General features: G+C 62.7%; 39 protein-coding genes and 4 tRNA genes (2 of these 43 running past the window's edge). 15 read left to right on the top strand and 28 right to left on the bottom strand.

Features of this window, described 5'->3' with window-relative positions; all coding sequences use genetic code 11:
- The 7 genes in view from CD932_RS12600 to CD932_RS12570 are tightly spaced (at most 32 nt apart) and all read left to right on the top strand, a layout consistent with a single transcriptional unit that may run on beyond the window.
- Positions 1-771 carry the 3' portion of an efflux RND transporter periplasmic adaptor subunit gene (locus CD932_RS12600; protein ID WP_094442944.1) on the top strand. The gene continues 495 nt to the left of window position 1, outside the view, so only the last 771 of its 1,266 coding nucleotides appear in the window; its start codon lies beyond the left edge, outside the window; the stop codon is at positions 769-771.
- Between the two features lie 32 nt (positions 772-803).
- The gene (locus tag CD932_RS12595; RefSeq protein ID WP_094442943.1) at positions 804-1,520 is read left to right on the top strand and encodes an ABC transporter ATP-binding protein; all 717 of its coding nucleotides are present in this window, start codon (positions 804-806) and stop codon (positions 1,518-1,520) included.
- Positions 1,521-1,529: 9 nt separating this feature from the next.
- Positions 1,530-2,840 carry an ABC transporter permease gene (locus CD932_RS12590; protein ID WP_094442942.1) on the top strand — a complete coding sequence of 437 codons (1,311 nt, stop codon included), beginning with the start codon at positions 1,530-1,532 and terminating at the stop codon, positions 2,838-2,840.
- 24 nt (positions 2,841-2,864) lie between these two features.
- Entirely contained in the window at positions 2,865-4,100 is a 1,236-nt protein-coding gene (locus tag CD932_RS12585) for an ABC transporter permease (RefSeq protein ID WP_094442941.1), read from the top strand.
- Between the two features lie 17 nt (positions 4,101-4,117).
- Positions 4,118-5,452: a sigma-54 dependent transcriptional regulator gene (locus CD932_RS12580; RefSeq protein ID WP_094442940.1), complete on the top strand. Its 1,335-nt coding sequence runs from the start codon at positions 4,118-4,120 to the stop codon at positions 5,450-5,452.
- Positions 5,452-6,798 carry a PAS domain-containing sensor histidine kinase gene (locus CD932_RS12575; protein ID WP_094442939.1) on the top strand — a complete coding sequence of 449 codons (1,347 nt, stop codon included), beginning with the start codon at positions 5,452-5,454 and terminating at the stop codon, positions 6,796-6,798. Before CD932_RS12580 ends, CD932_RS12575 begins: the two co-directional genes overlap by 1 nt.
- Positions 6,795-7,574, top strand: a complete 780-nt coding sequence (locus CD932_RS12570) for a spermidine synthase (RefSeq protein WP_094442938.1) — start codon at positions 6,795-6,797, stop codon at positions 7,572-7,574. The genes CD932_RS12575 and CD932_RS12570 overlap by 4 nt, the downstream gene beginning before the upstream one ends.
- A 10-nt stretch (positions 7,575-7,584) precedes the next feature.
- On the opposite strand, the gene CD932_RS12565 is transcribed toward CD932_RS12570, so the two are convergent.
- Positions 7,585-9,057, bottom strand: a complete 1,473-nt coding sequence (locus tag CD932_RS12565) for a PLP-dependent aminotransferase family protein (protein ID WP_094442937.1) — start codon at positions 9,055-9,057, stop codon at positions 7,585-7,587.
- A gap of 109 nt (positions 9,058-9,166) precedes the next feature.
- Between CD932_RS12565 and CD932_RS12560 the strand changes: the two genes are divergently transcribed.
- A complete protein-coding gene (locus CD932_RS12560) occupies positions 9,167-9,835 on the top strand; it encodes a pyridoxamine 5'-phosphate oxidase family protein (protein ID WP_094442936.1) in 669 nt (222 codons plus the stop codon).
- Between the two features lie 75 nt (positions 9,836-9,910).
- Positions 9,911-10,735, top strand: coding sequence for a class I SAM-dependent methyltransferase (locus CD932_RS12555; protein ID WP_094443617.1), 825 nt, complete (start codon positions 9,911-9,913; stop codon positions 10,733-10,735).
- Between the two features lie 45 nt (positions 10,736-10,780).
- Here CD932_RS12555 and CD932_RS12550 read toward each other — a convergent pair whose 3' ends face one another.
- From CD932_RS12550 to CD932_RS12530, 5 genes are all read right to left on the bottom strand, one after another.
- Positions 10,781-12,430: a serine hydrolase gene (locus CD932_RS12550; RefSeq protein ID WP_094442935.1), complete on the bottom strand. Its 1,650-nt coding sequence runs from the start codon at positions 12,428-12,430 to the stop codon at positions 10,781-10,783.
- Positions 12,431-12,450: 20 nt separating this feature from the next.
- Positions 12,451-14,310 carry a M1 family metallopeptidase gene (locus tag CD932_RS12545; RefSeq protein WP_094442934.1) on the bottom strand — a complete coding sequence of 620 codons (1,860 nt, stop codon included), beginning with the start codon at positions 14,308-14,310 and terminating at the stop codon, positions 12,451-12,453.
- Positions 14,311-14,438: 128 nt separating this feature from the next.
- A complete protein-coding gene (locus CD932_RS12540) occupies positions 14,439-16,826 on the bottom strand; it encodes a M1 family metallopeptidase (RefSeq protein WP_094442933.1) in 2,388 nt (795 codons plus the stop codon).
- A gap of 115 nt (positions 16,827-16,941) precedes the next feature.
- Positions 16,942-25,623, bottom strand: coding sequence for a glucoamylase family protein (locus CD932_RS12535; RefSeq protein ID WP_369679831.1), 8,682 nt, complete (start codon positions 25,621-25,623; stop codon positions 16,942-16,944).
- A 315-nt stretch (positions 25,624-25,938) separates the two neighbouring features.
- Positions 25,939-27,984 carry an aminotransferase class V-fold PLP-dependent enzyme gene (locus tag CD932_RS12530; RefSeq protein WP_094443615.1) on the bottom strand — a complete coding sequence of 682 codons (2,046 nt, stop codon included), beginning with the start codon at positions 27,982-27,984 and terminating at the stop codon, positions 25,939-25,941.
- Between the two features lie 124 nt (positions 27,985-28,108).
- On the opposite strand from CD932_RS12530, the gene CD932_RS12525 reads away from it, so the two are divergent.
- A complete protein-coding gene (locus tag CD932_RS12525; protein WP_094442932.1) occupies positions 28,109-28,606 on the top strand; it encodes an Lrp/AsnC family transcriptional regulator in 498 nt (165 codons plus the stop codon).
- 5 nt (positions 28,607-28,611) lie between these two features.
- Here the strand turns inward: CD932_RS12525 and CD932_RS12520 are convergent, their stop codons facing one another.
- Positions 28,612-29,124, bottom strand: a complete 513-nt coding sequence (locus tag CD932_RS12520) for a co-chaperone YbbN (RefSeq protein WP_094443614.1) — start codon at positions 29,122-29,124, stop codon at positions 28,612-28,614.
- A 539-nt stretch (positions 29,125-29,663) separates the two neighbouring features.
- Here CD932_RS12520 and CD932_RS12515 point away from each other — a divergent pair.
- Positions 29,664-31,490 (top strand): DUF885 family protein, encoded by a 1,827-nt coding sequence (locus CD932_RS12515; protein ID WP_094442931.1) that lies wholly within the window; start codon positions 29,664-29,666, stop codon positions 31,488-31,490.
- A 44-nt stretch (positions 31,491-31,534) separates the two neighbouring features.
- On the opposite strand, the gene CD932_RS12510 is transcribed toward CD932_RS12515, so the two are convergent.
- The 20 genes from CD932_RS12510 to CD932_RS12415 form a co-directional block, all read right to left on the bottom strand.
- Positions 31,535-32,374: an HDOD domain-containing protein gene (locus CD932_RS12510; protein ID WP_094443613.1), complete on the bottom strand. Its 840-nt coding sequence runs from the start codon at positions 32,372-32,374 to the stop codon at positions 31,535-31,537.
- Positions 32,375-32,449: 75 nt separating this feature from the next.
- On the bottom strand, positions 32,450-33,058 hold the full coding sequence (locus CD932_RS12505) for a winged helix-turn-helix domain-containing protein (protein ID WP_094442930.1): 609 nt from the start codon (positions 33,056-33,058) through the stop codon (positions 32,450-32,452).
- Between the two features lie 10 nt (positions 33,059-33,068).
- Positions 33,069-33,323 (bottom strand): hypothetical protein, encoded by a 255-nt coding sequence (locus CD932_RS12500; protein ID WP_094442929.1) that lies wholly within the window; start codon positions 33,321-33,323, stop codon positions 33,069-33,071.
- A gap of 112 nt (positions 33,324-33,435) precedes the next feature.
- On the bottom strand, positions 33,436-37,683 hold the full coding sequence (rpoC, locus tag CD932_RS12495) for a DNA-directed RNA polymerase subunit beta' (RefSeq protein ID WP_065310181.1): 4,248 nt from the start codon (positions 37,681-37,683) through the stop codon (positions 33,436-33,438).
- A 109-nt stretch (positions 37,684-37,792) separates the two neighbouring features.
- Complete coding sequence (gene rpoB / locus CD932_RS12490) at positions 37,793-41,899, bottom strand: DNA-directed RNA polymerase subunit beta (RefSeq protein ID WP_094442928.1); 4,107 nt, start codon at positions 41,897-41,899, stop codon at positions 37,793-37,795.
- Positions 41,900-42,150: 251 nt separating this feature from the next.
- On the bottom strand, positions 42,151-42,522 hold the full coding sequence (gene rplL / locus CD932_RS12485; protein ID WP_094442927.1) for a 50S ribosomal protein L7/L12: 372 nt from the start codon (positions 42,520-42,522) through the stop codon (positions 42,151-42,153).
- A 67-nt stretch (positions 42,523-42,589) separates the two neighbouring features.
- Positions 42,590-43,132, bottom strand: a complete 543-nt coding sequence (rplJ, locus tag CD932_RS12480) for a 50S ribosomal protein L10 (RefSeq protein WP_094443612.1) — start codon at positions 43,130-43,132, stop codon at positions 42,590-42,592.
- A 317-nt stretch (positions 43,133-43,449) separates the two neighbouring features.
- Positions 43,450-44,145, bottom strand: a complete 696-nt coding sequence (gene rplA, locus CD932_RS12475; RefSeq protein ID WP_094442926.1) for a 50S ribosomal protein L1 — start codon at positions 44,143-44,145, stop codon at positions 43,450-43,452.
- Positions 44,145-44,579 carry a 50S ribosomal protein L11 gene (gene rplK, locus CD932_RS12470; protein ID WP_094442925.1) on the bottom strand — a complete coding sequence of 145 codons (435 nt, stop codon included), beginning with the start codon at positions 44,577-44,579 and terminating at the stop codon, positions 44,145-44,147. The genes rplA and rplK overlap by 1 nt, the downstream gene beginning before the upstream one ends.
- A 116-nt stretch (positions 44,580-44,695) precedes the next feature.
- The gene (nusG, locus tag CD932_RS12465; protein WP_094442924.1) at positions 44,696-45,316 is read right to left on the bottom strand and encodes a transcription termination/antitermination protein NusG; all 621 of its coding nucleotides are present in this window, start codon (positions 45,314-45,316) and stop codon (positions 44,696-44,698) included.
- Entirely contained in the window at positions 45,316-45,699 is a 384-nt protein-coding gene (gene secE / locus CD932_RS12460) for a preprotein translocase subunit SecE (protein WP_065310327.1), read from the bottom strand. Before secE ends, nusG begins: the two co-directional genes overlap by 1 nt.
- 32 nt (positions 45,700-45,731) lie before the next feature.
- Positions 45,732-45,807 (bottom strand) — tRNA-Trp (locus CD932_RS12455).
- Between the two features lie 65 nt (positions 45,808-45,872).
- Positions 45,873-47,063, bottom strand: coding sequence for an elongation factor Tu (gene tuf / locus CD932_RS12450; RefSeq protein WP_094442923.1), 1,191 nt, complete (start codon positions 47,061-47,063; stop codon positions 45,873-45,875).
- A gap of 88 nt (positions 47,064-47,151) precedes the next feature.
- Positions 47,152-47,226, bottom strand: a tRNA-Thr gene (locus CD932_RS12445).
- 41 nt (positions 47,227-47,267) lie between these two features.
- A tRNA-Gly gene (locus CD932_RS12440) sits at positions 47,268-47,341 on the bottom strand.
- A gap of 53 nt (positions 47,342-47,394) precedes the next feature.
- Positions 47,395-47,478: transfer RNA gene (locus tag CD932_RS12435), tRNA-Tyr, on the bottom strand.
- Between the two features lie 212 nt (positions 47,479-47,690).
- Positions 47,691-49,346 carry a tetratricopeptide repeat-containing response regulator gene (locus tag CD932_RS12430; protein ID WP_254926565.1) on the bottom strand — a complete coding sequence of 552 codons (1,656 nt, stop codon included), beginning with the start codon at positions 49,344-49,346 and terminating at the stop codon, positions 47,691-47,693.
- Positions 49,346-50,938: a DUF3369 domain-containing protein gene (locus CD932_RS12425; protein ID WP_094442922.1), complete on the bottom strand. Its 1,593-nt coding sequence runs from the start codon at positions 50,936-50,938 to the stop codon at positions 49,346-49,348. The genes CD932_RS12430 and CD932_RS12425 overlap by 1 nt, the downstream gene beginning before the upstream one ends.
- A 72-nt stretch (positions 50,939-51,010) precedes the next feature.
- On the bottom strand, positions 51,011-52,075 hold the full coding sequence (locus CD932_RS12420; protein ID WP_094442921.1) for a J domain-containing protein: 1,065 nt from the start codon (positions 52,073-52,075) through the stop codon (positions 51,011-51,013).
- A 132-nt stretch (positions 52,076-52,207) separates the two neighbouring features.
- Positions 52,208-53,359, bottom strand: a complete 1,152-nt coding sequence (locus tag CD932_RS12415; protein ID WP_094442920.1) for a class I SAM-dependent methyltransferase — start codon at positions 53,357-53,359, stop codon at positions 52,208-52,210.
- A gap of 59 nt (positions 53,360-53,418) precedes the next feature.
- Between CD932_RS12415 and CD932_RS12410 the strand changes: the two genes are divergently transcribed.
- Genes CD932_RS12410 through ttcA form a run of 3 tightly spaced genes read left to right on the top strand, consistent with a single transcriptional unit; the run spans position 53,419 to position 55,618 of the window.
- Positions 53,419-54,207, top strand: coding sequence for an SDR family oxidoreductase (locus tag CD932_RS12410; RefSeq protein WP_094442919.1), 789 nt, complete (start codon positions 53,419-53,421; stop codon positions 54,205-54,207).
- 53 nt (positions 54,208-54,260) lie between these two features.
- Positions 54,261-54,659 carry a dihydroneopterin aldolase gene (locus CD932_RS12405; protein ID WP_094442918.1) on the top strand — a complete coding sequence of 133 codons (399 nt, stop codon included), beginning with the start codon at positions 54,261-54,263 and terminating at the stop codon, positions 54,657-54,659.
- A 17-nt stretch (positions 54,660-54,676) separates the two neighbouring features.
- Positions 54,677-55,618, top strand: coding sequence for a tRNA 2-thiocytidine(32) synthetase TtcA (gene ttcA / locus CD932_RS12400; protein WP_254926615.1), 942 nt, complete (start codon positions 54,677-54,679; stop codon positions 55,616-55,618).
- 49 nt (positions 55,619-55,667) lie between these two features.
- On the opposite strand, the gene CD932_RS12395 is transcribed toward ttcA, so the two are convergent.
- On the bottom strand, positions 55,668-57,383 hold the full coding sequence (locus CD932_RS12395; RefSeq protein ID WP_094443610.1) for a methyl-accepting chemotaxis protein: 1,716 nt from the start codon (positions 57,381-57,383) through the stop codon (positions 55,668-55,670).
- A 186-nt stretch (positions 57,384-57,569) separates the two neighbouring features.
- On the opposite strand from CD932_RS12395, the gene CD932_RS12390 reads away from it, so the two are divergent.
- Positions 57,570-57,671, top strand: partial view of an amidohydrolase gene (locus CD932_RS12390; RefSeq protein WP_094442916.1) — the start only. It continues 1,224 nt past the right edge of the window; only the first 102 of its 1,326 coding nucleotides appear in the window; its start codon is at positions 57,570-57,572; its stop codon lies off the right edge, out of view.

The following is a 57,671-nucleotide window of genomic DNA, read 5'->3' as shown; positions in this document are numbered from 1 at the left end:
CTGGAGCGCTATGAAAGCGTGGCGCAGGTGGGCATCATCGCCAAGATCGATTACCAGAAGGCGAAGGACGCCTTGAATTCGGCCGATATCCGCAGCCGCCACGCCTCGCAGGCGGCCGGCCTGGAAAGCGAAGATGTCAGCCTGGCGCTGAAGACGAAAACCAATGAACTCGAGCGCCAGCGCCTCGTCCGCGACAACGCGCAGCGCCGCGTCGACGAGCTGACCGTGCGCGCCCCCGTGAACGGCTTTATCGGCACGCTGTCGGTGGCCAACCGCAGCGTGGTGCAGGCCAATACCGCCCTGATGACGCTGGTCGACCTGTCGCAGCTGGAAGTGGAGCTGGAAGTGCCGGAAACCTATGTGGCCGATATCGGCCTGGGCATGCGCGCCGAGATCGAGGTGGCCGCCGTCAAGGCCACCGGAAAATTGTCGGCGCTGTCGCCGGAAGTGGTGAAGAACCAGGTGCTGGCGCGCGTGCGTTTCGACGGCACGCAACCGGCCGGCATGCGGCAGAACCAGCGCGCCACGGCGCGCCTGCTGATCGATGAAAAACCGAATGTGCTGATGCTGGTGCGCGGCCCGTTCGTGGAAGCCGAAGGCGGCCGCTTTGCCTACGTGGTGCGCGACGGCGTGGCGATCCGCACGCCGATCAAGCTGGGCGTGACCAGCGTGACCGCCGTGGAAATCCAGGACGGCCTGAAACTGGGCGACAAGGTGGTGGTCGCCGGCACCGAAAACTTCGAGAACGCCGCGCGCGTCTCGCTCAACTGATTTTTTTACGTATTTTTTTCGAGAGGCCCGCCATGCTGCGCATGCAAAACCTGAGCAAAGTCTATCGCACCCACATGATCGAAACCCACGCCCTGCGCGGCTTCGACATCCATGTACAACAAGGCGAATTCGTCACCGTCACCGGGCCTTCCGGTTCCGGCAAGACCAGTTTCCTGAATATCGCCGGCCTGCTCGAAGAATTCACCGACGGCCAGTACATTCTCGACGGCGTCAATGTGAAAGGCATGAACGACAACGCCCGTTCCCGCCTGCGCAATGAAAAGCTGGGCTTCATCTTCCAGGGCTTCAATCTGATCCCCGACCTGTCGCTGTTCGACAATGTCGACGTGCCGCTGCGCTACCGCGGCTTCAACCGCGCCGAGCGCCGCGAACGCATCGAGGAGGCGCTGGCCAAGGTCGGCCTGGCCTCGCGCATGAAACATTATCCGGCCGAACTGTCGGGCGGACAGCAGCAGCGCGTGGCGATCGCGCGCGCACTGGCCGGCTCGCCCAAGCTGCTGCTGGCCGACGAACCGACCGGCAACCTCGACACGCAAATGGCGCGCGGCGTGATGGAGCTGCTCGAAGAAATCAACGCCCAGGGCACCACCATCCTGATGGTCACGCACGACCCGGAACTGGCGCTGCGCAGCCAGCGCAATGTGCACATCATCGACGGCCAGGTGTCGGACCTGGTGCAGCACGGCGCCTCGCTCGCCGGCGGCGCACGCCACCCCGCCACTGCCTGAGGAGCGGCCATGTTCGACTACTATTTCAAGCTGGGCCTGCGCAGCCTGCGCCGCAACCGCGCCCTGACCGCGCTGATGATACTGACGCTGGCCGTTGGCGTGGCCGCCAGCGTATCGACGGTTACCATCCTGCACGTGATGTCGGGCAATCCGCTGCCGCACAAGAGCGACCGCCTGTTCGTGCCGCTGCTCGATAATGGCTCGCTGTCTGGCTACACGCCCGGCAACAAGTCCGGCGATAACCAACTCAGCTACCGCGATGCCGTCAATCTGCAGAGCAGCAAGATCGGCGAGCGGCGCAGCGTGATGTATGGCGTCGGCGGGCCGGTCGAGCCGGCTCGCAAGGATATCGGCGCCTTCACCAGCCACGGCCTGGCCGCCTACCGCGATTTCTTCGCCATGTTCGACACGCCGTTCCGACATGGCCAGCCGTGGAGCGCGGCCGACGACGCGGCCGGCGCCGATGTGGTGGTGCTGTCGCGCAAGCTGGCCGAAAAACTGTATGGCAACGCCAATCCGGTCGGCCAGCGCATGACCTTGCTGGGTTTTCCCTACCAGATCGCGGGCGTGCTCGATACCTGGGAGCCGGTACCGCGCGTCCACCGCATCATCGGCAGCAGCGCCTTTGGCAGCGAAGACGAATTCTTCATTCCCTTCACCAGCGCGATCCGCCACCAGAGCACGCATGACGGCAGCATGAGCTGCGACGGCGACCGTGCGGCAGGCTACCAAGGCACGCTCGATTCCGAATGCACCTGGCTACAATTCTGGTTCGAAATGGCGCATGACGGCCAGCGCGGCGAACTGCAAAGCTACCTTGACAGCTATGCACAGGAGCAGCGCAAGCTGGGCCGCCTGAAGCGCAATGCCCCCAATTTGCTGTTCAACATCGACGAGTGGCTGGCGCACCTGAACGTGGTCGGCAACGACAATCGCCTGTCGGCCTGGCTGGCTTTCGGCTTCCTCACGCTGTGTCTGGTTAACACCATCGGCCTGCTGCTGGCGAAGTTTTCCGTGCGCGCCGCCGAAGTGGGCATCCGCCGTGCGCTGGGCGCGTCACGCACCGATATCTTCCGCCAGTTCCTGGTAGAAACCACCGTCATCGGCCTGGCTGGCGGCGTGCTGGGCCTGCTGCTGGCCTACGGTGCGCTGGCGCTGATCGGCATGCAGTCGCGCCAGCTGACGGTAGTGGCCCACATGGACTGGCAGATGCTGGCGCTGACCTTTGTTGTCTCGGTCGGCGCCGCCATCCTGGCGGGACTGCTGCCCACCTGGCGCGCCTGCCAGGTGACCCCGGCGATACAGCTCAAGTCGCAATAAATCTTTCTTACAACGAGACCGATCATGGAAATTCGTCCCATCCTGTCTGCGCTGATGCGCAGCAAAACCGGTGCCATCCTGGTGGCAATGCAGGTTGCGCTGAGCCTGGCCATCCTGGCCAATGCGCTGCACATCGTCAACGTACGCCAGCAAGTGGCGGCCCGGCCCAGCGGCGTAGTGGCCGAGCAAGAGGTGTTCAGCTTGCTGGCGCGCAATATGCGACCAGCCGGCCATAACGAACAACTGGCGCTGCAAAAACGCCAGACGGCCGTGCTGCGCGCCGTACCCGGCGTGGTGTCAGTGGCGCAGGTGAGCCAGATACCGATGTCGCGCAGCGGCAGCACCACCGGCCTGTCGGCCAACCGCAGCGAGCAAAAAAATACCACCCCGACCGCCGTCTACATCACGCCCGATTCGCTGATCAATACCTGGGGCTTGCAACTGGCAGAGGGACGCGACTTCACGCCCGCTGAAATCGCCGAAATCGACCAGAACGTGACGGAAGACTTTCCGCCGCAGGTCATCATCACGCGTGCGCTGGCCAACAAGCTTCATCCCGGTGGCGGCAGCATGCTGAACCAGCCCGTGTTCATGGGCAGCGGCGTCGGCGCGCAGCAACTGCAAGTGGTCGGCGTGGTCGAACGGCTGCAGACGCAAGGCGCCGAGACGGGCCAGCGCGGTGAATATTCCATGCTGACGCCGGTGCGCCTGACGGGTGACAGCGACACCCTGTTTACCGTGCGCGCCGAAAGGGGCCAGCGCGACCGCGTGATGAAAGACGCCGAACAGGCGATCCGCGCCGCCTCTCCTGGCGACGTCATCGTGCGCGTGCGCACCCTGATTGAAGAACGCGACAAGCGCTATCGGGCAGACCGCGCGCTGTCATGGATGCTGATCGCCGTGTCGACCCTGCTGCTGCTGGTCACCGCCAGCGGCATCGTCGGCATCGCCAGCCTGTGGGTGTCGCAGCGCACGAAACAGATCGGCGTGCGGCGCGCGCTCGGCGCACGCCGCATCGATATTTTGCGCTATTTCCTGACCGAAAATTTCATGATCACCAGCGTCGGCGTGGCCGCTGGCGTGCTGCTGGCGCTGGGCCTGAACCACCTATTGGTGAGCCAACTGGAAATGGCGCGCCTGCCGCCCGGCTACCTGCTGGCCGGCGCCATCGTGTTCTGGCTGCTGGGGGTGGGCGCCGTGTATGGGCCGGCCTGGCGCGCGGCCAGCATTTCGCCGGCCACCGCCACCCGCAGCACTTGAAATGTTATGCTGCGCGCATGCCTACCGTACTGATTATTGACGACCATGCCGCCGTGGCGATCGCGCTCGAAGTGCTGTTTTCCCTGCACGAGATCGACGCCATCAGCGCCGCCACGCCCGAAGCGGGCCTGGCGCTGCTCGAACGCCATGCCGTCGACCTGGTGGTGCAGGACATGAACTTTTCGGCCGACACCACCTCGGGCGAGGAAGGCGCCGCGCTGTTCCACGCGATCCGCGCGCGCTACCCCGACCTGCCGGTGATTTTGCTCACCGCCTGGACCCAGCTCGATGCGGCCGTCGACCTGATCAAGTCGGGCGCGGCCGACTACCTGGCCAAGCCCTGGGATGACCGGCGCCTGGTGGCCAGCGTGCGCAACCTGCTGGAGCTGGGCCAGGCCAACCGCGCCTTGCGCGCGCGCGTGGTGGCCGAACAGCGCCAGCGCCATGCGCTGGAAGACGCGTTCGATTTGCGCGGCATGGTGTGGCAGGACGCGGCCACCGAGCGCGTGGTGCACCTGGCCTGCCAGGTGGCGCGCGCCGACGTGCCGGTGCTGATCTCCGGCCCGAACGGCAGCGGCAAGGAGCGCATCGCCGCCATCGTGCAAGCCAATTCGCTGGTGGCGCACGGCCCCTTCGTGGTGCTCAATTGCGGCGCCGTGCCGGTCGAGCTGATCGAAGCCGAACTGTTCGGCGCCGAAGCGGGCGCCTATACGGGCTCGACCCGCGCGCGCGACGGCAAGTTCGACGCGGCCGACGGCGGCACCCTGTTCCTCGACGAGATCGGCAACCTGCCGCTGGCCGGGCAGATGAAACTGCTGCGCGTGCTGGAGACCGGCCGCTTCGAGCGCCTGGGATCGAACCGCGAGCGGCAAGTCAAGGTAAGGATCATCAGCGCCAGCAATGCCGACCTGGCGGCGATGATACGTGCCGGCACCTTCCGCGAAGACCTGTTCTACCGCCTCAACGTGATCGAGCTGCGCTTGCCGCCGCTGGCCCAGCGCCCGCTCGATATCCTGGTGCTGGCGCGGCATTTCCTGGGCGCCGAAAAAACCCTGGACGCGCAGGCCCAGGCGGTGCTGCTGGCGCACGGCTGGCCTGGCAATGTGCGCGAGCTGAAAAACGTCATGCAGCGCGCCAGTCTGCTGACGGCCGGCAGCGTGATCCACGCGCCCGAGCTGGGCTTGCCAGCCGCGCCCATCGCGCCAGCGGCCGCGCTGGAACCGGACCGCGACAGCGTCATCGACGCGCTGGCGCGCGCGCATGGCGTGGTGGCGCAGGCGGCGCAGGAACTGGGCCTGTCGCGCCAGGCCCTGTACCGGCGCATGGAGCGCCTGGGCATCGCGCGCGGCTGATGGCACCGAAGACCATGCGCCTCTCGCTGCTCACGCGCTGGACGGCGCTGGTGGCCACCCTGCTGGTGCTGGGGGTGGCCATCGCCCTGCTGCTCGCGCATTATTTCCCGGGCCAGCCGCTGCTGGTGCTGGGCGCCACCCTGCTGTGCGTGCTGCCGGTGGCCATCATCACCATCCGCGCCCAGCTGCAGGCGATGCTGTCGCTGTTTCGCGCCCTGTCGGGTACGGTGGCCAGCTACCAGGACGGCGACTTCGGTTTCAGCCTGAGCTGGCCGCAGAACGATGAACTGGCCGACCTGGTGGCGGCCCACAATGCGCTGGGCAGCGTGCTGCGCAAGCAGCGCCTGGACCTGGTGCAGCGCGAACTGCTGCTCGACACCATGGTGCAGAACACGCCCGTGGCCATGCTGCTGGTGGCCGACGGCAGCGCCATCGTCTACGCCAACCTGGCCGCGCGCCAGCTGCTGCACCACGGCCGCCGGCTCGAAGGGCGGCATCTGTCCGACATCGTCAGCGAGGCGGCGCCGGCCCTGGCCGAAGCGCTGGCGCGCGGCAACGACGGCCGGGTTGATACCTTATTCTCCAGCGGCGAAGGCGAGCAGGAAGAGGTGTATCACCTGGCCCGGCGCAGCTTCAGCCTGAACGGGCGCCGCCATGAGCTGCTGCTGCTGCGCCAGTTGACGCTGGAGTTGCGGCGCCAGGAAGTGCGGACCTGGAAAAAAGTCATCCGCGTGATCAGCCATGAGCTGAACAATTCGCTCGCGCCGCTGGCCTCGCTGGCCCATTCGGGCGCCGAGCTGGTGCGGCGCGGCCAGACCGAACGGCTGCCGCAAATCCTCGCCACCATCGAGGAGCGCACGCGCCACCTGGAAAGCTTTATCCTCGGCTACGCGCGCTTTGCCAAGCTGCCCGCGCCACGCCTGGCCAGTTGCGCCTGGCCGCCGTTTCTCGACAGCCTGGCGGCGCAGGCGGTCTTCACGCTCGAGGGCGAACCACCCGCGCAGCCGGCCATGTTCGACGCGGCGCAGCTGCAGCAGGCGCTGCTCAACCTGCTGAAAAATGCACTGGAATCCGGTTCGCCAGCGGACAAGATCGGCCTGCACGTGAGCCATGCGCAGGGCATGCTGCGCATCGAAGTGCGCGACCGGGGGCCGGGCATGAGCGGCGCCGTACTGGAAAACGCGCTGGTGCCGTTCTACTCCACCAAGCGCAGCGGCACCGGCCTGGGGCTGGCGCTGGCGCGCGAAATCGCCGAAGCCCACGGCGGACGCATCACCCTGTCCAACCGCGACGGCGGCGGCCTGGCCGTGGTCATGATACTGCCGGCTGCTACACTGGCGACATGACCATCGAATTTACCTCCAACACCAACGCCGCCTTCAGCCATCCCGGCCACCCGCCGGCCACCATCACACAGCACCGCGGTATCCGCTACATGCACCTGGGAACCAAATGGGTGCAGGGCGCCATGCGCCTGGACAAACCCGACGCCATCGAGCTCGAATACGTGCAGATGATGATGATGTGGATGCTGTTCAAGAGCGAGCCAAAACGCATCGTGCAGCTGGGCCTGGGCAGCGCCGCGCTGACCAAGTTCAGCTACCGCCGCTTTCCCGGCGCCACCGTGACGGCGATCGAACTCAATCCCAACGTGATCGCCCTGTGCGGCGCCCAGTTCGCGCTGCCGCCGAACGACGATCGCCTCGACGTGCGCGAAATGAATGCGCTCGACTTCGTGCTCGACCGGGCCAACCACGGCACGGTCGACGTGCTGCAGGTCGACCTGTACGACGAGCAAGCGCGCGGCCCCGTGCTCGACACGCTTGAATTCTACCAGGCCTGCGCTGACTGCCTGACCGACGACGGCATCATGTGCACCAATGTGTTCGGCGACTTTCCCAACTACGACAAGAACCTGCAGGCGATGGAACTGGTGTTCGACGCCGTCGTCTGGGTGCCTGAAGTGGAAGACGAAAACATCGTCGTGCTGGCGTTTAAAAAGTCGCCGTTGCTCGACTTCAGCGAGCTGTATGAACGTGCGGCAACCATCAAGAAACAGTTCAACCTGCCGGCCAAGAACTGGGTCAACGGCTTGAAGCAGTGGATGCTGGACCAGCAGTAAGACGGCAGCCTCATGCGGGCAGCAGCGCGGCCAGGCGGCGCGCCAGGCCATCCATGTGCCCGGCCGGTACCTGCGCATAGCCAAGCAGGAAACCGTTCCAGCCGGCCCGCTCGTCCGTAGCGTGCGCCGACAGCGCCAGCGCCACGATGCCGTCCTGCGCGGCGCGCCGGCTCAGCGCCAGGTCGTCCCATGCGGGGTCGTCGAAGCGCAGCGCCAGGTGCATGCCGGCCGAGCCGCCATGGATGGCGGCGCCGGCGCCGGCATGGCGCGCCAGCGCCTCGCTCAAGGCATCGCGGCGCTGCCGGTACAGCCGGCGCATGCGGCGCACATGGCGCGCAAACAGGCCGCTGCGCAAAAACTCGGCCAGCGCCAGTTGTTCGGCCACGCGCCCGCGCACGGCGCCCTGCGCCTGCATCTGCCCGAACGCGGCGGCCAGCGCCGCCGGCACCACCACAAAGGCGATGCGCAAGGCGGGAAACATGGTCTTGCTGAAGGTGCCCAGGTAGACCACCGGCGCCTGCGCCACCAGCCCCTGCATGGCAGCCAGGGGCGGCCCGCCATGGCGAAACTCGCTGTCGTAATCGTCTTCGATGATCAAGGCGCCCACCGCGCGCGCGCGTTCGAGCAGCGACATGCGCCGCGCGGGACTGAGCACGCTGCCGGTCGGGTACTGGTGCGAGGGCGTGGTGTAGATCAGGCGTGGCCGATATCGTTGCCAGTCCTCGTCCGTCGGCGCCATGCCATCAAGATCGACAGGTATGCCCGTCACCTGCAGGCCGGCGCCGCGGCCGGCCGCCAGCGCGCCGCCATAACCGGGATGCTCGATCCACAGGGTATCGCCCTGGTCGGCAAAGGCGCGCAGGCACACATCCAGGCTGCTCTGCGTGCCATCGGTGATGAACACCTGCGAGGCATCGCACACCACGCCGCGCGCGGCGCGCAGATGGTCGGCAATGGCAATGCGCAGCTGCGGCTCGCCGGCCGGATCGCCGTAATTGAGCTGGCGCGGCGTGAGCGCGCGCCAGGCGCGCTCCAGCATGCGCCGCCACTGCGCCAGCGGAAACTCGTCGAGCGCCGGCACGCCGGGCGCAAACGCGCCCATCGCATCGGCAGGAAACACCAGTGACGCATTGGCATCGTGTTCACCGACGCCGCGCAGGTGGCGCGCGCGGCGCGACAGGCCGTCAAGGCTGCCGGCGGCCGGTGGCGCCAGTTGCACGCCGGCCGTTCCCGCCACCACGGTGCCGCGCCGGTCCGGCAGCACAAAGCCTTCGCTGGCCAGCTGCTCATAGGCGTACAGCACCGTATTGCGCGCCACGCCCAATTCGGCGGCCAGCACGCGCGTGGCGGCCAGGCGCGTGCCCGGCGCCAGCTGGCCGCCGCGAATCGCCGCGCGCAGGCATTCATGCAGCAGGCGCTGGCGCGGCCAGCGCCGTTCGCGGTGCGCGCGCTCGAAGGCGGTCAACAAGACACTGTAGTCCAAGGTAGCGGCCCCTTTCGTGGCTCCAGAATATTCATCACTGCTGGATCTTTTTTCAGAACCAGACAGCGATTATAGTGCAGCCTTGCCCATCATTTGCAGGAGCACCGCCATGACAAATTCCGTGAACCTTCCTACCCCGCCCAGCCTGCGTACCCGCGTGCGCCGAGTGGCCGAACTGGCCAGCTACGAGCAGGCCACCCTGCACGCCATTATCGACGACGCCTACCTGTGCCATATCGCCTTTGGCGACGAGCACGGCAGCCACTGCATCCCTACCGCCTGCTGGCGCATCGACGGCCATCTGTACATCCATGGCTCGAACGGCAGCCGCATGCTCAGGCAACTGCTCAAGGACGGCGATGCCTGCGTGACCATCACCCACCTCGACGCCCTGGTGCTGGCGCGTTCGGCCTTCAACCATACGATGAACTACCGTTCGGCGATGATCTACGGGCAGTTCGAAAAAGTGGACGACATGGCCCAGCAGCATGTGGCGATGGAAGCGCTGATGGACAAGCTGGCGCCGGGCCGCCAGGCGCACGTGCGCGCTGGCAGCGCCAAGGAATACGCCGCCACCACCGTGCTGCGCATCGCGCCGCTGGAATGCGCCGTCAAGCAACGCAAGGGCGGCCCGCTCGACGACGCCGGCGATATGGCGCACGCAGTCTGGACCGGGGAACTGCCTTTTGTGCACGGCCGTGGCCCGGCCGTCGCCGACCTGCTCTGTACCAGCGAGACACCGGCGTACGTCAAGGATTGGGCGCGCGAATACGCTTGACCGGCCAGCGTGCTTGCCTGATGATCGACCTTGATGGCGATCGCCAGCAACACACAATCATGAATGGAGCAGATGATGATCAAGCGAGTAATCCTGACCACCGCCCTGGGCGCGGCAATGGCATTGGTGGGTGGCGCGGCGCTTGCCGCAGAGAATGGCGACGCGGCTTTGAAGGCGGCCATTGCCGGCAGCGCGCGCCTGCCCGCCAACGTGGCGCGCGATGGCGAGCGTCATCCGTATGAAACCTTGCGCTTTTTCGGCATCAAGCCAACCATGACGGTGGTCGAACTGGCGCCGGGCGGCGGCTGGTACACCGAAATCCTGGCGCCCTATCTGCGCGAGCAGGGCAGCTTGATTGCCGCCGGCAGCGACCCGCAAGGCAGCGAAGGCGCGCGCCGCAGCGCCGCCCGCTTCCAGCAAAAACTCGACGCCAACCCTGCCGCCTTCGACAAGGTGAAAATCGGCGCCTTTGCGCCACCGACCACCTACCGCATCGCACCGAAAGGCACGGCCGACATGGTGCTGACCTTCCGCAATATCCACAACTGGATCCCGATCGGCGACGAGGGCTTGAAGGTGCTGTTCAGCCAGGTCCATGACAGCCTGAAACCGGGCGGCGTGTTCGGCGTCGTCGAGCACCGCCTGCCGGCGAACAAGGCGCAGGACGCCAAGGCCAGCACCGGCTACATGCATGAAGCGTATGTGATCAAGCTGGCCGAAAACGCCGGCTTCAAGCTGGCCGGCAAGTCGGAAATCAACGCCAACCCGAAAGACAAGGCCGACCACGAAGGCGGCGTGTGGGCGCTGCCGCCCACCTATGCCAACAAGGATGTGGACCGCGCCAAATATGAAGCGATCGGCGAGAGCGACCGCATGACCTTGAAATTCGTCAAACCATAATCACCATGCAGAAGGCCACCTCGCGGTGGCCTTCTGCATTCTCCGTTATTTCTTTTCTTCCTTCGCCTTGACCGGCACCAGGTTCAAATCCTGAAAGTCGTAGCTGAAGTCGGTTTCTTCCGATACCGGCTCCATCTTCACGCGGTCGATGCTGCCGTCCGGCTTCAAGGAAAACGTCACGTAGGCGTCGGCGTTGAAGTTGCGTTCCTTCCAGCGCACGATAAAAGTGTCATGCTGCCAGTGTTCCAGTTCGCCCGTCAGGTCGGGGGTGCGCGTAAAGCTCAGGATATGCTTCTTGCCCTGCGGCGCGATCACCACCTTGCCATACCACGCGTCTTCATACTCGCCGTCGTAGGACGCCAGCGGCAGCGACGGCTGCGATTTCGCGGCGCGCGCTTTTGACGCCTTGCCCTGTTTCTTTACCTCTTCCGCATGCATGTCCTGCTCCACCTTCGACACCAGCGCGATCCAGTCCGACGGCCGGGCGTTCAGGTAATGGTCGACGATGCGCCACTGCAGCGCCGTCATCGAACCGCCGTTCTCCGCATTGGTCAGAATCGCCACGCCCAGCCTGGCTTGCGGCACCATCAGCACGCGCGAATAAAAGCCCTGCAGCGCGCCGCCGTGCATGGCCACTTTCATGCCCTGGTAGTCGCGCAGCTGGAAGCCCAGGCCGTAGGCGCTGAAGTTCGGTTTGGTCGCCGCCAATTCCGGCTTCGGCTCGCCGATCTTGACGGGGGTTTGCGCGGTCCACAATTCTGCGGCCTGCTTTTCGCTGAACAGGCGCGCATCCTTGCCGTCCTTGTCCTGCACGCCGGCAATCTTGCCGCCGTCGAGCAGCATCATCATCCACTTGGCGATATCTTCCGCATTGGTGTTGATGCCGACCGCGCCCACGGCATTCGGTACCGGCATCGACTTGACGGCGGCGAGCTTGCCATTGATCTTGCTGTGCGCGCTGGCGACATCGGCATTGCCCGCGTTTTCGGCCAGGCTGGTGGTGGTGCCCGTCATGCCCAGCGGCGCCAGGATGCGCTCGTGCATGGCCTGGCCCCAGCTCTTGCCGGTTTTCTCGGCGATGATCTTGCCGGCCACGATATAGAGCAGATTGTCATACGCGTAGCTGGCGCGAAAACTGGTGGCCGGGCGGATATAGCGCAGCTTTTCGATGATCTCGTCGGTGGAAAACGTGGTGGTCGGCCACCACAGCAGATCGCCCGCGCCCAGGCCCAGGCCACTCCTGTGCGTCAGCAGGTCGCGGATGGTCATCTCGCCCGTCACGTAGGAGTCGTGCATCTGGAAGCCGGGCAGGTGTTTCGTGACCGGATCATCCCAGGCCAGCTTGCCTTCGTCGACCAGCATGGCCAGCGCGGCGGCCGTAAAACCCTTGGAGTTCGACGCCACTTCGAACAGGGTCTTGCTGTCCACCGGCGCCGGCTCGCCCAGTTTGCGCACGCCGAAACCGGTGGCGGCAATGACCTTGCCGTCCTTGACGATGGCGATCGCGATACCGGGCACGTCAAAAGTCTTCAAGGCGCTGTTGACGTCGGTTGCCAGGTCAAACGCAGGCACTGGCGTGCTGGCCACGACAGGCGCGGCAGGGACAGCATCGGCGGCCAGCGCCGGTAAAGCAGCGCCGGACAACGCCAGTACGAGGGCGGCGGCAAGGGTATGGAGAGAATGCTTGGAGGTCATGGTCAGGTTCCGAATAGGGTTCAATGTGCTTGTGCGGCCATCAATTTGTCGACGCTTTCCTGCGTCACCGGGTGGTAGCGTTCGCGTGCCTGGGCATACACGTCTTTCGCCCATTGCTGGCCCTGCGGCGTCTTCATCAGCGCGCCGTACAGCGGCACCACGAACTTCTGGCGGCCCACGCTCATCAGGAACGCTTGCAGCGGCGCGCTGACGTCGTAGCCGACGTTCACCGACGCCAGATAAAAGCGGTAGGCCACTTCATTGTTGCCGCTCCTGCCCACGCCATACACCTGGTCGAGCTCGCGCAATTGCGCGGCGCTGGCGCGGCCGTTGATATCGTTCAAAAAATGCATGGATTCAATCGCAAGCCACCTGTCCATGCCCAGCTCTTTGGTCGACAGCGCGCCCTTCAACCAGGCGTCGCGGTGCTGGTCGAGCAGCGCCAGGCGCGGCGAGATGACCGGTTTGGCGCTGGCCGGCACTTTGGCGCCGTACAGCCACTCGTTCAATTGAGCGTCAGGCATCACCTCGGGATGCTGCGCCAGCAGGTTCTTGCGCAGGTAGGCAATGAACTGGTCGGTCGTCACGCTCTGGAAGGCATGCTGGTCGAACCAGCCGCGCAGGAAAGCATCGAACACGGTGCGCCCGGCGCGCCGCTCCATGGTGGCCAGGAACCAGGCGCCTTTCGGATAGATGATGCCGTCGTCGGTATAGGTCTCGGCCGGGTTGGCGTCGGCGTCGCGCGTGACGAGCGCCGTTTTCGCGGCCGGCAGTTCCTTGATCGCTGCGGCCAGTTCTTCCTGGTCGACCTGCACGCCCATCTGCGCCACCTCGCTGCCATAGAGCTGCTCGACGATGCGGGTGGTGACGTAGGTGGTAAAACCTTCGTTGAGCCACATGTGCTTCCACGAAGCGTTGGTGACCAGGTTGCCCGACCATGAATGCGCCAGTTCATGCGCGATCAGGTCGACCAGGCTGCGGTCGCCGGCGATCATGGTCGGCGTCAGAAAGGTCAGGCGCGGGTTTTCCATGCCGCCATAGGGGAAGGACGGCGGCAGCACGATCATGTCGTAGCGCCCCCAGCGGTATGGGCCATACAGCGACTCGGCCGCCTTGATCATTTTCTCGGTGTCGGCCAGTTCATACTCGGCGGCCTTGATGCGCGGCGGCTCGGCATACACGGCCGAACGCGGACCGAGCTTGCGTACTTCCAGTTCGCCGATCGCGATCGCCAGCAGATAGGACGGAATCGGCTGCGGCATGCGGAAGGTCCAGCCGCCTTTGCCGGTGGCTTTTTCGTCATTCTCGGCGCTCATCACCACGCGCATGCCGGCGGGCGCCTCGATGCGCGCACGGTAGGTAAAGCGCACGGCCGGGGTATCTTGCGACGGCACCCAGGAACGGGCGTTGATGTTTTGCGACTGGCTGAACATGAAAGGCAGCTTGCCCGACATGGTCTGCTGCGGCGTGAGCCACTGCAGCGCGATGGCGCCCGGCGCCGTGTGGTAGTACACGCGCACTTTTTCCGGCTGGCCGGTGGTGGTGATGCGCAGCGCCTGGCCCTTTTCGGCATCGGCGGCGTCAAGCTGGAACGGCGCCATCTGCCACGCACCGCGCCGGTCCTGCACCTGCACTTTGGCGATCGCCAGGTCGCGCGTATCGAGCACCAGGGTGCGCGCGGCAGGATCGATCCATTTGAGGGTCAGCTCGGCGTAGCCGGACAAGGTCTTTTGCGTGAAGTCCGCCTTCAGGTCCAGCTGCAGGTCGCGCGTGCGCACCTGGTCATAGCGCGCATAGCTCAAGGGATCGGCGTGCGCGGCCAGGCTGGCCTGGCACAGCAGCGCACAGCCCAGGGCGCGCAGGAAAGTCATCGTTTGCATGGTCGTCTTTTGAATGATTTGCGTTAAGCCCCGAACATGGTGGCCGGGGCGTCGCGCAGAATAGCACTTCCGGCAGGGGCTGGCAGAAAAAAGCGCCGGACTGGCCGGCGCTACTCATTGTCACTGTTTCACTGTTTTACTTCCGGGGACTTCTCGGCTGGCTTCAACGACGTATTGAAATCCTTCATCAGATTGTTCTTGTCGCGGTCCAGCTTGAACAACTCCAGGCGCGATGGCGTGATTTTGCGCGGCCAGGCGTTGTTGCTGGTGTCGATGTCGGCCGTCTCCCAGTACGGGTCCTGCACCAGCCCCACCATCGGCTCGTCGGTGACGATCACCTTGCTGATTTTCGCCGGCGAATAGCGCCACACTTCGGCCGGCACGCGCTCGATGATCTTCTTGCCGCTTTTCAGTTCGATCTCGAGGATCAAGGGCATCACCAGGCCGCCCAGGTTGGAAAAGTCGACCAGGTACAAATGCTTGCCGGCGTTGCGCTGCGCCAGCAGTGTGCGCTGCCACGGCTCCAGCCCTTCCAGCTCTTCGGCATGGCTGTTGCGGTCCTTGTTGGTGACCGTGAAATCGTCGTGGCGGTTATAAAAATCTTTCAAGGAAGGGTCCTGGTCGATTTTCTTCGGCAGCGCGCGGTTGCGCTGCGCCGAGATCGACAGCGGCTGCGCATCGTGCTGCGCCTTTTTCCAGGCCTTTTCGATTTCCGGGTCTTTGGTGCTCACGCCATATTCGCTGATGCCGTCGATGCTGATGTCGACTGCGTCGGTGGTGTAGAACCAGCCGCGCCAGAACCAGTCGAGGTCGGTGCCGGAAGCGTCCTCCATGGTGCGGAAAAAATCGGCTGGCGTGGGGCGCTTGAACTTCCAGCGCTGCGCATACTGCCTGAAGGCGAAGTCGAACAGCTCGCGCCCCAGTATGGTTTCGCGCAGGATGTTGAGCGCCGTGGCCGGCTTGTCGTAGGCGTTGGCCGAAAACTGCAGCAGCGACTCGGAGTTGGTCATGATGGGCACCTGGTTCTGGCTGCGCATATAGTCGACGATCTTGCGCGGCTCGCCATTCCAGGAAGGAAAATCGTCTTCCCACGCCTGCTCGGCCAGGTACTGCACGAACGAGTTCAGGCCCTCGTCCATCCAGGTCCATTGCCGCTCGTCGGAGTTGACGATCATCGGAAAATAATTGTGACCCACTTCGTGGATGATCACGCCGATCAGGTCGTACTTGGTCTTTTTGGAATACGTCAGTTCGCCCGTCTTCTTGTCCTTGACGGGGCGCCCGCCGTTAAAGGCGATCATCGGATACTCCATGCCGCCGACGGCGCCGTTGACCGACAGCGCCACCGGATACGGATAGTCAAAACTGTACTTGTTGTACTGCTCGATGGTGTGCGCCACCGCGCGCGTGCTGTATTGCTGCCACAGCGGATTGCCTTCGTTCGGATAGTAGGACATGGCCAGCACGCGCTTGCCACCGCTGTTGACGCCCTGCGCATCCCAGATGAACTTGCGGCTCGACGCCCACGCCGCGTCGCGCACATTGGCCGCCTTGTAGTGCCAGGTTTTCATGGCTGTGCTGCGCGTTTTTTCCGCCGCCAGCGCTTCCGCCGGCGTGATCACCATCAGCGGCACGTCGCTCGCTTTCGCCCGCGCCAGCCGTTCGCGCTGCACGCTGGAGAGCACCTCGCGCGGGTTTTGCAGTTCGCCCGTGGCGGCTACCACATGGTCATTTGGTACCGTCAGGTACAAATCGTAATCGCCAAATTCGAGCGTGAATTCGCCCGAGCCGAGAAACTGCTTGTTCTGCCAGCCAACGGCGTCGTAATAGGCGGCCATGCGCGGAAACCACTGCGCCACCTGAAAGATCGTGTTTTTATCTTCTTCAAAATACTCGTAGCCGGAACGCTCGACCAGCACCTTCTGGTCGTTGATCAGATAGGACCACGCGATATGGAAGGTGATGCTCTGGCCCGGCGCCAGCGCCACCGGCAGGTCGATGCGCAGCATGGTCTGGTTGACCACGTGCGCCAGCGGCTGGCCGCTGGCCGAGGTGATGGCGCCAAGCTTGAAGCCGCCGTCGAATTCGCGCCCCGCATGGATGGCGCGCAGGTCCTCGAACTTGAGGGCCAGTTCTTCGTCGCCGCTGAGCCAGGCCTGGCGCGACGGCGCACTGAGCACGCGGCGCTGGTCGGCGTCCTTGCGCAGGCCGTTCTGGTCCAGCTGCAGCCACAGATAAGCCAGGCTGTCGGGCGAGCGGTTGTGATAGGTGATCTGCTCGCTGGCGGTAATCGCGCGGCGCTCTTCGTCGAGGGTGGCGCGGATCACGTAATCGGCGCGCTGCTGCCAGTAGGCGTGGCCGGGCGCGCCCGAGGCGGTGCGATAAGTGTTCGGCGTGGGCAGCAGTTCTTCGAGCTGGCGGAACTTGTCATCGAACGGCGCGGCCGGGCCGCACAGGCCAGGCAGGGAAACCAACAGGGGCAGACACAGGGCAAGCAAGCGGACCAGGACCGGCATGACGCATTCCATCGTAAAGGGGGACAGCCTGCATTTTATGTCGAGTCCGTTTGCAAACCAATCATTGTTAACCATGGCCTGCCCGACACCTTGCACCGGCGCCCCCTTCTACAAGCTACACGCGCAGCAGCACCGTGTATTCGCGCTTCTCGTCGCGCAGGGCGATGGTGTCGCCCGCCACCGCCACGCCGTCGACGCTCAGGCCGGCCGCTTGTCCCTGCGCCTTTTCCACCGTGATGGCGTAGCTGCTTTCGCCAAAGCGGTAGTGCAGCTTGAAGGTATTCCACTCGGCCGGCAAGCTTGGCGTCAGGCGCAGCCGGTCCGCTTCGCGCGACACGCCCAGCAGGGATTCGACGATCAGGCGGTACAACCAGCCCGACGACCCCGTGTACCAGCTCCAGCCGCCGCGCCCGACATGCGGCGAGACGGCATACACGTCGGCCGTCACCACATACGGTTCGACCTTGTAGCGCGCTACCGATGCGGCGTCTTCGCCATGGCGCACGGGGTTAATCATGCGCATCAGCTCCCAGGCTTTTTCGCTGTCGCCCATGCGCGCAAACGCCATCGCCGTCCAGATCGCCGCATGCGTGTACTGGCCGCCGTTTTCCCGCACGCCCGGCACATAGCCGCGGATATAGCCGGGGTTCAGGTCGGCCTTGTCGAACGGCGGATCGAGCAACTGGATCACGCCCGAATCGCGGCGCACCAGGCGCGCATCGACCTGGCGCATGGCGCCGGCCACGCGCTCCTTGTTGGCCGCGCCCGACAGCACGCCCCAGCTTTGCGAAATCGAATCGATCTGGCATTCGAGGTTGGTGTGCGAACCGAGCGGCGTGCCATCGTCAAAATACGCGCGGCGGTACCACTGGCCGTCCCACGCATGCTCTTCGACATTGGCGGACAATTTGGCCGCCTCGTCGCGGCAGAACTGGGCAAACTTCGTATCGCCGCGCAGCACCGCCACTTCGGCAAAGCGCTGCAGCACTTCATACAGGAAGAAGGCCAGCCACACGCTCTCGCCCTTGCCATGCTCGCCCACCTTGTCCATGCCGTCGTTCCAGTCGCAGGAACCCATCAAAGGCAGGCCGTGCACGCCCATGCGCAGGCCATGGCGGATCGCCCGCACGCAATGTTCGTACAGGTCGGCCGATTCGTTTGACCGCACCGGCAAGTCGTAATAGGAATCTTCTTCCGGCTTGACGGCGCGCCCTTCGATAAAGTGCACTACTTCGGACAGCACATCGAGCTCGCCGGTGGCCGTCACATAGCGGCAGGCGGCCAGCGGCAGCCACAGATAATCGTCCGAGCAGTGCGTGCGCACGCCGCGGTCCGACGGCGGATGCCACCAGTGCATCACGTCGCCTTCGAGGAACTGGTGCGCGGCACTGACGAGCAAATGGCCGCGCAGCAGCTCCGGCTTGGTATGGATCATCGCCATCGCGTCTTGCAGCTGGTCGCGGAAGCCGTAGGCGCCGCCGGACTGGTAGTAGCCGCTGCGCGCCCACAGGCGGCAGGCGATGGTCTGGTACATCAGCCAGCCGTTGGTAATCACGTCCAGGGTCGGCTCGGGCGTTTCGATGCGCACCGCGCCCAGCGTGCTGGCCCAGTGCGCGCGCACATTGGCCAGTGCATTGCGCGCCGCATCCTTGCCCATGTGACGCTGCACCATGGTGCTGGCGTCGGCATTGCGGCGCCCGCCCACGCCGAGGATAAAGACGATTTCACGCTCCTGCCCCGGTTGCAGTTCGAACGGCACCTGGATCGCCGCGCAGGCGTCGAGCCCCGTGCCGGCCTTGCCGGACAGGCGCACGCGGCGCAAGGCGGCCGGCTGCGCCAGGCTGCCGTTGCGGCCGATGAACTCATTGCGGTCGCAGGTGATCGAGCGGATGCTGGCGTCGGTATTGAAAAAGCCCACGCGGCCGGAAAACTCGGTGTTGTAGTTATTGCGCGCAAACAGCGCGCCGCTGATGGAATCGACTTCCGTCACCACATGCATGCCGGACTTGGCGCGCAGGTCGGCCAATACCCATTCGATGTAGCCGGTGACGGACAGGCGGCGCGCCGTGCCGCTGTCGTTGCGCAGCTTGACCACCGCATACTTGACCGGCGCGTCCAGCGCCACATAAGTGCACAGCTCGCTGGAAATGCCGCTTTCGCAGTGTTCGAACACGCTGTAGCCGAAGCCGTGGCGCGTCACATAGTCGCCGCTGCCGCGCGCCGGCAAGGCCGTCGGCGACCAGAACTGGCCGCTTTCCTCATCGCGGATATAGAACGCTTCGCCCGACAAATCCGAGACCGGATCGTTGTGCCAGGGCGTGAGGCGAAATTCATGCGCGTTCTCGCTCCAGGTATAAGCCTGGCCGCTTTCCGACACCACGGTGCCGAACTGCGCATTGGCCAGCACATTCGACCATGGCGCCGGCGTGCGATGGTCCTCGCCGGTGGTGATCACGTATTCGCAGCCATCGGGCGTAAAGCCGCCGAGGCCGTTTTCCAGGATCAGCTCACGCCTGGCTGCGCGGTGCGGCGCGAGGACGACTTCGCGTCCGCCCTCAAGCATCAATGGCGGCATGCGCAACACCGGGCTGGCAGGCCGCTTGACCTGCTCGGCCAGGGTACCGCGCGTGTCGCTGATGATGGCGCGCGCCACCGATTGCAGCAAGATGCGGTCTTCGTTGGCGATCTGGTCGGCCAGGCGCACGAAGATGCCGCCCGGGCGGTCGATCGCCTGCGCGTCGATGCCCGAGGCGATCAGGCCCATGATCTGTTCCTGCAGCAGCTGGCGGTAGCCGGACTGGTCTTCGTACCAGATCACCAGGTCGACCACCAGCCCTTTGAGGCGCCAGTAGGCGTGCGCCTGCACCATTTGCCGCGCCAGCTCGATATTGGCCGGGTCGCGGATCTGCAGCAGCACGATCGGCAGGTCGCCCGAAATGGCATAGGCCCACAGGCCGGACTGGCCGCGATGGTTCTTCAGCAAAATGCTGGCGTCGGCGCGCAGCGAGGCGTTCGGATAGATCACGGCATTGGCCAGGCGCGCATAGAGCTGGGCGTCGGCTTCGCTGGCGTTCAACTGGCGCAGCACCACCTGGCTGTGGGTCCACGCCAGTTCGAACACGCGGTCGGCCAGGTGGCGGTCCTGGTATTTGTCGATCAGGTGCAGCGCCGCTTCGCGCTGCTCGACCATGCCCGTCACGCAGTCGACCGTAATGGCCTGGTCGGGCGCCAGGGTGAGCACGTAGCGGATCGCCACCACCGGATCGAGCACCGAACCCTGGCCGCCGCTCAACGGCCCGTCCTGCTGCAGCGCCAGCGGCAGCTGCGCCGTGTTGCCGCGGCCGATAAAGCGCGAGCGGTCGGTCTCGAACGAGACCTCGTAGCCGCTGGCGTCATGCACTGTCATCACATGCAGCAGCCACGGCATCTGCTCTTCTTTCGAGCGCGGACGGCGCGTGCACAGAATCGCGTTTTCCTGCGCCAGGATTTCCGTTTGCACGAACAGTTTGCTGAACGCCGGATGGGCCGCATCGGCCGCCGACGGCGCCATCACCACTTCGGCGAAGCTGGTGATCTCGATGCGGCGCTGGCGGTTCGAATTGTTGCTGATGCGGGTGCGGCGGATCTCGATATCGTCCTCGGGCGAGACGACGATTTCCGTGTACAGCTCCAGCCCATGGTCGGCGCGGCGGAACTCGGCGCGCCCTTCCGAGAAAATCACTTCATATTTTTTCGGCTCGACCAGGGTCGGCTGGTAAGTGGTGGACCAGACATCGCCTTCGTCGAGGTCGCGCAGGTAGCAGAAATTGCCCCAGTTGTCGCGCGTGCTGTCTTCGCGCCAGCGCGTCACCGACAGGTCTTTCCAGCGGCTGTAGCTGCCGCCGGCATTGCTGACCATGACGTGATAGCGGCCGTTCGACAGCAGCTGCGTTTCGGGCACGGCGCTGTTGGCCTGCGTGAGGACGCGCATCGGCATGGTCTGCTCGGTGGCGCCGGTGCGCAGTACCGCCAGTTCGGCCGTGTTCGAGTAAAAGGCACCGGCCTGCGGCGTGCGTTCCTGCAGCACCAGCAAGGCCGACTGCAGCAGCGGATCGGATTCGAAACGGCGCTGCATCGGGCGGTCGTGCAGCAGGTAGCTGAGCGCCAGGAAACCCATACCCTGGTGGTGCACCATGTAGGAACGAATGACGGCGCTGGCCTGGCCGCGCGGCAGGCGCGCCACCGTGAAGTCGATCGCTTCAAAAAAGCCGTAGCGCCCCATGTAGCCGGCCGCCTGCATGCGCTGCAGGTTCTGGCACGACGCTTCCGGTTGCACCATCAGGCCCATCATGCTGGCGTAGGGCGCGATCACCAGATCGTCGGCCAGGCCGCGTTTCAAGCCCAGGCCCGGCACGCCGAACGCGCGGTACTGGTAATTGAGGCTGGCGTCGACCGTATTGTAGCCCGACTCGGATACGCCCCACGGCACGTCGCGCTGGCGGCCGTAGTCGATCTGCGCCTCGATCACCGAGTGGTAGGTCTGGTCGAGCAAGGTGTTCGGGTAGTTCGGCATCACCAGGAGCGGCATCAGGTACTCGAACATCGAGCCGCTCCACGACAGCAGCACCGGCTGGCCAGCCACCATGCACAGCTGGCGGCCAAGGGCAAACCAGTGCTCCTGCGGCAGCTGGCCCTGGGCAATCGCAATAAAGCTGGCCAGGCGCACTTCGGAGGCCAGCAAGTCGTAATAGCTGGCGTCGAGGCGGCGTTCGCTGACGTTGTAGCCGATGGCCAGCAGCTTGGTCGACGGGTTGTACAGGAAGGCGTATTCGATCTGCGCGAAGTCGCGTGCCTGGCCTGCGGCCTGGGCGATGTCGCGCACGTTCTGGATCGCCTGTTCGCGGCCTTGCGCCACGAGGCTGGCCAGCTCGGGCAAGGTAGCCGGCGCCGCTTCGAACGTTGCCAGTTCGCGCAGGGTCGGCACGCGCGAAAGCGAAGCATCGAGGCCCGCATGCGCGGCCCACGGCGCCAGTTGCAGCAGTTCGGCCAGGGCCGCGCGGCACTGGCGCGCCAGCGCATCGCTCCACATGGCCAGCTCGCTGTCGCCGCCTTGCAGCGACAGCAGCGCGTCGGCGGCGCTGCTGGCCGCGCTCAGCCAGGCATGCCACTCGGGCAGGCTGGCCGGCGTGGCGTCGGCCAGCAGCAGCGCCAGCGCTTCGTGCGCGCCCCTGGCGTCGCTGTCGACGGCAAGAAACTCCCGCAGCACCTGGGCCGTGGTGCGGATGCCTTTGATCAGCTGCGCGCCGATGATGGGTGCGTCATACAGTTCGACCAGGCCCGGCTGCAAGGTGAGCAGGTGGCCGGCCAGGTTGCCGCTGTCAACCGTCGAGATATACATGGGCTGCAGCGGTTTCAAGGTCTGCGTGTCGTACCAGTTGTAAAAATGCCCCTGGAAGCGTTCCAGCTCGCCCATGCTGTGCAAGGTGGCGCGACTGCGTTCGATCAGCTGGCCCATGGTGATGTAGCCGAAATCGTAGGCGGTCAGGTTGGCCAGCAGCGCCAGGCCGATATTGGTCGGCGAGGTGCGGTGCGCCACCACCGTGCTCGGGTGCTCCTGCATGTTATCGGGCGGCAGGAAATGGTCGTCCGGGCCGACAAAGGTGTCGAAATAGGCCCAGGTCTTGCGCGCCACGCCGTGCAGGAACTGGCCCTGCTCGGCCGACAGGCGGGCCACGGCGCGCTTGATCGGACGGCTGATGCGCCAGGCGATGGCGGGCGCGGCCAGCCACAGCACGAGGATGATGGCGGCGGCCGGCAAGGCTTCCGGGCGCCAGTGCAGCAGCGCGGCAAAGGTGGCCAGCGCCAGCAGCGGCGAGCACCACATGGCGCGCCAGCTATCGCCCGGTTCGCCTTTGGTACTGTGCAGGTTCGAGGCGCGCCAGTCGAGCAGATGCTTGTGCGAGACGGCCAGGCGCCACAGCGTGCGCACGATGGCGTCGACGCTGATGAAGGCTTCATACGGCAGGAACACCAGGGTCAGCATGGCATGCGAAAACTGCACGCCGCAGCGGCGCTCGAAAGCGGCCAGGTGCTGACGCCACAGCGTGTCGCCAGGTTTGCGCAGCAGGTCGTACAGGGCCGAGACCACCGGCGGCAGGAAAATGATCGCCAGCACCACCGCGCTCCAGAACGCCACGTGTGGCAGCAAGCCCCAGGTCAGCAGCAACGAGGCGGTGGTGGCCGGCGCGACCAGGCTGCGGCGCAGGTTGTCGAACAGCTTCCAGCGCGACAGCATCGACAGCGGATTGCGTTCGCGCTTGCCGCCACGGCCGGGCACGCGGCCCAGCAGCCAGCCGATCAGTTGCCAGTCGCCGCGGATCCAGCGCTGGCGGCGGCTCACATCGGCGTCGTAGCTGGCCGGATATTCTTCATACAGTTGCGAGTCGCTCAAGAGGCCGGCGCGCAGGTAGCAGCCTTCGAGCAAGTCGTGGCTGAGGATCTTGTTGTCGGGCAGGCGCTGGCCCAGCACGCGCTCGAACATGTCGAGGTCGTAGATGCCCTTGCCGATAAACGAGCCTTCGTAAAACACATCTTGGTACAGGTCGGACACGGTGCGCGTGTACGGATCGATGCCCGGTTCGCCGCCGCACAGCAGTTCGTACTGCGAGGCGTTGGCGCTGGGCAGGGCCACGGCCACGCGCGGCTGCAGGATACCGTAGCCGGCGATCACGCGCGAGCCGGCCGCGTCGAGCACGGGGCGGTTCAGCGGATGCATCATGGTGGCGACAAAATGGCGCGCCGCGTCGCGCGGCAGCTGGGTGTCGGTGTCGAGCGAGATTACGTATTTGATGGTGCGCAGGCCGCGCAATTGGCCTTCGACCAGCATGAATTTGTCGCGCGCGCCGCCGCGCAGGAACAGGTTCAGGTCCGACAGTTTGCCGCGCTTGCGCTCCTGGCCCATCCACGCGTTCTGCTGAGAATTGAACAGGCGCGGACGGTGCAGCAGCAGGAAGGGGCCGGCCTGGCCCAGGTCTTGCGGATCGGCCGGCTCGCCGTTGTCCTTGAACGGTTCGCCTTCGACGCAGTATTTCTGGTTCAGGCCACGGATCAGGGTTTGCGCCTGGTGCAGCAGGGCCTCGTCGCCGGGCAGCGTTTGCGTGGGCGCGTCGACAAAATCGGTCAGCAGGCAAAAGCGCAGGTTCGGGTCGCGGTTGGCCAGGTAGCGCACTTCCAGCGCTTCGCACAGCTCGGCCACGTTGGCTTCGCTGTAAATCAGCGTCGGCACCACCACGATGGCGCGCGCGTCCGACGGGATGCCGGCCTTGTAGTCCATGCGCGGCAGCGGGTGCGGCACGGTCATCAGGGTCGCCACCCAGTTGACCAGCGCGACGGCCAGCTGGCTGCTGCCCATCAGCGCCAGCACGCCCACGGCGGCCAGCGGCCAGCCCGACACGCCATAGCGCACGGCGCGCTCGAGCAGCAGTGCGCTGGTGGCCAGGCTCAGGAAAGAGATCGCCCCCAGGTAGACGGCCAGCGGCGCCGCGCGCGCAGTGTGTTCCAGCGCTTCGCGCAACGGCAGCCTGGCGCCGGCCTGTTTTTCCAGGATCAATACGCCGCGTCCGATCAGGTAAAAGCCGATATGGCCACGGCGCGTATCGATGCTCGCGCCATGCGTCTGCGCCAGTTGCACCGCCATCTCGGCCACTTCCATTTCGCTGCGCTCGCTGCGCCTGGCGATGCGCTCGATCGCATGGCGGTAGCTGTCGCGGGTGGCGAAGTCCATGGCGCCATAGGTGCCGGCCGGGTCCAGGCGCAAGGTCTGTTCGACCACGCTCATGGTTTCGACGAATTCCTGCCAGTCCATGGTGCCCAGAAAGCGCAGGCTGCCGATGCTGTTGGCGATCGACACCTGGTCGGCCGCCTGCTGTCCGATCTCGACCTGCACCTGCTGCTCGATGGTCAGGCCCGTTTCGGCCAGTTTATGCGTCAGCCACGACAGCGCGAGCGTCAAGGAAGGGCTTTGTCCCTGCAGCCGGCGCGACAGTTCGGCCACAAACGCGCTGCTGGTGGGCGGGTTGGAGCGCGCCATGTCGGCCACCAGCAGGATCAGGCCGCTGGGGTTGGTGTCGGCGATCTCCATCATCTTGTCGGCCCAGCCATTGGCCAGGTCGCGCTGCAGGCGGTCGTCGGCCACGCGCGCGGCCACGCGGCGCAGGTTCTCGATCAGCGCCAGGCGCAGCATGATGGGCACCGCCCACAGCTCGCCCAGGGTCAGGGTGGCGACGTCCTGGTAGGCTTCGACGAAGTGGCACAGGTTTTCCAGGTCCACGTGACCGTCGCCATGCGAGATGATTTCAAGCGCGATTTTATACACGCGCGGGCAGCCCGCATCCAGGCCGGACGTCAGGCGTGGCAATTCCTTGCTGTAGTTCTTCGGCAGGTGGCGCCGGGTGGTGCGGATCTGTTCTTCGATCAGGTAGAAATTATCGAGCAGCCATTCGGAAGCGGGCGTGACCTGGCGGCCGCTTTTCACGGTGGCCGTCAGTTCGTTGACGGTGGCCGTGATCAGCGCCGCGTTGTCGGCCAGGCGCGCCAGCAGGCGATCGCGGCCTTGCCGCTTGCCGACCGCATGGCCGGTGGCGACATGCTTGCCGTGCGCGGCCATCTGCATGGCGCTGAATAATTCCGAACGCAAGGGCAAGGCGTCGTCGCGCGCGGCATCGAAGCTCTCGCCCGCGCCGCCGCCATTGATATTGCCCCGGAAAATGTCCGTGAAACGGGAGAATTTTTCCCTGACTACTGCTGTGTACTCTTTCAACTTGGCCTCGCTCTAGTGCGCGCATGAAACGACGGCACCCGCCGCCAGGCCAAGGCCGGTTTGCGGGCGCAAAGCAGGCACTGACAAAGACGGAAAGCAAAGCGCCGGAGCGTTACGATGAATCTCAATCATCAGAAAGATTTTCTGAGCTTCATCGTAGGTGCGCGCCCGGCATGAGACCGTGCGCTAGCGTACATACAAGGGGGATTGGCGGCGGGCGGCCCAAGAAAGTGGCCGCCAGGCCGTGACATTCATTCCAAGTGGAAATAAACCGTCTTGCCAAGTAGCAGGAAAGCTACTCGGCAATATCACTGCTCAAGCCGCCATCGACAGCGGCCGAGGGGCGGACGCGGCCATGGCCATGCCGCCGTTCAATTGCCAGGCCGCGCCATGACCGAGGCGGCGCAGACAGGCGGCGGCGCGCGCACTGCGGTTGCCGCTGCGGCAGAAAAACACCAGCGCACGCTGCGGCTCCCGCAGCCAGCCGGCCACTTCGCCGGCCAGGCGGCTGAGCGGCACGCGCTGCACGGTGGCGCCGTCGAACCCCAGCCCCGTGCACGCGGCCTGTTCATAGGCTTCGCGCACATCGACCACGATGGCGTCCGGATGCGCGCGCAACCAGGCCGCCAGGCCGCCTGCCTCAAGCTGCAGCGCCGGCGTCACCTGCGGCGCCAGCGCGGCGCGCACGGTGGCGCAGATGCCGCCATCGTCGCGCGAGCCGCACAGCACGGTATCGGGCGTGACGAGATCAGGACTCAGCAAGGCCGCCACCACGTGCGCATCGAGCGCGCCGGTGAAAGCAAAGCTGTTCCCCAGCAAATACACCTGCGTATCGCCGCAATCGATGCGGCGCAGGCCGGCGCCAAACGCCAGCCGGCCCTGTGCATCGAAGGCGTCAAGCTGCTCGATGTCCAACGCGTCCAGCGCTTCCCGCAACGCCAGGCGCGCCGCGCCCTGGTCCGGCGCTGGCGCAGTATGTCCGATGGCCCGCACGGCATAGCCCTGGCAGCGCACGAAGGCGGCAAGGCGCGGCACCAGGGCCGCTTGCGGGTCGATGATCACGCAACTGGCGCTGGCGGCGTCTGTCAGCAGCCAGGTGGTGCGGCCGTCGACGCCGAGCGCGGTGACGCCGTCGCGCATGGCGGACAAGGGCGCCAGGGGTGCCAGAGCGGACGGCAGCAAACAGCTGGCGCGCAGCGCCTCGCCGCAGCGCTCGATGCGCGCGCAGGCGGCAAGAATGGTCGCTTCGTCGGTCAGCGGGCCGAACGACAGGCGAATGGCCGAACTGGCGCGCCAGGCCGGCACCTGCATCGCTTCGAGCACATAGCTGGGCAAGGCCTTGGCGGCGGAACAGGCGCTGCCCGAGCTGACGCGCACGCCGGCCGCATCGAACAAATCCAGCAGTTCTTTCGAGGACACACCCGGCACCGAAAAATTCAGGGTGGTCGGCAGCGACAGCGCGAACGGCACATTGAAGACGATGCCAGGCAAGGCGGCCTCCAGGCTGGCGGCCAGGCGCGCGCGCCATTGCGCCAGCTCTGCCGGGCTGCGGAAGGTACGGCCATCGTCGAGCGCGGCCAGCACGGCGCCCAGCGCGGCGATGCCGGCCATGTTTTCGGTACCCGAGCGCCAGCCCGTTTCCTGGCCGCCACCCATCATCAGGGGCGTGAACGGCGCGCCATCCCGCACATACAGCATGCCGATGCCTTTCGGCGCATACAGCTTGTGGCCGGAGAACGGCGCGTAATCGATGCGCGTGGCGGCCAGGTTCAGCTGCAACTTGCCCAGCGCCTGCACGCAGTCGACCATCCAGTAGGCATGGGCGCCGCGTTCCTCCAGCAGTCGCGCGATCGCCGACAGATCGCTGATCACGCCGGTTTCATTGTTGGCCGCCATGGTGCACAGCATGGCGGCGTCACCGATCAGCTCAGCCAGCACGGCAAGATCGTGCCGCCCATCGGTATCGACCGGCAGCGCGCGCAGGGTCAGGTTCAGGCCCAGCAGGCGGTTCCAGTGCGCCAGGCTTTCCGGCACGGCCTTGTGTTCGGTCGCGCCATACAGCAGCAGGCTGCCGATGCGCTGGCCCGCATCGCGCCGTTCGCGCAGCGCGCACAGCGCCGACAGCACGGCCGTCTGGATGCCCTCGGTGGCGCCGCTGTTGAACATCAACCGCCCTTCCCCGCTGCCGAGCAGGCGGCGCGCAAGCAGCCGCACGCCATCCATCATGGCCTTGGCCTGCAAGCCGGTGCCATGGGTGCTGCTGGGGTTGCCATAACCGTGCGCCATGGCGGCGCTGGCGGCGGCGACGGCGGCGGGCAACACGCTGGTGGTGGCGTTGCAGTCGAGGTAAATGTCTTTCATGATCATCGCTGGAGGGGTGGGCAGATCAACAGTTTACCAAGCCGTACCCGTGAAAATATGCCAAAATTTACTAGGCATGCGCTACCATGCAGCATATGCATGCTACCAATCATGAAATAAACAAATGAATTCACTTTCCCACGCCTTGGACAAGTTCGATTGCGCCATCCTGGCAGCACTGCAAAGCGACGGCACACTGTCGATCGCCGCCCTCAGCGAGCGCATCGGCTTATCGAGTACGCCGTGCTGGAAGCGCGTCAAGCGCCTGGAGGAAGAGGGCTATATCGAGAGCCGCGTGGCCATCGTCAACCGGCAGAAAGTCGGCTTGCCGGTCACGGTATTTGTCAGCGTGCGCACCGGCCAGCACGACGAAAAATGGCTGCGCCGCTTTGCCGCCGCCGTCATCGTGCTGCCCGAGGTGCAGGAATTCCACCGCATGAGCGGCGACATCGATTATTTGCTGAAGGTGGTCACCACCGATATCAAGGGCTATGACCTGTTCTACAAAAAGCTGATCAAGGCAGCGCAACTGCTGGGCGTGTCATCGGCGTTTTCCATGGAGCAGATCAAATACAGCACCGAACTGCCCCTGGAATTGATCGCGCACGGCCTGCCCGCCTGAGGTGATCAGATCGCCGGTTGCTTGAGCGTGGCGGCGTGCTTGAAGAAGTCGTAGACGCCGCTGTCGCTCATGCGGCGCGCGTTCGCCAGTTCGCCGCCCTTGGTGGCGTACAGCACCTGGTTGTCGCTGCTGGAGACCAGCACGGCGGCCGGGATGCCCTTTTTCAGCGGATTGCCATAGGCGTTCGCCACATCGAGGTTATGGTCGAAATTGCCCACATCGACTTTCACGACCTTGAATTCCTTCTGCATCAGCTCGGCGTTTTTGCCTTCCTTCAAAGCCTTGTCGAGCGCGCGGCAGTCTTCGCACCAGTTGGCGCCAAAGATCAGCAGCACGGGCACATGGGCGGCCTTCGCTTGCGCCAGCGCCTGCGCCACGTCGGCCTTGGCATCGGCCGCCGTGTTGTAGGGCAGGTGCTGGGCGGCAGCGGCAGGTGCGGCGGCAGGGGTCGGCGCGGCGGCAAGCGCGGCGCCGGACATCAACAGGCTGGCAAGGACAAGGGCAAGGGCAAGACGCATGGAATACTCCTCGATAGGGATAGGGACATAGGGCGGGCTGCTGATGGTCAGCGAGCGCGACTGCATAGAATATGCCTGCTGTGCGGAAATATCCAGAATTCATTCGCACCATGCTCATGCGCAAAGCGTATTAGCCATGCGCGGCAGTACACCCATGGGATAATGTCCCGCTGAAAATACAGCGCGGCGCGGCCCTGCCGCACCTTCCATCATGACCACTGATGAAACGCGCTTTGCCGAGGCGGCCCCAACAATTTAAATGCGCCAGGCCTTCAGGCCTGGCGGACTGAATAAGATTTGGAAGGGGTTTGAAACCCGGCTGGGCGCCCCCCTCCAATCGCTACGCGAAACCCCGGCCTTCAGGCCGGGGTTTCAACCGGAGTCAGAATTAGATGAAGGCGGCGTTGCCGCCGGGCGACAAGCATTAAGCGACGCAATATTTCCTGCAAGCGAATTGAACCATGGCGTATGCTTACGCCCCGGCCACTGATCGCCACCCCTTATCGCCATTCATACTCTCCTTACCAAGGATCTCGCGCATGAAGCATCGTTACGCCCACGGCATCGCCCTCGGCACCCTCGCCACCTCCCTGTTGCTGGCCTTTGCGCCACTGTCGCAAGCGGCAGAGCCCGCCGCTACGACCACAGCCCAGCCTGTGGCCGTCAGTTCGCCGCAAGCCAGACAGCGGTTGCAGGTGGTGGCCGACCAGTACTACGATGCCCTGGCCCGTTTCGAGCCGATCAATGCCACCGAAAGCGGCGACAACCGTTTTGACGACCAGCTCGGTTCGGCCATCGTGCCGGCCGCGCGCGCCAGGCAGTTCACCCTGTACCGCCAGTACCAGAAGACCTTGCGCGCAATTAGCCGCAAGCAGTTGTCGCAGCATGACCAGATCAACTACGACATCCTCGACTATGAACTGGCGACGGCGCTGTCGTTCGAGCGTTTCCCCGAATATCTGCTGCCCCTGAACCAGATGGACAGCGTGCCCGTCACGCTGGCCAATTACGCGGGCGGCGAAGCGTCGCAGCCGCTGGTGACGGTCAAGCAGTATGAGGCCTACCTGAGCCGGCTGGACCAGCTGCCCGGCTGGATCGACCAGGCGATTGCCAATATGCGCGTCGGCATGCAAAAGAAGATCGTGCTGCCGAAAGCGCTGATCGAGTCCGCCCTGCCGCAGTTCAAGAAACTGCTCAGCGCCACGCCGCAGGAGAGCGTGTACTACACGCCCGTCAGGAATCTGCCGGCCGGCTTCAGTGAGGCCGACAAGCAGCGCCTGACGCAAGCCTACGCCGAGGTCGTCGGCGCCAGGCTGATGCCGGCCCTGCAGCGCCTGGCCACCTTCATGGAAACGGACTATCTGCCGGCCGGCCGCGCCAGCAGCGGCTGGAGCGCCCTGCCCGACGGCGCCGCCTGGTACCAGGCGCGCGTGGCGGCCAGCACCACCACCGACCTGAAACCGGAACAGATCCATGCGATCGGCCTGAGGGAAGTGGCGCGCATCCAGGGCCAGTACGCCATCGTCGGCCCGAAAATGGGTTACACAGGCCCGGCCGCCGGTCTGCCGGTGTGGGTCTCGGAACAGGCGAAATACCGCCCGTTCAAGACCGAGCAGGAAGTGCTCGATGTGTACCGCAAATTGAACGTGTTGTTGGATACCAAACTGCCGGCGCTGTTTACCCTGGTGCCGAAAGCGCCGCTGGACTTGCGCCTGGAACCCGAACTGAGCCGCGATACGGCCGCCGACCACTACACAGCGCCGGCCGCCGACGGCTCGCGCCCGGGCGTGTTCTGGTCGGTGGTGACCGACCCGACACTGTACGGCGACACGGGCATGACCACCTTGTTCCTGCACGAAGGCAAACCGGGCCACCATTTCCACCTGGCGCTGGTACAGGAAATGGACTTGCCGAACTTCCGCCGTTTCGGCGGCAACAATGCCTTTACGGAAGGCTGGGCCCTGTACGCGGAAACCCTGGGCAAGGAAATGGGCCTGTTCGACGATCCGGCACAATATTTTGGCCACCTGAACGACGAAATGCTGCGCGCCGTGCGCCTGGTGGTCGACACGGGCTTGCACACCAGGGGCTGGACGCGCGAGCAGACCATCAAGTACATGCGCGACACCCTCGGCTACGACGCGGTGGCCAAAAGCGAGACGGAGCGCTATATGGCCTGGCCGGGCCAGGCGCTGGGCTACAAGATCGGCGCGCTGAAAATCATCGAACTGCGCCAGCGCGCGCAAGCGGCATTGAAAGACAAGTTCAGCCTGCCGAAATTCCACGAGGTCGTCCTGAGCGACGGCACCCTGCCCTTGACACTGCTGGAAGCGAAGGTCGATCGCTGGATCGCGCAGCAGCAGTAAGCGGAGCAACGGCGGCAGCCTTGTCACGGCTGCCGTGGCGTGGCTTATACCAGCAGCGCCGCGCTCATCGAGCGCACCTCTTCGCCCGATTCCGCGAGGATGCTTTGCAAGGTCTCGTTGTCGATAATGAAGTCGATCACGGAGTCGGACGGCGTGAGCATTTCAATAAAGGTCGTTTGCAGCGGCGACGGCACCGGCGACAATTGTTTTGCCAGCAGCAAGGTGTCGAGCAGCGAATCGGGCGGGATCGCCAGCAAGCCGTCGCGCAAGCCTTCGATGGCCTCGCTGACCGGTAGCGGTATCAGCAGCTTTTTCATCACTTCGCGCGAAATGATTTCTTCGGCCGATTCCATCCACTGCTCGCCATCTTCGTCCAGCAGGCCGGGAAATTCGTCGGCGCGCGACAGCAAATAAAATCCGCCCACCTCGTGCACGATGCCGGCGAACAGGGCCGTGTCGGCATCGACATGGGTGACGCGGCGCGCGATCACATGGGCCAGCGCGGCCACGTGCGCCGTATGCTCCCACAGCTGGGCTGCTTTTTGCCGCAGCACCGGATCGACGATCTTGCTGCCGAACTGGCGCACCACCATCGCCGCCACCAGCGAATACAAGTTGCGATAACCCATGCGCATGACGGCGGCGCGCACGCTGGTGGCGGGCGGCGCATCGCTGCGGCTGTAGACGGCGGAATTGGCCAGGGCGACCGTGCGCGCCGCCAGCAGCGGTTCGGCCAGCACCAGTTTGATCGCATGATCGATATGGCAATCAGGTTCCGCCAGCGCCAGTTGCAGTTGCAGCGCCGCGTTGACGCTGGTGGGAAACACCAGTTCGCCGCGCGCCGCCTGGGAAACAATCAAACCGAATGCCTGTAGTTTATTCATCATGCAATCATCCGCCTCAGAGAGTATGTTGCCTGGGTTAACTCTATCGTAGAAACCATCCTCCGCACGCCCCGCTTACATGCCGTTTGCTGCCGGCACCGAGATTGCCTGCAAATCCGTTTCATCGCCGATCACGAACAGCTTGGGCTGCTGCAGCACTTGCAATAAAAATGGCTGGCCCTCGCGCAGGCGGCGCTGGTAGTCAAGCAGCGTATACAGATTCGGATTGATTTTGCGGCGCAAGGTTCGCTCGGCCGGCCCCAAACGAGTCAACAAATCGCCGTAGTTGGCCACTTCGGCCACCAGCAACACGTCGATGGCGCCGCCGGGCAGGTCCTGCCCCCTGGCCGTGTCGCCATACACGAAGGCCAGCTGCAACTGGGAACGCAGCGGCGCCAACGTGCTGCTGAGCACGCCCACCAGGCCGAAGGTCTTCTGCACCAGGCTGCTCAGCTCGGGATACACCAGGCTGTCCCTGTTCGGCCAGAAGCGCCGCACATTGCCGATGCGCTCGGACGTGATCAGCCCTGCATCATGCAGCCGCCGCAGTTCGCGCTGCGCCGACGCGCTGCCCAGGCCGGTCAGGCGCATGATCTCGTTCAGATGAAAACCTTCGTTGACGCGGACAAACAGCAGGCTCAGCAGCTTTTGCTGGGCGGGAGAGAACAGGGCGTGGGCAATCATGCGCCAGATCTTAGCATAAGCGTGCCGGGAATTGGCGTGGCAAAGCGCTCGCCATCAAGGTCAACAACACGATGGGCTCTGACACATAAAAAAACGGCACCTGAGATTTCTCCCTGGTACCGTTCTTGTCCGCTAGTCGCTGGCGGTATGCTTCGTCGCTGTGGTGATGCCGGGCTTGCGTTTCGATGTCTTGCAACGCTTCGGCAGCTTCGCCAGCCATCGAGGCTTTCTCGGCCAGCAGCAGTGCCTGGCGCTCTACGCCCATCCCTTACTTCTGTCTCTTTGCGTGCGCGGCGAAATAGCAATAACGCCAACAATAAAAAACGGCACCAGGAATTTCTCCCTGGTGCCGTTCTTGTCAGCTAGTAGCTAAAAAATTACGCTTCGTCGCCGTGGTGATGCTGGGCTTGCGTTTCGATGTCCTGCAACGCTTCGGCAGCTTCGCCGGCCATCGAGGCTTTCTCGGCCAGCAGCAGTGCCTGGCGCTCCTCGACTTCCCACGCTTCCTTCTCTTTGCGTGCGCGGTGGAAGGCCAGGCCGGTGCCGCCAGGGATCAGGCGGCCGACGATGACGTTCTCTTTCAGGCCGCGCAGACCGTCGCGCTTGCCCATGATCGCCGCTTCCGTCAGCACGCGGGTGGTTTCCTGGAACGATGCGGCCGAGATGAAGGAGTCGGTCGACAGCGATGCCTTGGTAATACCCAGCAAGACGTTTTCGTAGGTCGCAGGAATCTTGTTCTCTTGCGCCATGCGATCGTTCTCGTCCAGCAGTTCCGAACGTTCCACCTGCTCGCCAACGATGTAGTTGGTGTCGCCGGCATTGACGATCTGAACGCGGCGCAGCATCTGACGCACGATCACTTCGATGTGCTTGTCATTGATCTTCACGCCTTGCAGACGGTACACGTCTTGCACTTCGTCAACGATGTAACGCGCCAGCGCTTCGATACCCAGCAAACGCAGGATGTCTTGCGGATCGGCCGGGCCGTCCACGATCATCTCGCCCTTGTTCACGACCTGGCCGTCATGCACCAGCACTTGCTTGTCCTTGGTAATGAGGAACTCGTGCTTGTTGCCGTCCATGTCCGTGATTTCCAGACGCTGCTTGCCCTTGGTTTCCTTGCCGAACGCAACCGTACCCGTGACTTCGGCCAGCATGCCGGCGTCTTTCGGGGAACGGGCTTCGAACAGCTCGGCCACGCGTGGCAGACCACCGGTAATATCGCGCGTTTTTTGCGATTCGGTCGGGATACGTGCCAGCACTTCACCCACCGATACCGTCTGGCCGTCTTTCACCATGATCAGCGCGCCGACCTGGAAGCCGATCGCCACCGAGTGTTCGGTGCCGGCGATCTTGACTTCTTCGTTGGCGTCGTTGATCAGCTTGACTTGCGGACGCAGGGTCTTGGTCAGCGAACCGCGACGTTTCGCATCGATCGCCACCAGGGTGGACAGACCGGTCACTTCGTCGACCTGACGGGCCACGGTGACGCCTTCTTCGACGTTCTCGAAACGCACTTGACCGGCGTATTCGGTAATGATCGGACGGGTCAAAGGATCCCATGTTGCCAGGGCGGTGCCGGCCTTGATGACCATGCCGTCCTTGACGATCAGGGTCGCGCCGTACGGCACTTTATGACGCTCACGCTCACGGCCATGGTCGTCGGTGATCAGCACTTCGCCGGAACGGGAAATGACGATTTGCGCGCCCTTGCCGTTCGTCACGTAACGCATGGTTGCCGTGAAGCGGATGGTACCGTTCGATTTCGCTTCCACCGACGATGCCACTGCCGCACGCGACGCCGCACCACCAATGTGGAAGGTACGCATGGTCAGCTGGGTACCCGGCTCACCGATCGACTGCGCAGCGACCACGCCGACGGCTTCACCGGCGTTGACCAGCATGCCGCGGCCCAGATCGCGGCCATAGCACTTGGCGCACAGGCCGAAGCGCGTGTCGCACGTCAGTGGCGTACGGACCTTGACTTCGTCGATCGACAGACGCTCGATCTCTTCGACCATGTCTTCGTCCATCAGGGTGCCGGCTTCGTACAGCGTTTCCTGCGATTCAGGATGGACGACATCGTGCACCGTCACGCGGCCGAGGATACGGTCGCGCAATGGCTCGATGACTTCACCGCCTTCGACCAGCGCTTTCATCAGGGCGCCGTTCATGGTGCCGCAATCATCTTCGATCACGACCAGATCCTGCGTCACGTCGACCAGACGGCGCGTCAGGTAACCGGAGTTTGCCGTTTTCAGTGCCGTATCTGCCAGACCTTTACGAGCGCCGTGGGTCGAAATGAAGTACTGCAACACGTTCAGGCCTTCGCGGAAGTTCGCGGTAATCGGCGTTTCGATAATCGAACCATCCGGTTTGGCCATCAGGCCACGCATACCGGCCAACTGGCGAATCTGGGCTGCGGAACCGCGCGCGCCGGAGTCGGCCATCATGTAAATGGCGTTGAACGATTCCTGCGTCGACTTGGTGCCGTCGCGGCGGATCACGTCTTCGACCTTGAGCTGGTCCATCATGGCCTTGCCGACTTCATCGGAGGTCTTGCCCCAGATATCGACGACCTTGTTGTAACGCTCGCCGGCAGTCACCAGACCCGATGCGTACTGCTGCTCGATCTGCTTGACTTCCGATTCGGCCGTCGCGATCAGGGTCACTTTTTGCGGTGGTACCAGCATGTCGTCGACGCAGATCGAGATACCGGCGCGTGTCGCCAGGCGGAAACCCGATTGCATCAGTTTGTCGGCGAACACCACGGTGGCGCGCAGGCCGCACTTGCGGAACGACGTGTTGATCAGTTTGGAAATTTCTTTCTTTTTCAGCGCGCGGTTCAGCACCGAGAAAGGCAGGCCTTTCGGCAGGATTTCCGACAGGATCGCACGGCCGATCGTCGTTTCGTAGCGGGTTACCGTTTTTTCGAATTCGCCGGTTTCGGCGTTTTTCGGGTATTCGGTAATGCGCACGGTCACGCGGGTCGTCAGTTCGACTTCCTTGTTGTCGTAGGCGCGGATCACTTCCGACACGTCAGGGAACATCATGCCTTCATTCTTGGCATTGATGGCTTCACGCGTGGCATAGTACAGACCGAGCACGATATCCTGGGACGGCACGATCGACGGTTCGCCGTTCGACGGGAACAGGATGTTGTTCGACGCCAGCATCAGGGTACGCGCTTCCATCTGCGCTTCGATCGACAGGGGAACGTGGACCGCCATCTGGTCACCGTCAAAGTCGGCGTTGAATGCGGCGCAGACGAGCGGGTGCAACTGGATGGCCTTGCCTTCGATCAGGACCGGCTCGAACGCCTGGATACCCAGGCGGTGCAGGGTTGGTGCGCGGTTCAACATGATCGGATGTTCACGGATCACGTCTTCCAGGATGTCCCACACCACTGGCTCTTGAATTTCAACCAGTTTCTTCGCTGCCTTGATGGTCGTGGCCAGACCCATCAGTTCCAGTTTATTGAAGATGAACGGCTTGAACAGTTCCAGCGCCATCAGTTTCGGCAAGCCGCACTGATGCAGTTTCAATTGCGGGCCCACCACGATGACCGAACGACCGGAGTAATCGACGCGTTTGCCCAGCAAGTTCTGACGGAAACGGCCGCCCTTGCCCTTGATCATTTCTGCCAGCGATTTGAGCGGACGCTTGTTGGCGCCGGTCATCGCTTTGCCGCGACGGCCGTTGTCCAGCAGCGAATCGACCGCTTCCTGCAGCATGCGCTTTTCGTTGCGCGTGATGATCTCTGGAGCGCGCAGCTCCATCAGGCGTTTCAGGCGGTTGTTGCGGTTGATCACGCGGCGATACAGATCGTTCAGATCCGAGGTCGCGAAACGGCCACCGTCCAGCGGAACCAGTGGGCGCAGTTCCGGCGGCAGCACCGGCAGCACTTCCATGATCATCCAGTCAGGCTTGATGCCCGAACGCTGGAACGCTTCCAGCACTTTCAGGCGCTTGGCGTATTTCTTGATCTTCGCTTCGGACTTCGATTCCTTCAGTTCCACGCGCAAGGTTTCGGCATCGCGGTGGATGTCGATCGAGCGCAGCAGTTCACGGATACCTTCGGCGCCCATGAAGGCGGTGAAGTCGTCGCCGTACTCTTCGTACTTGGCGGCGTAGTCGTCTTCCGACATGATCTGGCACTTTTTCAGCGGAGTCATGCCGGGATCGGTCACGACGTAGGCTTCAAAGTACAACACGCGTTCGATGTCCCGCAACGTCATGTCCAGCACCATCCCCAGGCGCGACGGCAGGGATTTGAGGAACCAGATGTGGGCGGTCGGCGAAGCCAGTTCGATATGGCCCATGCGCTCGCGGCGCACTTTGGCCAGGGTGACTTCGACGCCGCATTTTTCGCAGATCACGCCGCGGTGTTTCAGGCGCTTGTACTTGCCGCACAGGCACTCGTAGTCCTTGATAGGACCAAAGATCTTGGCGCAAAACAGGCCATCGCGTTCAGGCTTGAAGGTACGGTAGTTGATGGTTTCCGGCTTTTTGACTTCGCCGTAGGACCACGAACGGATTTTCTCAGGCGAAGCGAGACCGATCTTGATTGCATCGAAGGTCTCGTTGGTCTGTACTTGCTTGAATAGATCGAGCAGTGCTTTCATGTATCACTCCAGAGGTGATTAAATTTCTATATTCCTGAGACTACATTGCCCGGCATGGTTACCCAGCCGGGCTTTGTACTACTCACACCAAATGACAGATGGCTGTCGTTCAGTTGCGTTCGAGGTCGATATCGATACCCAGCGAACGGATTTCCTTGACCAGCACGTTGAACGATTCCGGCATGCCGGCGTCGATCACGTGGTCGCCCTTGACGAGGTTCTCGTACACTTTGGTACGGCCATTCACGTCATCGGACTTGACGGTCAGCATCTCTTGCAAGACATACGACGCGCCGTACGCTTCCAGTGCCCACACTTCCATCTCACCGAAGCGCTGACCACCGAACTGGGCTTTACCACCCAGCGGCTGCTGCGTCACCAGCGAGTAAGGACCGGTCGAACGCGCATGCATCTTGTCATCGACCAGGTGATGCAGTTTCAGCATGTGCATCACGCCAACCGTGACCTTGCGCTCGAACGCTTCACCGGTGCGACCGTCATACATGGTCACCTGGTTTTTCGACGGGGTCATGCCGAGGTTCTTGGCAATCGCGTCAGGGTACGCCAGGTCCAGCATGCGGCGGATCTCTTCTTCGTTGGCGCCGTCAAACACCGGCGTGGCGAATGGCACACCTTTTTTCAGGTTTTCCGCCAGCTTCATGATCTCTTCGTCGTCGAAGTTATCCAGATCTTCCGCGCGGCCGTTTTCGTTGTAGATCACGGTCAGGTACTTGCGCATTTCTTCAGCTTGCGTGTGCGCCTTGAGCATTTCGCCGATGCGGATACCCAGACCCTTGGCAGCCCAGCCCAGGTGAGTCTCGAGAATCTGACCGACGTTCATGCGCGAAGGAACGCCCAGCGGGTTCAGCACCACGTCCGCTGGCGTGCCGTCAGCCATGTACGGCATGTCTTCCACAGGAACAATACGGGAAACCACACCCTTGTTACCGTGGCGACCCGCCATCTTGTCGCCCGACTGCAGGCGGCGTTTCACAGCCAGGTAAACCTTGACCATTTTCTGCACGCCTGGTTGCAGCTCGTCGCCTTGCGTCAGCTTCTTGCGCTTCTCTTCGAAGGCCAGGTCGAACTGGTGACGCTTCTCGTTGATCGATTCCTTGATCGCTTCGAGCGCTACCGCCGCATCGTCGTCCGCCGGGCGGATGTCGAACCAGTGGTATTTGTCCAGATCGTCCAGGTATTCCTTGGTGATCTTGGCGCCTTTGGCCAGCTTTTTAGGGCCGCCGTTGACAACTTTGCCGATCAGCATTTTTTCCAGACGCTGGAAGGCGTCGCCTTCCACGATACGCATCTGGTCGTTCAGATCCAGGCGGAAGCGTTTCAGTTCGTCATCGATAATCTGCTGGGCGCGTTTGTCGCGCACGATGCCTTCGCGGGTGAACACTTGCACGTCGATCACGGTACCGATCATGCCCGAAGGCACGCGCAGCGAGGTATCTTTCACGTCCGAAGCTTTTTCGCCGAAAATCGCGCGCAGCAGCTTCTCTTCCGGGGTCAGCTGGGTTTCGCCTTTTGGCGTCACTTTACCGACCAGGGTATCACCGGCTTGCACTTCGGCGCCGATGTAGACGATACCGGATTCATCCAGGCGAGCCAGCTGGTTTTCAGCCAGGTTCGAGATGTCGCGCGTGATTTCTTCGGCGCCCAGTTTCGTGTCGCGGGCCACCACCGACAACTCTTCGATGTGAATCGAGGTGTAGCGGTCGTCCTTGACGACGTTTTCCGAGATCAGGATCGAATCTTCGAAGTTCAGACCATTCCATGGCATGAAGGCCACGGTCATGTTCTGGCCCAGCGCCAATTCACCGAGGTCGGTCGATGCGCCGTCGGCGATCACGTCGCGCTTGGCGACACGGTCGCCCACTTGCACGATAGGACGCTGGTTGATGTTGGTGTTCTGGTTCGAACGGGTGTACTTGATCAGGTTGTAGATGTCGACGCCCACTTCACCAGCTTGCGCTTCGTCATCGTTGACGCGAATCACGACACGGCCCGCATCGATGTAATCGACGATACCGCCACGCAGCGCTTGCACGGTGGTGCCCGAGTCGACCGCGACAGTGCGTTCGATACCGGTACCGACCAGCGCTTTTTCAGGACGCAAGCAAGGCACGGCCTGGCGTTGCATGTTGGCGCCCATCAATGCACGGTTTGCATCATCGTGTTCGAGGAACGGAATCAGCGAGGCGGCGACGGAGACGATCTGGCCTGGCGCCACGTCCATATACTGGATGCGCTCTGGCGACACCAGGATCGTTTCGCCGGCTTCACGTGCCGAAACCAGTTCATCGGACAAGGTGCCTTCATCGCTGATGGTCGCATTCGCCTGGGCGATGATGTAGCGGCCTTCTTCGATGGCCGACAGGTAGTCGATCTGGTCGGTGATCTTGGAGCCTTCGACCTTGCGGTACGGGGTTTCCAGGAAGCCGTATTCATTCAGGCGGGCGTACAGAGCCAGCGAGTTGATCAGACCAATGTTCGGACCTTCCGGTGTCTCGATCGGGCAGACGCGGCCGTAGTGGGTCGGATGCACGTCGCGCACTTCAAAGCCGGCGCGTTCGCGTGTCAGACCGCCGGGTCCCAGGGCCGATACGCGGCGCTTGTGGGTAATTTCCGACAGAGGATTGGTTTGGTCCATAAACTGCGACAACTGGGACGAACCGAAGAACTCGCGAATCGCGGCCGAAATCGGCTTCGAGTTGATCAGGTCGTGCGGCATCAGGTTGTCCGCTTCGGCCTGGCCGAGGCGTTCCTTGACGGCGCGTTCAACACGCACCAGGCCGGCGCGGAATTGATTCTCGGCCAGTTCGCCCACGCAACGTACGCGACGGTTACCCAGGTGATCGATATCGTCGACTTCGCCGCGGCCATTGCGCAGTTCCACCAGGATCTTGATCACGGCCAGCACGTCGTCGTTCGACAGGGTCATGGCGCCGGTCAGTTCATCGCGGCCAATGCGGCGGTTGAACTTCATGCGGCCCACGGCCGACAGGTCGTAGCGGTCCGAGTTGTAGAACAGGCCGTTGAACAGCGCTTCGACGGAGTCTTCCGTTGGCGGCTCGCCTGGACGCATCATGCGGTAGATCGCCACTTTCGCCGCCATCTGGTCGGCGGTGTCGTCGATACGCAAGGTTTGCGAGATGTAGGCGCCCTGGTCCAGGTCGTTGGTGTACAAGGTCTGGATTTCGGAAATGCTGGCGTCGCGCAGGCGGCCCAGCAGGTCTTCGGTCAGCTCGTCGTTGGCCGATGCGACCACTTCGCCGGTGTCGCCATCGACGATATTCTTCGCCAATACGCGGCCCAGCAGGTAGTCTTCCGGTACGGAAATGTGCTTGATGCCGGCAGCTTCGATATCACGCACGTGTTTCGCGTTGATACGCTTGTCTTTCAGCACCAGGGTCTTGCCCGACTTGTCGACGATGTCGAAACGCGCCACTTCGCCGCGCAGACGCTCGGCGACGAATTCCATCTCCGCGCCTTCGGAGCGCAGGTTGAAATTGTCGAACACGAAGAAGTTCGCCAGGATCTGCTCGTGCGACATGCCGATGGCTTTGAGCAAAATCGTCACAGGCATCTTGCGGCGGCGGTCGACGCGGAAGAACAGGATGTCTTTCGGGTCGAACTCGAAGTCCAGCCACGAACCGCGGTAAGGAATGATACGCGCGGAGAACAGCAGTTTGCCCGACGAGTGGGTCTTGCCGCGGTCGTGTTCGAAGAACACGCCTGGCGAGCGGTGCAGCTGGGAAACGATAACCCGCTCGGTGCCGTTGATCACGAACGAACCGGTGGTTGTCATGAGCGGCAATTCGCCCATGTAGACTTCCTGCTCCTTCATCTCCTTGACGACCGGCTTGGTCGGCGATTCCTTGTCCAGGATCACCAGACGCACTTTCGCGCGCAGCGGCGACGCGAACGTCAGGCCACGCTGTTGACATTCTTTGACGTCAAAGGCAGGATCACCGAGAACGTACGACAAGAATTCGAGACGCGCAAAACCATTGTGCGACACGATGGGGAAAATCGAAGTGAAGGCCGACTGCAGGCCATCGTTCTTGCGGCCGGACGGTGCTACGTCCTCTTGCAAGAAACTATGATAAGACTCGAGCTGGGTCGCCAGCAGGAACGGAACGTGGTGAACGTTGGCGCGCTTCGCGAATGATTTGCGAATGCGTTTCTTCTCAGTAAATGAGTAGTGCATGGACACTCCGTGAGTGACAGAAAGGATAGAAAATTCAGGTTTTGCAAGTGCTCATTTGCAACATTCGCGGCTGCGTGTGACACAGACGAAACCTCAAGGCTCTGCTTTCCGGCTTGAATCGAATAAAAACTGCGGCTACGACGGTGTTACAAATACGATACAGACGACAAAGGAGCCAAAGTCGGATTCCCCCCCTTGCGAGAGGGAACCTCAGACTTTGACTCGGGCGCTAACTGCCGCCGGTACAGATATTACTTGATCGAAGCGGTTGCGCCGGCTTCTACCAGTTTCTTCTGTGCTGCTTCAGCGTCAGCTTTCGACACTGCTTCTTTCACAGTTTTTGGTGCGCCATCGACCAGGTCTTTAGCTTCTTTCAAGCCCAGGCCGGTGATTTCGCGAACTGCTTTAATGACGCCAACTTTGTTTGCGCCGAAGCTGTCCAGGATGACGTTGAATTCGGTTTGCTCTTCAGCAACTGCTGCTGGGCCAGCTGCAGGACCGGCCGAAGCCATTGCTGCTGCGGATACGCCGAATTTTTCTTCGAATGCTTTCACCAGGTCGTTCAGGTCCATTACGGACATGGCGCTAACTGCTTCCAGGATGTCGTCTTTGCTAATTGCCATTTTGAAACTCCTAAATTTATTACGTTAGTTACATCAGATTGGTACTGAGAGAAAAAAGCGCGCGCAATTAAGCGGCTGCTGGGGCTTCTTCTGCTGCTGCTTCTTCTGCAGGAGCTTCGGCGCCTTCGCCTTTTTTCGCTGCCAGGGCAGCCAGACCACGTGCAAAGCCCGAAACCGGAGCCAGCATAACGCCCAACAACTGCGAAATGAGGACTTCACGGCTAGGAATGCTCGCCAACGCGGTGACAGCAGCGGTATCGAGCTGCTTGCCTGCGTAGTTACCTGCTTTGATGACCAGTTTGTCGTTGGTTTTAGCGAAGTCAGCGATGACTTTAGCTGCTGCAACGGCATCGGCCGAGATCGAGTAGATCAACGGGCCGGTCATGGCATCTGCCAGGCTGGCGAATGCGGTACCTTCAACGGAGCGACGAGCCAGAGTGTTTTTCAACACACGCAGGTACACGCCTTGGGCACGCGCTTTAGCACGCAGTTGCGTCAAGTGACCAACCTGGATGCCACGATATTCGGCCACGACGATCGTTTGCGCATTTGCTACTTGTGCGGAAACTTCGGCGACGACGGCCTTTTTGTCATTCAGATTGAGACTCACGGTCAACCTCCTTAAATGATGTTCAGCGATCACAACCGAGTGGTTGAGCGCCTTGCATCGGTTCGAACACGGCGTCCGAAGTCAAGAAGTACTAAACTGAGCGGATGGATTCACGCAGCATGAGGACTACAAAACTTGTTCGGGTACACCATCTGCGTTGGGCACTGGCCGTTGCCGGCCAGCCTATTAACCTTCTGCATCTGCGATCACAGTCGGCCCAACGGTCTTTGATTGTCTGCCGGCATGGTGAAATACCACACCGACAGCCCAAAGATGTGCCCGCCGCGCCCGAAGGCGCGCGGGACTTGATTCTTTACTTAAGCTGCCAGGCTGGTCTGGTCAACACGGACGCCAGCGCCCATGGTCGACGACAGCGACACTTTGCGCAGGTACACGCCTTTGCTCGATGCTGGCTTGGCTTTGTTCAGCGCGTCGATCAGTGCGACCAGATTCGACTTCAGATCTGCGTCAGCAAACGATTTACGGCCGATGGTCGCGTGGATGATACCGGACTTGTCGGTACGGTACTGAACTTGACCGGCTTTCGCGTTTTTCACGGCGGTAGCGACGTCAGGAGTAACAGTGCCGACTTTCGGGTTAGGCATCAGGCCGCGTGGGCCCAGGATCTGACCCAGGGTACCAACGATACGCATGGTATCTGGCGAAGCGATGACGATGTCGAAAGGCATGTCGCCGGCTTTGATCTGCTCGGCCAGGTCTTCCATACCAACGATGTCGGCGCCAGCAGCTTTGGCCGCTTCCGCTTTTTCGCCCGACGCGAATACTGCCACGCGCACGGTCTTGCCGGTACCGGCTGGCAGCACGACGGAGCCGCGCACAACCTGGTCGGATTTCTTAGGATCAACGCCGAGTTGCACCGATACGTCGATCGATTCATTGAACTTGGCCGTTGCGCACTCTTTGATCAGAGCGACAGCGTTGTCGAACTCGTACGCTTTGGTACGGTCAACTTTGGCTTTGAAAGCCTTGATACGTTTGGATAACTTAGCCATTATACAACACCTTCCACCGTGATGCCGATCGAACGTGCGGAACCAGCGATGGTGCGTACGGCAGCATCCATGTCGGCAGCGGTCAGATCAGGGGTTTTCAATTTAGCGATTTCTTCAGCTTGTGCGCGGGTCAGCGTACCGACTTTGTCGGTATGTGGCTTCGGCGAACCTTTGGTGATCGCGGCAGCTTTTTTGATCAGGTAGGTTGCTGGCGGCGTCTTCATCACGAACGTGAAGGACTTGTCGGCAAATGCGGTGATCACGACTGGAATCGGCATGCCTGGCTCTTGACCCTGGGTCTGTGCATTGAAGGCTTTGCAGAATTCCATGATGTTCAGGCCACGTTGACCCAGAGCTGGACCGATTGGTGGGGATGGGTTTGCTTTACCAGCTGGCACTTGCAGCTTGATAAAACCAATGATTTTCTTTGCCATGATGGCTCCTATCTTGGATTGAGTAGTAGCGCCCCGCCGATCCTACCCTGGCGGGGCTCCTCTGACCGGATTTCGCTGAGACAACCGCGACGCTCCTGGTGGCGTTTGATACAGACTTAAACTTTTTCGACCTGGCCGAATTCAAGCTCGACCGGCGTAGCGCGACCAAAAATGGTCACCGATACGCGCACTTTGGATTTCTCGTAGTTGACTTCTTCGACATTGCCGTTGAAGTCGGTGAACGGACCATCCTTGATGCGGACCTGCTCGCCCACTTCGTACAAGGTCTTCGGACGGGGCTTCTCGACCCCTTCCTGCATCTGGCGCATGATGGCGTCGATCTCGCGCGCGGAAATCGGCGTCGGCTTGTTCGATTTGCCACCGATGAAACCGGTAACCTTGCTGGTGTTTTTCACCAGGTGCCAGCTCTCGTCCGTCATTTCCATTTCGACCAGCACATAGCCAGGATAGAAACGGCGTTCGGTGACGGACTTGACGCCGTTCTTGACTTCCACGACTTCTTCAATCGGCACCAGAATCTGGCCGAACTGGTCTTGCATGCCGGCGCGTTCGATGCGCTCGGTCAGTGCACGCATGACGCTTTTTTCCATGCCGGAATAAGCATGCACGACGTACCAGCGCTTGCTGCTGACCGGTACGCTCAGCGCTGCGCCAGATTCCGTTGCCGGAACGTCGCCAGCTGCGGGTGCCGCGTCATCTTGCACATTTTCGCTCATTATTTTTTCCAACCAAGAATTATGTCATACAGCAAAAACTCAAGCAATTTATCCGTGCCCCACAGGAAAATCGCCATGACCAGCACAAAGGCAAACACGATCGCGGTAATCTGCGTGGCTTCTTTGCGCGTGGGCCAAACAACCTTCTTGGTCTCGCGTACGGCTTCTTTGGCGAAATTAAGGAATTCACGGCCGGTCGTCGAGACATACAAGAGCGCAACAGCAATAACCAAACCAGCCACAAGCGCGCTTGCACGCACCAGAGCTGGTTGGCCTGCCAGGTAATAAAACCCGACTACTCCTGCAATCGCAGCCACTACTGCCAGCGCGACTTTTATCTTGTCACTCGACGTGCTAACGGTTTGCACGGATTGATTTGACATTTTTCTACTTTCGGTGCCCTGCACCTTGACGGTGGCAGGGACGGAGGGCATCGAACCCCCAACCTTCGGTTTTGGAGACCGACGCTCTGCCAATTGAGCTACGTCCCTACGTAAAACTTTTGTGGAGTGCTATTCTACCACCTGAGAGTCTCAGGTGGAAGTATAACATTTCCTTATGCGATGATTTTTGCAACCACACCGGCGCCAACGGTACGGCCGCCTTCGCGGATAGCGAAGCGCAGACCTTCTTCCATCGCGATCGGGTTGATCAGCTTGACGGTGATCGACACGTTATCGCCTGGCATGACCATTTCTTTGTCTGCTGGCAACTCGATCGAACCGGTCACGTCCGTCGTACGGAAGTAGAACTGTGGACGATAGTTGTTGAAGAATGGCGTGTGACGGCCGCCTTCATCTTTCGACAGGACATAGATCTCGCCGGTGAAGTGGTTGTGCGGCTTGATCGAGCCTGGTTTTGCCAGCACTTGACCACGTTGCACGTCTTCACGCTTGGTGCCGCGCAGCAGCAGACCAACGTTGTCGCCTGCCTGACCCTGGTCCAGCAGCTTGCGGAACATTTCCACGCCGGTGCAAGTCGTTTTGACGGTATCGGTGATGCCGACGATTTCGATCTCTTCGCCGACCTTGATGATGCCGCGTTCGATACGACCGGTTACCACGGTACCGCGACCCGAGATCGAGAACACGTCTTCCACTGGCATCAGGAACGCACCGTCAACTGCGCGCTCTGGCGTCGGGATGTACGAGTCCAGCGCATCGGCCAGACGCAGCACTGCGTCCACGCCCATTTCGCCTTCTTTGCCTTCCAGCGCCATACGGGCCGAACCTTTGATGATAGGCACGTCGTCGCCTGGGAATTCATATTTCGACAACAGCTCGCGCACTTCCATTTCAACCAGTTCCAGCAGCTCTGCGTCGTCGACCAGATCGCACTTGTTCAGGAACACGATGATGTATGGAACGCCAACTTGACGGGCCAGCAGGATGTGTTCGCGGGTCTGTGGCATCGGGCCGTCAGCTGCCGAGCAAACCAGGATCGCGCCGTCCATCTGTGCTGCACCGGTAATCATGTTCTTGATGTAATCGGCGTGGCCTGGGCAGTCAACGTGCGCGTAGTGACGCGCAGCCGTTTCGTACTCGACGTGAGCGGTGTTGATGGTAATGCCGCGTGCTTTTTCTTCTGGAGCCGCATCGATCTGGTCGTATGCTTTGGCTTCGCCGCCGAATTTCTTCGACAGAACCGTTGCGATTGCAGCGGTCAGCGTGGTTTTACCGTGGTCGACGTGGCCGATGGTGCCGACGTTGACGTGCGGCTTGGTCCGTTCGAATTTACCTTTTGCCATTTTGAACTCCTAATGATTTGATTAGATTGCTCAGGCACACGCCCGACGGTCTGGTTTGAATTGCTTCTGTGTTGCCTGCTGCGAATTCTGGTGCCCTTGACGTGGATCGAACACGTGGCCTCTCCCTTACCAAGGGAGTGCTCTACCACTGAGCTACAAGGGCTGTAATTTGTTGCATGCGATGCACAAGCATCTGAACGGAACTGGAGCGGGTGAAGGGAATCGAACCCTCGTCGTAAGCTTGGAAGGCTTCTGCTCTACCATTGAGCTACACCCGCGAGGTATCGTTCACTTATCTTCACTTGCTTTACCCAGTTTTTTTGCAAAAACTTGGTGGAGGGGGCTGGATTCGAACCAGCGTACTCGAAAGAACAGATTTACAGTCTGTCGCCTTTAACCACTCGGCCACCCCTCCGCGGGAACCGCAGAGTATGAAGCATCTATTCACAACTGTCAACCTTGTTTCGCATCGCTTGCTGCCGCTTTTGCGTATAAAGAAGAAGTTGGCTGCTTCGGGGCGTGATTATAAACTCCCAAATTAATAATGTGCAAGGGTTGGGGAAAAAATTTCGCATTTTTTTTGCACCCCCTGCCTGCCTGCCGCATTTCTGCGTACAACGCCGCGGTTTACCGGGCGTCCGGCGGCTGCAGCCAGGCCGCACCGCCGGGCTTGTACTTGCGCAGCAACTGCTGGTGCAGGCCCGACAGCACCGGCAATTTGGGGTTGCGCGGGTCGAGCCGGCGTACGCTGGCGATCAGGCCCAGCACGTGCTGGCCCAGGCGCTCGTCCCAGCCTTCATGCTCCAGGCATTTGAGGACGGCCACGGCCGCATTGAAGACCACTTGCGGATTATCGGGCAGGCGCGTGACGGCTTCGCTCATCAGTTTGACGGCGCCGCGGAAGTCGCCCTGCCCCGCCTTCGCCGCGCCGGCCGCCACCATGTCGGCCACTTCCTGGCGGCTTTGCCGCGCCAGCGCCTTGGCCAGTTCCTCGCGGCCCGATGCTTCAAATACCTCCATGGCGCGCGCCATGGCGGCGCTGTCGGGTGCGTTGCGCATCACTTCGCGCATGACCTCTGCCGCGCCATCCTCGCGTCCGTGGGCCAGGCAGTAGCGCGCCAGTTCCGTCTTGACGGCGTTCGAGGCGCCGCCGCTGTGGCGGTTGGCGGCCAGCGCCGCGTCGAGCGACTCCTGCAGGCGCACCTGGTTGCCGGTCTGGGCATGCAGCATGGCGCCGCACAGGGCGCTGCACAGCTCGGTGTTGGGCTGGCCGCCCATGGTGCGGTCCAGTTCGCGGATCACGGCGCCGGCCTGCAGCGGATCGTTCTTGCGTATCAGGGTTTGCACCAGACGCACATGATCCTCGGGATCGCGAAATTCCGAATACTTGGCCTTGCTGACCACAAGTTTCAGGGCCTTTTCCGCCATGTCGACGTCGTCCGCCGCCAGCGCCGCTTCCCCCAGGCGGCGCAAGCGGCGCACCGCATGCGGCGACAGGGCCACCGCCTCGGCCAGCGCGTTTTGCGCCTCCTGCGCACGGCCCTGGGCCAGATGCGTGCGCGCCAGCCAGTCATAGGCGTCGAGAAAACGCTTGTTGCTATCGATCAGTTCTTCCAGCACCGCCTGCGCAGCCGGGTAGTGGCCCTGCATGAACTGTGTCTTGGCCTGGCCCAGGCGCGCCCAGCCGATCGCCTTGGCGTCGTACAGCGCGGCATAGATCGGTTCGGCCTCGGCCGCCTCGCCCAGCAGCAGATGCAGTTCGGCGCGCAGGCGCAGGAAATCGGTGGCGTAGCGCGGATGCAGGCTGGCGCCTTCGCCACAGGCGGCGATCGCGGCGCGTTCATTGCCGACATCGATCAGCTGGTGGATGGGCATGAAGGCGGCGCGCTTGTCGACGGCGCGGGCGATACGCTCAAGCATGTTATCGGCCGTGAACGGCTTCAGAATATAGTCGGTCGGCAGCAACTCGACCACGCTGACCACCCTGGCAAAGCTGCCTTCGCCGGTGACCATGAAAAACATGGTCGAGGCGTGGATCAGGCGGTGGTGGCGCAGGTCTTCAAGCAGCTGCTGGCCGTCCTGGCCACCCTCAAGGTCGTATTCGCACAGGATCAGGTCATAGCTGCGGTTGGCCAGCATGCGGATGGCCTGGCTGGAACTGGCGGCATCGTCGATCTTGGCCAGGCCGCACAGATTGAGCATATTGTGCAGGCTCGAGCGCATGCCGCCGTGCGGCTCGATGATCAGGGCGGACAGCCCTTTGAAATCCTTGATCTCTTGCATCAGGCGGCATGCTCCGGATGCCACAGCTGCGGCTCACGATCGATCAGATCGAACAGCGTGGTCACCACTTCCGGATCGAACTGGCTGCCGCTGCGCTCTGCAATGTAGGCACGCACCTGCGGGTACGGCCACGCTTCCTTGTAGGGCCGCCGGTGCAGCAGCGCGTCGAACACGTCGACCACGGCGACGATGCGCGCGGCGAGCGGGATCGCACGCCCCTTCAGGCCGTTCGGATAGCCGGCGCCGTCGAAATGCTCGTGGTGGCCGCCGGCGATCTGCGCGCCATAGGTGAGGTAGCTGACGCCGTCGACCATATTGGCGGCGCGCTCGAGGATGGTGCGCCCGACGCTGGCGTGCAGGCGCATCTGCGCCCTTTCCTTGTCGTCATGCAAGCCCGGTTTGAGCAGCACCGCGTCGGGCGTGGCGACCTTGCCGACGTCGTGCAGGATGCTGGCCAGGCCTATCATGTCGAGCAATTGCGGCGTCAGTTCGTCCGCATAGACGCCGCGCTGCCACAGGCGCTGGGCGATGGCGTCGGCCAGTCGCTGCACCCGCCGCACATGGCCGCCGGTGTCGTTGTCGCGAAATTCGGCCAGGTCGGCCAGCGCCACCACGGTCGCTTCCTGGGCCTTGCGCAGCTGGCCGAACATGTACAGATTGTCGAAGGCGGCGGCGATACGCTCGCAAAACACTTCCAGCAAATCGCGCTGGATCGGCGCCAAAGGCCACGGCGGCGTGATCGAAATGGCCAGTTCGCGATTGCTGCTCGTATGGATGAACATGACATTGGCCGGATGCTCGAACTGGCTGCGTTTTTCCGCAAACGCCTTGTCGATGGCCGCCGCCAGGGTGTGGTCAAGCGGCATGGCGGCCGATTCGGCCAACGCCGCATAGGTGCCGGTGGCGGCCACCACTTCGGGCCGCCCGGCGCCGCCCTGCATCAGGCACAGCACGCCGTCGGCGCCGACGTCGAGGATGGCGCTGACCTGGTTCAGCACGCCGGAGGCGAATTCGCGCAGGGAGTGAATCTGGTACAGATTGGTGGCGCCGGCAAGGATCTTGCCCAGGCCGATGCGGCTGCGCTCGAGCATCATCAGGCTCTCGTACGCGCGCAGGGCTGAAATGACGGTGGTAAACAGCTTTTGCGTGGTCAGCTCGGTCTTGGCCTTGTAGTCGTTGATGTCGTACTCGACGATCACGCGCTGCTCGGGCGCCTGGCCCGGCTGACCCGTGCGCAGCACGACGCGCACGATATGGTTGTTCAGTTCGGCGCGGATGCGCTTGGCCAGGATCAGGCCTGCGTCATCGGTTTCCATCACCACGTCGAGCAGCACCAGCGCGATATCGGAGGTGTCGCGCAACAGATCGAACGCTTCGCGGCCACTGTAGGCGGAAAACAGTTCCAGCTCGCGGCCCTTGAAATTGACATTGCGCAGCGCCAGCCGCGTGACCGCATGCACGTCGACATCGTCGTCGACGATCAGCACGCGCCATAAACGCTGCTCGGGCGGCGCCGCTCCCGTCGGGGCGGCCACGGGCTCATCCTCGTCGAGCAGCCAGTTATCATCTGCATCGGCTGTGAGGTCGGTCATGGATACTCCTAAGGATTAAATACGCAAGATACAAGAAACGCTGCTGCTTGATGCCTGTCAAGGATAATCAGATTAGATGCTGCTTACAACAGGATTCTGCGTCTCTTCCTGCGCCTTTGGCTGGCTGGACGGCGGCGTGACCACGCCGCCGCTGCTTTTGCCGCCACACGCTTCGCCGCCCGGTTCCACCGCCTGGTAGCGCACTTCGTACTTGCCGGTCGCCAGTTGCTCGACAGTCAGCTTGTCATGCGCCAGCACGAACAGATAGCGCACATTGGCGCGCCGGTCCAGGTCGAACAGCTTGACGAACACCGGCGTGGCATTGGCGCTGTTGTCGAGCGTGATGGACAGGTCGTCACCCTTGTTGCTGATGGCAAAACCGCTGACATAACCGGACTGCTGCGGCCACGGCTCGCCATTCGGCGCCACCAGCGCCTGCGCCGCGCCATCGCAGGCGGGCAGGCCCGCTTTCAGGCTTAGTTGCGACACGGCCAGCACCTTGATTTCAGGAATTTTCGGCTGCGCCGGTTCGGGCGCATAGGGCTTGCCGACGGCCCAGCTGTCGATGGCCACGGCCTCGGCCCTGGCCTGCGCCTTGGCGTCCGGCTGGCGCTCTTCGCCAGTGCCGGGTTTCACGCCATCGCGCGCCAGGCCGCTCCAGGCCGACGCCAGCGCGGCCGGCACCTGGGGCGAACTGCCCTGCACCAGCACGGCGCCCAGCCAGCCCAGCAACAGGCAGGCGAACAGACTCAGCCACCAGAGCCAGTTGCGCCACATCGGCGCCGCGCCGCGCCTGGCCTTCGACGGCGGCACGTCCTGCGTCGAGCCATGTTCATGCTGCGCACCGTGCGCGCGGCCGTCCTTGCTGCGACCCTCTTCCTGGTGGGTGCTTTCCAGCCATTCGATTTCCCATTCCTCGGCAGCGATCCACTCGTCATGCTCCTTGCGGCGCAGCGGGTCGGACAGAGTGCCATAGGCGCTGTTGATGATGGCCATGATGCGGGCCGCCTTTTCGTCGCCGGGATTCTTGTCGGGATGGTATTTCTGGCTCAGGGCCTTGTACGCGGCACGTATGACCTCCTGCGGCGCCAAACGCGCCACTTTGAGGTTGTCATAGTGTGTATGTATCTTTCCCATCGTTCTATCTTGAAATCCGTGCGCGGCGACGGGTTCTTGCCGGCTGCAGCCAGGCGGTAACGGTCATGATATACGATATGACAAGACAATAACCATGAACGGCGGCGAAAATGCGCAAGCCGCCGCGCAGGCTCACAGCCGGTAACTGCGGTCGGCTGCCGACAGCGCATCGGGCAATGTCACGCCATGGCCCACCGCCAGCACCTTGAACAGTTCGCCCATCTCGGCCGGCGAAACCAGTTTTTGCAGCGCGATCGACTGCGGCAAAAAGGTTTTCGCCTGTTCCGGGTCGCTGCGCATCAGCAACTCGCCGATGCCGGCGCCAAGCAGGAACGACGCCTGGTTCATGTAGGCCAGCACGTCCAGGCCCGCATCCTGCGCCGCCAGCGCCATGGCCGTGAAGTCGACATGGGCCGTGATGTCCTGCAAGCCCGGCAAATAAAACGGGTCGGCATGCGCATGGTGGCGGTAGTGGCACATCAAGGTGCCGCTGGCACGCAGGCCCAGGTAATACTCGTGGGCCGGAAAACCATAATCGAACAGCACGGCCGCGCCACCGCGACCGGCCGTCAGCATGCGCGCCAGCGAGCGCATGAAGCCGCAGGCCACGCCGTGGATTTCCGTCACATAGCCGACCGGCAATTGCTCGGCCTCGGGCACCTGCGCGGCGATCTGCGCGGCAATATCCGCACCGGCCACCCGCTCGATATACACAAACCGGCCATCGGCAATGCCGACATCGAGTTCGCACCAGCCGGCCGGGGCCTTGCTGACCAGGCTGACGGGCATGGCGTCGAGCACTTCATTGCCGAACACGGCGCCTTCAAAACTGTCGGGAAAGCCGTCCAGCCATACCACCTGTGGAAACGCGGCCAGGGCCGCTTCCTGGCGTGCGCGCAATTCGCCCGACAATTCGACGATCGCATACTGTTCGATCTCGATGCCGGCGCTGGCCGCCTCGGTCAGGATATCGAAGGCCAGCTTGCCCGTGCCGGCGCCAAATTCCAGGATGCGGGGAGCCGTTTGCGCCATAATAGCGGCTGCCACATGGGCCAGGGTGGCGCCAAACAGCGGCGATATCTCGGGTGCAGTTGTAAAATCGCCATGTTCGCCCAGCTTGGCGGCGCCGCCGCTGTAATAGCCAAGGTCCGGCGCATACAGCGCCAATTCCATGAAGCGGGCAAAAGGAATGGCGCCGTCCTGCCGCGCGATCTCGGCGGCAATCAGGTGCTGCAAGGCATGGGACGCGGCCAGCGCGTCGCTATCGGGTTCAGGTAGGGACATTCCCGCATTGTAACGAATCGGCCCGCCCGCCGTCTCCATCACCACACGCATAAAAGTACATGAATCACACTTCGACAGATACAACAGACACTCCACCGCGGGTCGCTCTCGTCACGGGCGCGGCGCGGCGCATCGGCCGCGCCATCGCCCTGGGCCTGGCGCGCGACGGCTGGGATATCGCCGTGCACTACCGCGATTCGCGCGCAGAAGCCTTGAGCCTGGTCGAGGAACTCGCCGCGCTGGGCCGACGCGCCCAGGCCTTCCAGTGCGACCTGGCGCAGGAAGCGCAGGTGCGGCAATTGCTGCCGCAGGCGCAGCAACAACTGGGCCGCATTAGTTGCGTGGTCAACAACGCTTCGTTGTTTGAATACGACAATGCCGGCGATTTTTCCTTCACCGCGCTCGACGCCCACATGCACGCCAATCTGGCCGCGCCCGTGCTGCTGGCGCAAGCGCTGTACCAGGCCACCGCGCAAGGCGAACAAGCCGTGGTGATCAACTTGCTGGACCAAAAACTGTACAATCTCAATCCTGATTTTTTGTCGTACACCTTGTCCAAGGCCGCGCTGCTGTCGGCGACCACCATGCTGGCCCAGGCGCTGGCGCCGAAAGTACGCGTGGTCGGCATCGCTCCCGGCATCACCATGGTGTCGGGCGAGCAAAGCGAAGCGAACTTCGTCAAGGCGCACGAAAACACCCCATTGGGGCGTTCGAGCACGCCGCAGGACGTGGCCGACTGCGTGTGCTATGTGGCCGGCGCGCGCGCGCTGACCGGCACCACCTTGCTGGTCGATGGCGGCCAGCACCTGATCGGTTTGCCGCGCGATGTCATGTTCCTGACCAAGTAAACAGCCGATCCACCGAATAGCCCATCCTGCAAGTATCACTAAAAGGTAAAACCATGTCATCCGCCCTGTACCACCCTCGCCTGGCCGACTGCCGGCGCCTGTTCCTGCGCAATTACGAAGTGCTGATCAATATCGGCGTCTACGACTTCGAGAAAAAGGGCGAGCAGCGCGTCCTGATCAATGTCGACCTGTATATTCCGCTGTCCCAGTCGACGCCGAAAGACGATCAACTCGACGAAGTGGTCGACTACGACTTCATGCGCGACACCATCGGCAAACGCATGGCGCAAGGCCATGTGCAGCTGCAGGAAACCCTGGTCGACGACGTGCTGGCGGCCATGCTGGCGCACCCGCGCGTGCGCGCCGCGCGCGTGTCGTCGATGAAGCCCGACGTCTATCCGGACTGCGAAGGCGTGGGCGTGGAAGTGTTCCAGATCAAGGATGCGGCATGAACGAGGCGACGATGGAAATGACGACGACGGCGGTGGAAATCCCGGCCAATATCGAGGCGCAGAAACTGGCGCGCAAGAAGGCGGAAAAGATCGCGCTGGAAAACAACAAGCTGCACAAGCGCCTGTGCCGCCTGGTCGGCCAGGCGATCGGCGACTTCAACATGATCGAAGAAGGCGACAAGGTGATGGTGTGCCTGTCGGGCGGCAAGGACAGCTACGCCCTGCTCGACATTTTGATGACCTTGCGCGAACGCGCGCCGATCCACTTCGATATCGTGGTGGTCAACCTCGACCAGAAGCAGCCGAACTTCCCGCCCGAGATCCTGCCGGCCTATCTGACGGAACTGGGCGTGGCCTTCCATATTGAAAACCAGGATACCTACAGCATCGTCAAGCGTTTGATACCGGAAGGCAAGACCACCTGCTCGCTGTGCTCGCGCCTGCGCCGCGGCATCCTGTACCGCGTGGCCGACGAGCTGGGTGCGACGAAAATTGCGCTGGGCCACCACCGCGACGATATCCTGGAAACTTTTTTCCTCAATATGTTCTTTGGCGGAAAATTGAAAGGCATGCCGGCCAAGCTGGTGTCCGACGACGGCAAGCACATGGTGATCCGTCCGATGGCCTATGTGAAGGAAGAAGACACCGAGCGCTACGCCGAAGTCAAAGGTTTCCCCATCATTCCTTGCGACCTGTGCGGCTCGCAGGAAAACCTGCAGCGCAAGCAGATCAAGGCCATGATGCGCGAGTGGGACAAGAAATTCCCGGGCCGCGTGGAAAGCATCTTCTCGGCCATGTCCAACGTGGCGCCGTCGCACCTGATGGACGGCAAGCTGTTCGGCTTCACCGACCTGAAAGCGGATGGCCTGGCCAACCCGATGGGCGATATCGCGTTCGACGAAGAGCCGTGTTCGACGCCGGCCACCTTTGGCGCGACGATTCCGCTGCAGGCGGTGTAATGCCTGGCGGCGCCATCGCGATGATGGTGCCGCCATGGCGACTCGCTGATTAAAACTCTTCCCAGTCATCATTGGCCAGCGCTTTGGCCGCTGGCTTTGCCGGCGCGGCCTTGCTGCGCGGTGCCACGCGCGCTACCGCCGCAGCCGCTGGGCGCACGGCTGCCGGAACCGGGACCGGGGCCGGGACCGGCTTGGGACGGCGCAGCAAGCCCGCCTGTTCGCGCAGCTTGAATACGCTCACCACCTGCGCCAGGCCATGGGCCTGGTCCTGCAGCGAACCGGCCGCCGCCGCCGCTTCTTCCACCAGCGCCGCATTTTGCTGGGTCACATGATCCATTTGCGCGATCGCCTGGTTGACCTGCTCGATGCCATGCGTCTGCTCGGTGCTGGCGCTGGAGATCTCGCCGATGATGTCGGTCACCCGCTTGACGCTGGACACCACTTCGTCCATCGTCGCGCCGGCCTGGTCGACCAGTTTCGCGCCCGCGCCGACCTTGCTGACCGAATCGTCGATCAGGCCCTTGATTTCCTTGGCCGCCTGGCTTGACCTCTGTGCCAGGTTGCGCACTTCAGAAGCCACCACCGCAAAGCCGCGGCCCTGCTCGCCCGCGCGCGCCGCTTCCACGGCCGCGTTCAGCGCCAGGATATTGGTTTGAAACGCGATGCCGTCGATCACGCTGATGATGTCGACGATCTTGCGCGACGATTCATTGATCGAGCCCATGGTGGCCACCACTTCGGCCACCACCGCGCCGCCACGGCTGGCGATGCCGGCCGCCGCGATGGCCAGCTGGTTGGCCTGGCGCGCATTGTCGGCGTTCTGCTTGACGGTGCCGGTCAGCTCTTCCATCGACGACGCCGTTTCTTCGAGCGAGCCGGCCTGCTGCTCGGTGCGCGACGACAGATCCAGGTTGCCGGCCGCGATTTCGCTCGAGGCGGTGGCGATGCTGTCGGTGCCGCTCCTCACCTGGCTGACGATGTCGACCAGGTTGTTGTTCATATTGCCCAAGGCCGTCAGCAGCGCGCCCATTTCATCTTTCGCGGTGGTGGCGACGCTGTGCGTGAGGTCGCCGGCGGCCACGGTTTCGGCCAGCGCCAGCGCCTGGCGCAGCGGACGCGTGATGCCGGTGGTCAGCAACCACGAGCACAAGGCGCCAAACGCCAGCGCGAACAGGGTCAGCATGGTGATGACATTGGTATCGTGCACGGCCGCCGCGTCGATCTGTTTGGCGGTGGTGTCGATGCTGGTGCGCTGCATGGTCACCAGTTCCTGCAGCAGGTCCTGGTAAACCTTGGCCGCCGGCGTAAACGAGCCGTCGAGGATTTTTGCCGCGCCCTCGACGTCGCCATCGGCCTTGGCCTTGACGGCGCCGTCGCGCGAAGCGCTGTACAGCTTGCGCTGTTCGAGAATTTTCGCGAACAGGGCTTTTTCCGGCTCGCCCGAAATCAAGGGTTCGATCTGTTTCAGCAGCTCGGCGGCGCGCTTGACCGAAGCGGCCGAGTCTTCCTTGAAATACGGTCCCAGCGCCGGGTCGCTGCTCTTGACGATGGCGGCCGTGCGGCGGATCGAAGCGAAGTTCAGGCCATACCAGTCGGTTATCAGGCGTTCCTTGGTCAACGGTTCGGCCATCATGGTGCGCGTCGCGGTGGCCACTTCATTCAGACGCCATACGCCGACGGTGGCGATCACCACCGTCATGGCCAGGATCAGGACAAAGCCGATGCCCAGGCGCTTGCCGATCTTGATATTTGCGATAAAACTCATCATGTCTTTTCTCTAAAATAGTGCTTTAAGGATATTTTTAATTCCGTATGGAATTTTTTATATTGCAGATTATACATTACTAAAATATTTCCAGCCAATTTATTGATTTTGAGAAATATTTCTGCTAAGTTAAAAAACCGCTCTGCAACAACGGACGCGCCGCGTCCGCACTTCAAAAAGAAACCTATGAAATTTCCCGCAGCACCGATCACGAAAATCGCCCTGGCCACCGCCATGCTGGCCGCTGGCGCCGCCCATGGCGCGGCCCTGCCGCCGGCCATCGCCGCT

The sequence above is a fragment of the Janthinobacterium sp. PC23-8 genome, assembly GCF_002250505.1.
Classification (GTDB): Bacteria; Pseudomonadota; Gammaproteobacteria; order Burkholderiales; family Burkholderiaceae_D; genus Janthinobacterium.
This window is presented reverse-complemented; position numbering and strand designations above follow the sequence as displayed.

Excerpts from the sequence above, each read along its gene's own strand:
- CD932_RS12540 (WP_094442933.1), bottom strand. The coding sequence starts at position 16,826 with ATGCCGGTCCTGGTCCGCTTGCTTGCCCTGTGTCTGCCCCTGTTGGTT.
- CD932_RS12430 (WP_254926565.1), bottom strand. The coding sequence starts at position 49,346 with ATGCAAGAGATCAAGGATTTCAAAGGGCTGTCCGCCCTGATCATCGAG.
- CD932_RS12525 (WP_094442932.1), top strand. The coding sequence starts at position 28,109 with ATGAATTCACTTTCCCACGCCTTGGACAAGTTCGATTGCGCCATCCTG.
- secE (WP_065310327.1), bottom strand. The coding sequence starts at position 45,699 with ATGTCAAATCAATCCGTGCAAACCGTTAGCACGTCGAGTGACAAGATA.
- nusG (WP_094442924.1), bottom strand. The coding sequence starts at position 45,316 with ATGAGCGAAAATGTGCAAGATGACGCGGCACCCGCAGCTGGCGACGTT.
- CD932_RS12520 (WP_094443614.1), bottom strand. The coding sequence starts at position 29,124 with ATGCGTCTTGCCCTTGCCCTTGTCCTTGCCAGCCTGTTGATGTCCGGC.
- CD932_RS12585 (WP_094442941.1), top strand. The coding sequence starts at position 2,865 with ATGGAAATTCGTCCCATCCTGTCTGCGCTGATGCGCAGCAAAACCGGT.
- CD932_RS12425 (WP_094442922.1), bottom strand. The coding sequence starts at position 50,938 with ATGACCGACCTCACAGCCGATGCAGATGATAACTGGCTGCTCGACGAG.
- CD932_RS12545 (WP_094442934.1), bottom strand. The coding sequence starts at position 14,310 with ATGCAAACGATGACTTTCCTGCGCGCCCTGGGCTGTGCGCTGCTGTGC.
- CD932_RS12510 (WP_094443613.1), bottom strand. The coding sequence starts at position 32,374 with ATGAATAAACTACAGGCATTCGGTTTGATTGTTTCCCAGGCGGCGCGC.
- CD932_RS12500 (WP_094442929.1), bottom strand. The coding sequence starts at position 33,323 with ATGGGCGTAGAGCGCCAGGCACTGCTGCTGGCCGAGAAAGCCTCGATG.
- rplK (WP_094442925.1), bottom strand. The coding sequence starts at position 44,579 with ATGGCAAAGAAAATCATTGGTTTTATCAAGCTGCAAGTGCCAGCTGGT.
- CD932_RS12505 (WP_094442930.1), bottom strand. The coding sequence starts at position 33,058 with ATGATTGCCCACGCCCTGTTCTCTCCCGCCCAGCAAAAGCTGCTGAGC.
- rplA (WP_094442926.1), bottom strand. The coding sequence starts at position 44,145 with ATGGCTAAGTTATCCAAACGTATCAAGGCTTTCAAAGCCAAAGTTGAC.
- CD932_RS12555 (WP_094443617.1), top strand. The coding sequence starts at position 9,911 with ATGATCAAGCGAGTAATCCTGACCACCGCCCTGGGCGCGGCAATGGCA.
- CD932_RS12405 (WP_094442918.1), top strand. The coding sequence starts at position 54,261 with ATGTCATCCGCCCTGTACCACCCTCGCCTGGCCGACTGCCGGCGCCTG.
- CD932_RS12420 (WP_094442921.1), bottom strand. The coding sequence starts at position 52,075 with ATGGGAAAGATACATACACACTATGACAACCTCAAAGTGGCGCGTTTG.
- CD932_RS12415 (WP_094442920.1), bottom strand. The coding sequence starts at position 53,359 with ATGTCCCTACCTGAACCCGATAGCGACGCGCTGGCCGCGTCCCATGCC.
- CD932_RS12570 (WP_094442938.1), top strand. The coding sequence starts at position 6,795 with ATGACCATCGAATTTACCTCCAACACCAACGCCGCCTTCAGCCATCCC.
- CD932_RS12560 (WP_094442936.1), top strand. The coding sequence starts at position 9,167 with ATGACAAATTCCGTGAACCTTCCTACCCCGCCCAGCCTGCGTACCCGC.
- CD932_RS12575 (WP_094442939.1), top strand. The coding sequence starts at position 5,452 with ATGGCACCGAAGACCATGCGCCTCTCGCTGCTCACGCGCTGGACGGCG.
- ttcA (WP_254926615.1), top strand. The coding sequence starts at position 54,677 with ATGACGACGACGGCGGTGGAAATCCCGGCCAATATCGAGGCGCAGAAA.
- rplL (WP_094442927.1), bottom strand. The coding sequence starts at position 42,522 with ATGGCAATTAGCAAAGACGACATCCTGGAAGCAGTTAGCGCCATGTCC.
- CD932_RS12580 (WP_094442940.1), top strand. The coding sequence starts at position 4,118 with ATGCCTACCGTACTGATTATTGACGACCATGCCGCCGTGGCGATCGCG.
- CD932_RS12550 (WP_094442935.1), bottom strand. The coding sequence starts at position 12,430 with ATGACCTCCAAGCATTCTCTCCATACCCTTGCCGCCGCCCTCGTACTG.
- CD932_RS12410 (WP_094442919.1), top strand. The coding sequence starts at position 53,419 with ATGAATCACACTTCGACAGATACAACAGACACTCCACCGCGGGTCGCT.
- CD932_RS12530 (WP_094443615.1), bottom strand. The coding sequence starts at position 27,984 with ATGAAAGACATTTACCTCGACTGCAACGCCACCACCAGCGTGTTGCCC.
- CD932_RS12595 (WP_094442943.1), top strand. The coding sequence starts at position 804 with ATGCTGCGCATGCAAAACCTGAGCAAAGTCTATCGCACCCACATGATC.
- rpoB (WP_094442928.1), bottom strand. The coding sequence starts at position 41,899 with ATGCACTACTCATTTACTGAGAAGAAACGCATTCGCAAATCATTCGCG.
- CD932_RS12515 (WP_094442931.1), top strand. The coding sequence starts at position 29,664 with ATGAAGCATCGTTACGCCCACGGCATCGCCCTCGGCACCCTCGCCACC.
- CD932_RS12590 (WP_094442942.1), top strand. The coding sequence starts at position 1,530 with ATGTTCGACTACTATTTCAAGCTGGGCCTGCGCAGCCTGCGCCGCAAC.
- CD932_RS12395 (WP_094443610.1), bottom strand. The coding sequence starts at position 57,383 with ATGAGTTTTATCGCAAATATCAAGATCGGCAAGCGCCTGGGCATCGGC.
- rpoC (WP_065310181.1), bottom strand. The coding sequence starts at position 37,683 with ATGAAAGCACTGCTCGATCTATTCAAGCAAGTACAGACCAACGAGACC.
- tuf (WP_094442923.1), bottom strand. The coding sequence starts at position 47,063 with ATGGCAAAAGGTAAATTCGAACGGACCAAGCCGCACGTCAACGTCGGC.